This window comes from Reyranella sp., from assembly GCF_965229815.1.
GTDB lineage: Bacteria > Pseudomonadota > Alphaproteobacteria > Reyranellales > Reyranellaceae > Reyranella.
On sequence record NZ_CBDDJN010000006.1, the window covers coordinates 3,030,801 to 3,087,517 of the forward strand.

General features: G+C 69.1%; 52 protein-coding genes (2 of these 52 cut by a window edge). 21 read left to right on the top strand and 31 right to left on the bottom strand.

The features are described 5' to 3' along the window. On the bottom strand, positions 1 to 1,862 hold the 5' portion of the coding sequence (gene scpA / locus ACO073_RS25890; RefSeq protein ID WP_422001579.1) for a methylmalonyl-CoA mutase. Its footprint begins 295 nt before the window's first position; 1,862 of the gene's 2,157 nt are visible here — the first part of the coding sequence; the start codon lies at positions 1,860 to 1,862; its stop codon lies beyond the left edge, outside the window. A gap of 97 nt (positions 1,863 to 1,959) precedes the next feature. Beyond that, the gene (locus ACO073_RS25895; protein ID WP_422001581.1) at positions 1,960 to 3,171 is read right to left on the bottom strand and encodes a polyhydroxyalkanoate depolymerase; all 1,212 of its coding nucleotides are present in this window, start codon (positions 3,169 to 3,171) and stop codon (positions 1,960 to 1,962) included. A gap of 36 nt (positions 3,172 to 3,207) precedes the next feature. Between ACO073_RS25895 and ACO073_RS25900 the strand changes: the two genes are divergently transcribed. From ACO073_RS25900 to ACO073_RS25915, 4 genes are all read left to right on the top strand, one after another. Beyond that, entirely contained in the window at positions 3,208 to 3,864 is a 657-nt protein-coding gene (locus tag ACO073_RS25900; RefSeq protein WP_422001583.1) for a glutathione S-transferase family protein, read from the top strand. A gap of 65 nt (positions 3,865 to 3,929) precedes the next feature. Next, positions 3,930 to 4,907, top strand: a complete 978-nt coding sequence (locus ACO073_RS25905; protein WP_422001584.1) for a Bug family tripartite tricarboxylate transporter substrate binding protein — start codon at positions 3,930 to 3,932, stop codon at positions 4,905 to 4,907. A 3-nt stretch (positions 4,908 to 4,910) separates the two neighbouring features. Further along, the gene (locus ACO073_RS25910; protein ID WP_422001586.1) at positions 4,911 to 5,720 is read left to right on the top strand and encodes an alpha/beta fold hydrolase; all 810 of its coding nucleotides are present in this window, start codon (positions 4,911 to 4,913) and stop codon (positions 5,718 to 5,720) included. A gap of 80 nt (positions 5,721 to 5,800) precedes the next feature. Further along, positions 5,801 to 6,748, top strand: a complete 948-nt coding sequence (locus tag ACO073_RS25915) for an alpha/beta hydrolase (protein WP_422001588.1) — start codon at positions 5,801 to 5,803, stop codon at positions 6,746 to 6,748. Positions 6,749 to 6,802: 54 nt separating this feature from the next. Here the strand turns inward: ACO073_RS25915 and ACO073_RS25920 are convergent, their stop codons facing one another. Together ACO073_RS25920 and ACO073_RS25925 are read right to left on the bottom strand one after the other, a co-directional pair. Beyond that, positions 6,803 to 10,264, bottom strand: coding sequence for an autotransporter domain-containing protein (locus ACO073_RS25920; RefSeq protein ID WP_422001589.1), 3,462 nt, complete (start codon positions 10,262 to 10,264; stop codon positions 6,803 to 6,805). A gap of 165 nt (positions 10,265 to 10,429) precedes the next feature. Further along, a complete protein-coding gene (locus ACO073_RS25925; RefSeq protein WP_422001591.1) occupies positions 10,430 to 12,229 on the bottom strand; it encodes an adenylate/guanylate cyclase domain-containing protein in 1,800 nt (599 codons plus the stop codon). A 112-nt stretch (positions 12,230 to 12,341) separates the two neighbouring features. Between ACO073_RS25925 and ACO073_RS25930 the strand changes: the two genes are divergently transcribed. After that, entirely contained in the window at positions 12,342 to 12,761 is a 420-nt protein-coding gene (locus ACO073_RS25930) for a RidA family protein (RefSeq protein WP_422001593.1), read from the top strand. Positions 12,762 to 12,816: 55 nt separating this feature from the next. Here ACO073_RS25930 and ACO073_RS25935 read toward each other — a convergent pair whose 3' ends face one another. Together ACO073_RS25935 and ACO073_RS25940 are read right to left on the bottom strand one after the other, a co-directional pair. Continuing rightward, complete coding sequence (locus tag ACO073_RS25935) at positions 12,817 to 13,719, bottom strand: alpha/beta hydrolase (protein ID WP_422001594.1); 903 nt, start codon at positions 13,717 to 13,719, stop codon at positions 12,817 to 12,819. Positions 13,720 to 13,757: 38 nt separating this feature from the next. Beyond that, the gene (locus tag ACO073_RS25940; protein WP_422001596.1) at positions 13,758 to 14,216 is read right to left on the bottom strand and encodes a TIGR03668 family PPOX class F420-dependent oxidoreductase; all 459 of its coding nucleotides are present in this window, start codon (positions 14,214 to 14,216) and stop codon (positions 13,758 to 13,760) included. A 138-nt stretch (positions 14,217 to 14,354) separates the two neighbouring features. Between ACO073_RS25940 and ACO073_RS25945 the strand changes: the two genes are divergently transcribed. Together ACO073_RS25945 and ACO073_RS25950 are read left to right on the top strand one after the other, a co-directional pair. Then, positions 14,355 to 15,047, top strand: a complete 693-nt coding sequence (locus ACO073_RS25945) for a site-2 protease family protein (protein ID WP_422001598.1) — start codon at positions 14,355 to 14,357, stop codon at positions 15,045 to 15,047. Positions 15,048 to 15,198: 151 nt separating this feature from the next. Continuing rightward, positions 15,199 to 17,943, top strand: a complete 2,745-nt coding sequence (locus ACO073_RS25950; protein WP_422001599.1) for a UPF0182 family protein — start codon at positions 15,199 to 15,201, stop codon at positions 17,941 to 17,943. Between the two features lie 21 nt (positions 17,944 to 17,964). Here ACO073_RS25950 and ACO073_RS25955 read toward each other — a convergent pair whose 3' ends face one another. The 9 genes from ACO073_RS25955 to ACO073_RS25995 form a co-directional block, all read right to left on the bottom strand. Then, the gene (locus ACO073_RS25955) at positions 17,965 to 18,735 is read right to left on the bottom strand and encodes a glycoside hydrolase family 25 protein (protein WP_422001600.1); all 771 of its coding nucleotides are present in this window, start codon (positions 18,733 to 18,735) and stop codon (positions 17,965 to 17,967) included. Positions 18,736 to 18,888: 153 nt separating this feature from the next. Continuing rightward, on the bottom strand, positions 18,889 to 19,830 hold the full coding sequence (locus tag ACO073_RS25960) for an acetamidase/formamidase family protein (RefSeq protein WP_422001602.1): 942 nt from the start codon (positions 19,828 to 19,830) through the stop codon (positions 18,889 to 18,891). A gap of 11 nt (positions 19,831 to 19,841) precedes the next feature. After that, positions 19,842 to 20,597 (bottom strand): SDR family NAD(P)-dependent oxidoreductase, encoded by a 756-nt coding sequence (locus ACO073_RS25965; protein ID WP_422001603.1) that lies wholly within the window; start codon positions 20,595 to 20,597, stop codon positions 19,842 to 19,844. 2 nt (positions 20,598 to 20,599) lie between these two features. Beyond that, on the bottom strand, positions 20,600 to 21,604 hold the full coding sequence (locus tag ACO073_RS25970) for an oligopeptide/dipeptide ABC transporter ATP-binding protein (protein ID WP_422001605.1): 1,005 nt from the start codon (positions 21,602 to 21,604) through the stop codon (positions 20,600 to 20,602). Further along, positions 21,601 to 22,659, bottom strand: coding sequence for an ABC transporter ATP-binding protein (locus ACO073_RS25975; RefSeq protein ID WP_422001607.1), 1,059 nt, complete (start codon positions 22,657 to 22,659; stop codon positions 21,601 to 21,603). The genes ACO073_RS25970 and ACO073_RS25975 overlap by 4 nt, the downstream gene beginning before the upstream one ends. Continuing rightward, positions 22,659 to 23,546, bottom strand: coding sequence for an ABC transporter permease (locus ACO073_RS25980; protein WP_422001609.1), 888 nt, complete (start codon positions 23,544 to 23,546; stop codon positions 22,659 to 22,661). Before ACO073_RS25980 ends, ACO073_RS25975 begins: the two co-directional genes overlap by 1 nt. 4 nt (positions 23,547 to 23,550) lie before the next feature. Further along, positions 23,551 to 24,549 (bottom strand): ABC transporter permease, encoded by a 999-nt coding sequence (locus tag ACO073_RS25985; RefSeq protein ID WP_422001610.1) that lies wholly within the window; start codon positions 24,547 to 24,549, stop codon positions 23,551 to 23,553. A 99-nt stretch (positions 24,550 to 24,648) separates the two neighbouring features. After that, positions 24,649 to 26,277: an ABC transporter substrate-binding protein gene (locus tag ACO073_RS25990; protein WP_422001612.1), complete on the bottom strand. Its 1,629-nt coding sequence runs from the start codon at positions 26,275 to 26,277 to the stop codon at positions 24,649 to 24,651. 23 nt (positions 26,278 to 26,300) lie between these two features. Then, positions 26,301 to 27,335, bottom strand: a complete 1,035-nt coding sequence (locus ACO073_RS25995) for an isopenicillin N synthase family dioxygenase (RefSeq protein WP_422001614.1) — start codon at positions 27,333 to 27,335, stop codon at positions 26,301 to 26,303. Between the two features lie 194 nt (positions 27,336 to 27,529). Here ACO073_RS25995 and ACO073_RS26000 point away from each other — a divergent pair, with 194 nt between their 5' ends. From ACO073_RS26000 to ACO073_RS26050, 11 genes are all read left to right on the top strand, one after another. After that, a complete protein-coding gene (locus ACO073_RS26000; protein ID WP_422001616.1) occupies positions 27,530 to 27,937 on the top strand; it encodes a GFA family protein in 408 nt (135 codons plus the stop codon). Between the two features lie 93 nt (positions 27,938 to 28,030). Then, positions 28,031 to 28,204: a DUF1328 domain-containing protein gene (locus tag ACO073_RS26005; protein WP_422001618.1), complete on the top strand. Its 174-nt coding sequence runs from the start codon at positions 28,031 to 28,033 to the stop codon at positions 28,202 to 28,204. Between the two features lie 101 nt (positions 28,205 to 28,305). After that, complete coding sequence (locus tag ACO073_RS26010; RefSeq protein WP_422001619.1) at positions 28,306 to 28,776, top strand: thermonuclease family protein; 471 nt, start codon at positions 28,306 to 28,308, stop codon at positions 28,774 to 28,776. 137 nt (positions 28,777 to 28,913) lie between these two features. Continuing rightward, on the top strand, positions 28,914 to 30,545 hold the full coding sequence (locus ACO073_RS26015; protein ID WP_422001621.1) for a M23 family metallopeptidase: 1,632 nt from the start codon (positions 28,914 to 28,916) through the stop codon (positions 30,543 to 30,545). Between the two features lie 137 nt (positions 30,546 to 30,682). Beyond that, a complete protein-coding gene (locus ACO073_RS26020) occupies positions 30,683 to 32,086 on the top strand; it encodes a tetratricopeptide repeat protein (RefSeq protein ID WP_422001623.1) in 1,404 nt (467 codons plus the stop codon). A gap of 96 nt (positions 32,087 to 32,182) precedes the next feature. After that, positions 32,183 to 33,031 (top strand): TauD/TfdA dioxygenase family protein, encoded by an 849-nt coding sequence (locus ACO073_RS26025; protein ID WP_422001625.1) that lies wholly within the window; start codon positions 32,183 to 32,185, stop codon positions 33,029 to 33,031. Between the two features lie 2 nt (positions 33,032 to 33,033). Beyond that, positions 33,034 to 33,696, top strand: coding sequence for an SRPBCC family protein (locus tag ACO073_RS26030; protein ID WP_422001627.1), 663 nt, complete (start codon positions 33,034 to 33,036; stop codon positions 33,694 to 33,696). After that, positions 33,693 to 35,357, top strand: coding sequence for a thiamine pyrophosphate-binding protein (locus ACO073_RS26035; RefSeq protein WP_422001629.1), 1,665 nt, complete (start codon positions 33,693 to 33,695; stop codon positions 35,355 to 35,357). Before ACO073_RS26030 ends, ACO073_RS26035 begins: the two co-directional genes overlap by 4 nt. A gap of 227 nt (positions 35,358 to 35,584) precedes the next feature. Continuing rightward, positions 35,585 to 36,382, top strand: coding sequence for a polyphosphate kinase 2 (gene ppk2, locus ACO073_RS26040; RefSeq protein ID WP_422001631.1), 798 nt, complete (start codon positions 35,585 to 35,587; stop codon positions 36,380 to 36,382). Between the two features lie 24 nt (positions 36,383 to 36,406). Then, positions 36,407 to 36,844 (top strand): hypothetical protein, encoded by a 438-nt coding sequence (locus ACO073_RS26045; RefSeq protein ID WP_422001632.1) that lies wholly within the window; start codon positions 36,407 to 36,409, stop codon positions 36,842 to 36,844. 92 nt (positions 36,845 to 36,936) lie between these two features. After that, a complete protein-coding gene (locus ACO073_RS26050; protein ID WP_422001634.1) occupies positions 36,937 to 38,154 on the top strand; it encodes an MFS transporter in 1,218 nt (405 codons plus the stop codon). A 27-nt stretch (positions 38,155 to 38,181) separates the two neighbouring features. On the opposite strand, the gene ACO073_RS26055 is transcribed toward ACO073_RS26050, so the two are convergent. Next, positions 38,182 to 40,131, bottom strand: a complete 1,950-nt coding sequence (locus ACO073_RS26055; protein ID WP_422001636.1) for an AsmA family protein — start codon at positions 40,129 to 40,131, stop codon at positions 38,182 to 38,184. A gap of 69 nt (positions 40,132 to 40,200) precedes the next feature. Beyond that, positions 40,201 to 40,662, bottom strand: a complete 462-nt coding sequence (locus ACO073_RS26060) for a hypothetical protein (RefSeq protein ID WP_422001637.1) — start codon at positions 40,660 to 40,662, stop codon at positions 40,201 to 40,203. A gap of 173 nt (positions 40,663 to 40,835) precedes the next feature. Here ACO073_RS26060 and ACO073_RS26065 point away from each other — a divergent pair, with 173 nt between their 5' ends. Continuing rightward, entirely contained in the window at positions 40,836 to 41,162 is a 327-nt protein-coding gene (locus ACO073_RS26065; RefSeq protein ID WP_422001639.1) for an NIPSNAP family protein, read from the top strand. A gap of 4 nt (positions 41,163 to 41,166) precedes the next feature. Here ACO073_RS26065 and ACO073_RS26070 read toward each other — a convergent pair whose 3' ends face one another. Further along, a complete protein-coding gene (locus ACO073_RS26070) occupies positions 41,167 to 42,168 on the bottom strand; it encodes an LLM class flavin-dependent oxidoreductase (protein WP_422001641.1) in 1,002 nt (333 codons plus the stop codon). Positions 42,169 to 42,402: 234 nt separating this feature from the next. Between ACO073_RS26070 and ACO073_RS26075 the strand changes: the two genes are divergently transcribed. Further along, the gene (locus ACO073_RS26075) at positions 42,403 to 42,540 is read left to right on the top strand and encodes a hypothetical protein (RefSeq protein WP_422001643.1); all 138 of its coding nucleotides are present in this window, start codon (positions 42,403 to 42,405) and stop codon (positions 42,538 to 42,540) included. A gap of 6 nt (positions 42,541 to 42,546) precedes the next feature. Here the strand turns inward: ACO073_RS26075 and ACO073_RS26080 are convergent, their stop codons facing one another. Beyond that, positions 42,547 to 43,296, bottom strand: a complete 750-nt coding sequence (locus ACO073_RS26080; protein ID WP_422001645.1) for a hypothetical protein — start codon at positions 43,294 to 43,296, stop codon at positions 42,547 to 42,549. Between the two features lie 226 nt (positions 43,297 to 43,522). On the opposite strand from ACO073_RS26080, the gene ACO073_RS26085 reads away from it, so the two are divergent. After that, the gene (locus ACO073_RS26085; RefSeq protein WP_422001647.1) at positions 43,523 to 45,028 is read left to right on the top strand and encodes a tripartite tricarboxylate transporter permease; all 1,506 of its coding nucleotides are present in this window, start codon (positions 43,523 to 43,525) and stop codon (positions 45,026 to 45,028) included. 24 nt (positions 45,029 to 45,052) lie between these two features. On the opposite strand, the gene ACO073_RS26090 is transcribed toward ACO073_RS26085, so the two are convergent. From ACO073_RS26090 to ACO073_RS26145, 12 genes are all read right to left on the bottom strand, one after another. After that, positions 45,053 to 45,619, bottom strand: a complete 567-nt coding sequence (locus tag ACO073_RS26090; RefSeq protein WP_422001649.1) for a Spy/CpxP family protein refolding chaperone — start codon at positions 45,617 to 45,619, stop codon at positions 45,053 to 45,055. After that, the gene (locus ACO073_RS26095) at positions 45,616 to 46,140 is read right to left on the bottom strand and encodes a superoxide dismutase family protein (protein WP_422001651.1); all 525 of its coding nucleotides are present in this window, start codon (positions 46,138 to 46,140) and stop codon (positions 45,616 to 45,618) included. The genes ACO073_RS26090 and ACO073_RS26095 overlap by 4 nt, the downstream gene beginning before the upstream one ends. A gap of 79 nt (positions 46,141 to 46,219) precedes the next feature. Next, positions 46,220 to 46,867, bottom strand: coding sequence for a hypothetical protein (locus ACO073_RS26100; protein WP_422001653.1), 648 nt, complete (start codon positions 46,865 to 46,867; stop codon positions 46,220 to 46,222). Next, a complete protein-coding gene (locus ACO073_RS26105) occupies positions 46,864 to 48,573 on the bottom strand; it encodes a transporter substrate-binding domain-containing protein (RefSeq protein ID WP_422001655.1) in 1,710 nt (569 codons plus the stop codon). The genes ACO073_RS26100 and ACO073_RS26105 overlap by 4 nt, the downstream gene beginning before the upstream one ends. After that, positions 48,570 to 49,295, bottom strand: coding sequence for a methyltransferase domain-containing protein (locus tag ACO073_RS26110; protein WP_422001657.1), 726 nt, complete (start codon positions 49,293 to 49,295; stop codon positions 48,570 to 48,572). Before ACO073_RS26110 ends, ACO073_RS26105 begins: the two co-directional genes overlap by 4 nt. Before the next feature lie 54 nt (positions 49,296 to 49,349). Beyond that, positions 49,350 to 51,428 carry an adenylate/guanylate cyclase domain-containing protein gene (locus tag ACO073_RS26115; RefSeq protein ID WP_422001659.1) on the bottom strand — a complete coding sequence of 693 codons (2,079 nt, stop codon included), beginning with the start codon at positions 51,426 to 51,428 and terminating at the stop codon, positions 49,350 to 49,352. Between the two features lie 80 nt (positions 51,429 to 51,508). Further along, the gene (locus ACO073_RS26120; protein ID WP_422001660.1) at positions 51,509 to 52,912 is read right to left on the bottom strand and encodes an amidase; all 1,404 of its coding nucleotides are present in this window, start codon (positions 52,910 to 52,912) and stop codon (positions 51,509 to 51,511) included. 33 nt (positions 52,913 to 52,945) lie between these two features. Next, positions 52,946 to 53,413 (bottom strand): GNAT family N-acetyltransferase, encoded by a 468-nt coding sequence (locus ACO073_RS26125; RefSeq protein ID WP_422002220.1) that lies wholly within the window; start codon positions 53,411 to 53,413, stop codon positions 52,946 to 52,948. Continuing rightward, positions 53,406 to 53,612: a cold-shock protein gene (locus tag ACO073_RS26130; protein WP_422001662.1), complete on the bottom strand. Its 207-nt coding sequence runs from the start codon at positions 53,610 to 53,612 to the stop codon at positions 53,406 to 53,408. Before ACO073_RS26130 ends, ACO073_RS26125 begins: the two co-directional genes overlap by 8 nt. A gap of 238 nt (positions 53,613 to 53,850) precedes the next feature. Next, positions 53,851 to 55,362: a UxaA family hydrolase gene (locus tag ACO073_RS26135; protein ID WP_422001664.1), complete on the bottom strand. Its 1,512-nt coding sequence runs from the start codon at positions 55,360 to 55,362 to the stop codon at positions 53,851 to 53,853. A gap of 120 nt (positions 55,363 to 55,482) precedes the next feature. Continuing rightward, positions 55,483 to 56,028 carry a YXWGXW repeat-containing protein gene (locus ACO073_RS26140; RefSeq protein WP_422001666.1) on the bottom strand — a complete coding sequence of 182 codons (546 nt, stop codon included), beginning with the start codon at positions 56,026 to 56,028 and terminating at the stop codon, positions 55,483 to 55,485. Positions 56,029 to 56,159: 131 nt separating this feature from the next. Then, positions 56,160 to 56,717, bottom strand: the 3' portion of a protein-coding gene (locus ACO073_RS26145; protein ID WP_422001668.1) for an EamA family transporter. The gene runs 321 nt beyond the window's last position; only the last 558 of its 879 coding nucleotides appear in the window; its start codon lies off the right edge, out of view; the stop codon is at positions 56,160 to 56,162.

Consider the following 56,717-nt stretch of genomic DNA (forward strand, 5'->3'; position numbering starts at 1 on the left):
AACAGCGGGCCGATATCGACGTCGAACCCTAGGTCGGCGAAGGCCGTGGCGATCACCTTGGCGCCGCGGTCGTGGCCGTCCTGGCCCATCTTCACGACCATGAGGCGCGGCCGGCGGCCTTCCTCCTCGGCGAAGGCGCCGATGTCGGTGCGGATGCGCTCGAGGCCCTCGTCGCCCTCCCACTCGCCGGCATAGACGCCGGAGATCGAGCGGATGGTCGCCTGGTAGCGGCCGTAGACGCCTTCCAGCGCCGACGAGATCTCGCCCACCGTGGCGCGCGCGCGGGTCGCGTCGATCGACAGCGCCAGCAGGTTGCCGGTGCCGTTGCGCGCCGCTTCCCCCAGCGCCTTGAGCGCGGCCGTGCACCGGGCCTCGTCGCGGGCGGCGCGGATCTTCTGCAGGCGCGCCACCTGCCCTTCACGCACGACGTCGTTGTCGACCTCGAGGATCTCGATGGCGGGCTCGTCCTTGAGCTGGAACCGGTTGACGCCGACCACCACCTCCTCGCCGCGGTCGATGCGCGCCTGCTTGCGGGCGGCCGCCTCCTCGATGCGCAGCTTGGGCATGCCGGCCTCGACCGCCTTGGTCATGCCGCCCAGCGCCTCGACCTCGGCGATCAGCTTGCGCGCCTCGGCGATCAGGCTCGAGGTCAGCGCCTCGACGTAGTAGCTGCCGGCCAGGGGATCGACGACCTTGGTGACGCCGGTCTCGTGCTGCAGGATGAGCTGCGTGTTGCGCGCGATGCGGGCCGAGGTGACGGTCGGCAGCGCGATCGCCTCGTCGAACGAGTTGGTGTGCAGCGACTGCGTGCCGCCCAATACCGCCGCCATCGCCTCGTAGGCGGTGCGGATGATGTTGTTGTAGGGGTCCTTCTCGGTCAGCGACACGCCCGAGGTCTGGCAGTGCGTGCGCAGCGACAGCGAATCGGCCTTCTTGGGCTCGAACGGCTGGACCAGCTCGGCCCACAGGAAGCGCGCGGCGCGCAGCTTCGCCGCCTCCATGAAGAAGTTCATGCCGATGCAGAAGAAGAAGGACAGGCGCGGCGCGAAGGCGTCGATGTCGAGCCCCTTGGCCCGGGCGGCGCGCACATATTCGAGGCCGTCGGCCAGCGTGAAGGCCAGCTCCTGGACCAGCGTCGCCCCCGCCTCCTGCATGTGATAGCCGGAGATCGAGATCGAGTTGAACTTGGGCATGTGCTGCGCGGTGTGCTCGATGATGTCGGCCACGATGCGCATCGAGGGTCCGGGCGGGTAGATGTAGGTGTTCCGGACCATGAACTCCTTGAGGATGTCGTTCTGGATCGTGCCCGCCAGCTTGTCCTGCGGGACGCCCTGCTCCTCGGCCGCCACGATGTAGCCCGCCAGCACCGGCAGCACCGCGCCGTTCATGGTCATGCTGACGCTCATCTTGTCGAGCGGGATGCCGTCGAACAGGACCTTCATGTCCTCGACGGAATCGATCGCCACGCCGGCCTTGCCGACGTCGCCGACGACGCGCGGATGGTCCGAGTCGTAGCCGCGATGGGTCGCGAGATCGAACGCCACCGACAGGCCCATCTGGCCGGCCGCGAGGTTGGCGCGATAGAACTTGTTGCTCTCCTCCGCGGTCGAGAAGCCGGCGTACTGGCGCACCGTCCACGGCCGGCCGGTGTACATCGTGGCCTTGGGCCCGCGGGTGAACGGCGGGAAGCCGGGCAGCGAGCCGACCGATTCGAGGTTCTCGAGGTCGGCCGCGGTGTAGACCGGCTTCACCGCGATGCCTTCCGGCGTCATCCAGTCGAGGGACGACAGGGGCCGGTCGCGCAGCTCCTTGGCGGCGGCCTTTTCCCAGTCGGCGAGGGTCTTCTTCGGAAAGTCAGCCATGATGCGAAGTATGTATCGCAATCAGGCGGTTTTGCCATCCCTCCCCAGGCTCCTCTCCCCCGCTCGGGGGAGAGGAATATGAGAAGAGCAACAGGCCCTACTCGTTGGCCAGGATCGTGTTGCGCACCAGGGGGTAGATCTGGCCGGCCCAGCGGCGCCCGCTGAACACGCCGTAGTGGCCGACGCCGGCCTGCATGTAGTGCTTCTTGCGATAGGGCCGCAGGCCGGTGCAGAGGTCGTGCGCCGCCACCGTCTGGCCGATGGCGCAGATGTCGTCGCGCTCGCCCTCGACGGTGAACAGGGCGGTGCGGCGGAGCGCCCGGGGATTGACCTTGCGGTCCCGCCAGACCAGCTCGCCCTTGGCCAGGAGATGGTCCTGGAACACGCGCTGCACGGTTTCCAGGTAGAATTCCGCCGTCATGTCCAGCACGGCGAAGTATTCGTCGTAGAAGGCCTTGATGGTGCTGGCCTCGGCGTGCTCGCCCTTGGCCATCGCCTTGTAGAGGTCGACCTGCGCCTTGATGTGCCGCTCGGCGTTCATGCTCATGAAGGCGGTAAGCTGCAGGAAGCCGGGATAGACGCGGCGGGTCGCGCCCGGATAGCGCAGCGGCACGCGCGCGATCAGGTTGTTCTCGAACCACGAGATCGGCCGTCCGGTGGCGAGCTCATTGACCTTGGTCGGGTTGATGCGCGTGTCGATCGGTCCGGCCATCAGCGTGATCGACCGCGGCTGGCAGGGATGGTCGTCCTCGGCCATCAGGGCGGCCGCGGCCAGCGCCTGGACGCAGGGCTGGCAGACGGCGATCACGTGCGCCCCCGGCCCCATGGCCTCGAGGAACTGAACGAGGTGCTCGATATACTCGTCGAAGCCGAACTTGCCGTGCCACACCCCGACATCGCGGGCGTTGGCCCAGTCGGTGATGTGAACGTCGTGCTCGGGTAGAAGGACCCGGACAGTCTCGCGCAGCAGGGTCGCGAAATGGCCGGACAGCGGCGCCACCAGCAGGACCCGCGGCTGGGGCGGAGCGCCTTCCTTCGCGAAGCGCAGCAGGGTGCCGAAGGGGGTCGAGAAGACCTCCTCCTCGCGCACCGGCACGCGCTGGTTGCCGACCTCGACTTCCGAGATGCCGAAGGACGGACGGCGATGGCTCAGCGTCGCCCGGCTCACCATTTCGCAGAGCGCGCTGGCCGCCTGCCACGTCTCCAGCCTGTCCGCTCCGCCGCCGTTGAAGACCTGCCCGGCAGCCGTCGCCCAGACCCGGAATGGCAGCATCAGGTCGGCGGACGTCTGGTAAAGCGCATAGAGCATGGGCAAAACGGCTCGGAACTTGCTTGCTTCGACGGCATGGCCGAGGCTTCTCTCACCGTCAGTAGCAAGAACTATTCCTCCTGGTCGCTGCGCGGCTTTCTATTGTGCCGCATGGCGGGACTTCCCTTCGAGGAGAAGATGGCTCCCCTGGACGATCCGGCGACGCGGGCCGAGCTCCTGCTGCTGTCGCCGTCCTTCCTGGTGCCGTGCCTCGAGCATGGGCCGGTGAAGGTCTGGGATACGCTGGCGATCGCCGAGTATCTCCACGAAACCCGCCCCGAGGCTGGCCTGCTGCCCCAGGATCCGGCGGCGCGCGCCCACTGCCGGGCAATCTGCGGCGAGATGCATTCGGGCTTCGCCAACCTGCGCTCGGCCCTGCCGATGAACCTCAAGGTCCATCATCCCGGCTTCAAGGTATGGGCCGGCGCCCAGGCCGACATCGACCGGGTGACCGCGATCTGGCGCGAGTGCCTGCAGCGCTATGGCGGCCCCTACCTGTTCGGCAAGACGCCGACCATGGCCGACGCCATGTACGCGCCGGTCTGCTCGCGCTTCGCCACATACGATGTGAAACTCGATCCTGCCTGCGCCGCCTATCGCGACCTCATGATGTCCTTCCCGGCGATGGCGGAATGGACGGCGGCGGCCAAGGCCGAGCCGGAAGAGGTCGAGGAGCTCGACGTCGAGTTCTAGACCGCGGCGCTTGTAAACCTCCCGTCGCCCGCGCAGACTTCGCGCAAGCAATGGGAGGAAAAATCTTGAGTATCACACGTCGCGCGGCCGCCGCCGGGTTGGCCGCGCTGCCTTTTGTCGGAACCCGCGCCGGCGCCCAGGTCGGCTTCCCCAGCAAACCCTGCACCCTCATCGTGCCATTCCCGGCCGGCGGACCGGCCGACATCTTCGGCCGCAACCTCGCCGAGCGCATGTCGCCGCTGCTGGGGCAGCCCGTGCTGGTCGAGAACAAGAGCGGCGCGGCCGGCGTCACCGGCGTCGACTTCGTCGCCAAGGCCGGCAGCGATGGCCACGTCATGGGCCTGATGAGCGCCTCGGCCGGCGCCATCATGCAGAGCCTCATGCCGAAGATGCCGTACGACCCGGCCAAGGACCTCGCGCCGCAGATCCTGGTCGTGCGCGTCCAGGAAGTGCTCGCCATCAACGCCAAGCTCGGCATTAGCGACCTCAAGAGCTTCATCGCCCACGCCAAGGCCAACCCGGGCAAGGTCACCTGCGGCTCGGCGGGCACCGGCGGCATCACCCACCTCGCCATCGAGCTGTTCAAGCGCGAGACCGGGACCGACCTGCTGCACGTGCCCTATCGCGGCGCCGCGCCCGCGACCAACGACCTGCTGGCCGGCACCGTCGACACGGTGCTGCTCGACATCTCGGTGCTGCTGCCGCACGTGCGGGCGGGCACGGTGAAGGTGCTGGGCGTCACCTCCGACACCCGCGCGCCGCTGCTGCCCGACGTGCCGACGATGCGCGAGATGGGCTTTCCCAAGGTCAACTCCGACAACTGGTACGCGCTCATCTCGCCGGCCGGTGCCAGCGCCGAGGCGCGCGCCAAGGTCTTCGAGGCCGCCAGCAAGGCGCTGAAGACCAAGGAGCTCGCCGACGCCTATCTCAAGGTGGGCGGCGTCGTGGCCGGCGGCACCTCGGCCGAGCTGCAGGCCTTCCTCAAGGAGGAAGTCGCCAAGTGGGCCGCCGTCATCAAGTCCGCCAACGTCAAGCTCGAGTAACGCGTGCCCCTGTCGATCGACCGAGGCCTGGCGAAGACCTTCGCCGGGCACATCCACTGGCGTGCCGCGGGACAGGGTCCCACGGTCATGGTGACCCACATCAACCAGCAGAGCTCGGCCGTGATGGTCGAGCTCCTGGAGGCGCTGGCGCCGCACTTCCGCGCCGTCGCCATCGACTATCCCAGCCACGGCCATTCCGACCATATCGACTGGCAGCCTTCCATCGAGGACTACGCGCGCTGCGTCGTCGAGGTGATGGACGCGCTCGGCATCGAACGCGCCTTCGCACTCGGCGAGGCGGTGGGCGCGGCGACCTCGATCGCGCTGGGCTCGCGCTGGCCGCAGCGCGTCGACAAGGTCGTGCTGGTCAACACGCCCTTCTTCACCGACGCCGACACGGCGAGGAACGATATCGCCGACATCGCCAGGGTGCGGCCGAGCGACGAAAGCGGCTTCCCGGCGCCACGCTCGATCCGGTTCCTGCTCGAGAACGACCCCGAGCACGCGCCGATGCAGCCCACCCAGTCGTGGATGGACCGCATCAACACCGCGCAGCTCGAGATCGGCCGCGACCGCTGGCAGGCGATGGGCGCGCTGTCGAAGTTCGACACGCTGGCCGGGATGGCCGCACTGCGCTGCCCCGTGCTGATGCTCTACGGCGAGAACTTCATCTACGGAAAGCACCGCCCCCTGCTGCAGGCGAAGTGCCCCCAGGCCCGGGTCGAGATCGTGCCCGGCGGCCGCTTCTGCATGAGCTGGGAACGCGCGGCCGAGGTGGCGGACCACGCACGCGGCTTCCTCCTCGCGACGTGACGGCGGCCGGCCGCTGCCCGCACGGCGGTGGCGCGCAAGCGCCGTTCGCCTACCATCATCTTTTCGATCCGGAGTGACCGATGCTCGACGCCGAAGCCCGCATGCTGCTCGACCTGATGGAGAAGGCCGTCCAGGACGGCCGGCCGAAGCTGCACACGCTGCCCCATGCCGTGGGCCGCCAGGCCGTCGACCGGATGTCGGAGGACAGCGAAGCCGACCCGATGCCGGTCGGCGAGGTCGCCGACGGCACCTTCGCCGGCCCGGGCGGCGCGATCCGGTTCCGCCGCTACCGGCCGGTGGGCGCGGCCGTCGGCGCCGCGCCGACGCTGATCTACTATCACGGCGGCGGCTTCGTGATCGGCACCATCGAGACGCATGATTCGACCTGCCGGCGGCTCGCCAACAAGAGCCGCTGCCAGGTGATCTCGATCGACTACCGCCTGTCGCCCGAGCATCCGTTCCCGGCCCCGATCGACGACGGCGTCGCCGCCTTCCGTCACATCCGCGACCACGCCGCCGCGTTCGGCGTCGATCCGGCGCGGCTTGCCGTCGGCGGCGACTCGGCGGGCGGCGCCATCGCCGCCGTCGTCTGCCAGGCCCTGCGCGACGCCGGCGAGGCCGGCCCCGCCTTCCAGATGCTGATCTATCCGGCGACCGATTCGAGCCGGCAGAGCCGCTCGCGCATCGACTTCGCCGAGGGCTATTTCCTGACCAGGGAGCTGATGGACTGGTTCTGGAAGGCCTATGTTCCGGCCGGCACCGATCTCGCCGACCTGCGCCTGTCGCCGTTGCTCGCCAGGGACTTCAAGGGCCTGCCCCCGGCCTTCGTCCTGACCGCCGGCTACGATCCGCTGCGCGACGAGGGCCGCGCTTATGCCGACCGGCTGATCGAGGCCGGCATCAAGACGACCTACGTCAACTATCCCGGCACGATCCACGGCTTCTTCTCGCTGACGCGCTTCCTCCAGCAGGGTCTCAAGGCCAACGACGAGGCCGCCGCCGTGCTGGGGGCGCACTTCGGCACCTAGAGCCTCCTCGGTCCGGCGTTCCCCTGATCGAGAACACGCTACCCACCGCCGACGTCACCAGGAGAGTCGCAGGCCGAGGTTGATCGCGTGGTTGTCGGCGCCCGAACCGATCTCGCCGTCGTAGCGCAGGTAGAGCCGGGTGGCCGCGGCAACGGCCGCACCGGCCCGGAAACCGATCACCGCGAAATCACGCTGTGGCGTCGCGCCGTAGACGGTGAACGCCGCCGACGGTGCGCCGGCGAAGGCCGCCGCGACGGGCCGCGCCGTGTTGGCATACTCGTGCAGCCAGCCCAAGCGCAATCCCAGCTCGAGCGTGCGCGTGTCGCCGATCCCGATCGCGCCGGCAAGGTCGGCGCCGAGAGTCGAGCGCAGTGAGGTCGTCGTCTGCTGCGCGACGGCGAGGCTGAGGGAATTGGCGCCCCACTCGTTGAAGGCAGCCTGGTTGACACTCGAGGCCTGGAAGCGCGCGAACGGCGTCACCGACGCCTGCGCCGGTGCGTAGGCGTCGAGCCGATAGCCCGCCTCGGCCTGGCCGAGGAACTGGTTGGCCCCGGTACTGCCGCTCGCGGTGCGTGGCTGCAGACCGGGAATCGCGATCTGCCGCTGCAGCTGATTGTTGGCGTAGGCGTAGCCCGCCAATGCATCGACGTAAAACGGCCCCAACGCGAACGACCCGTACCCCGCAACGCTGACCCCGTTCGACCAGCCCTTGCCGCTGAAGCCGTCGACCCATTGCGTGCCGCTGATGAATCCGGTGGCGAGACCGACCAGGACGTTCGGCGCGACGCGATAGTCGACGCCGGCGGCCGCGCCGGCGGCCGTGTAGGTGAAGGTGCTGGCGTTGCCGTCGCCCTGCACCGAGCCGACGCCGCCGAGGGCGCTGGCCCAAGCCCCAAACGGGCTGACGCCATCGCAGGCGGCGGCAAGGTCGCACGCCTCGGCCAGCGCCTGTCGCTGCCCACCGGATACCGCACCGCCGCGGGTCACCGCCATCTGCTGGCCTACCGCATTCATGAACAGGGCATTGCTCGCCACGTTGAACGTGCCGAAATCGGCATAGGGCTGGCCGCTGATCTGGTTCAACGCCCCTGGGCCCTGCTGCGTGCTCAACACCGACAGTGCGCTCGTCACGGTGGCGAAGTCGCCCGTGGCGCCGGCATAGCTCTGGTCGAGCGCCGCACCCACGGCGCGCTGGTTGGGGGTCAGCGCCGCCACCGAGAAGGCGTTGCCCTGCAGCGCCAGGGTCAGGAACACGTTGTTGGGATCGTACGCCAGCGACGGCGTCAGGAAGGCGAAGTTGCTGCTGACGCCGGTGTAGCGTCCGTTGACGCCGCCGGCGGCATTGAGGATGGTGTAGGTGGTGTTGGCGGCGTAGCTGCCGCTCGCGGCCACGACCTGCACCGCGGTACCGCCGATGGTGGCCGAGCCGCCCACGTTCACGCGGTCGCTCTGGCCCTGCGCGTTGGCCTCCACGACGTAGGTGCCACCCGTCTGGCTGAAGTTGCCGGTCACCGTCAGCGTGCCGATCGAGTTGCCCGGCGCGATCGCTCCGGTCGAGGCGACGTTGCCGCCGATCGTGCCGGTGCCGCCCAGCGTGCCGCCGGCCCCCACCGTCACGCTGCTGGCGATGCTGCCGTTCACGGCCAGGGTGCCCGCGCTCACCGTCGTCGCGCCGCTGTAGGTGCTTGCGCCGGTGAGCGACAGCGTCCCCGTGCCCAGCTTGGTCAGTCCGCCCGTGCCGGTGATCGACCCGCCGAAGGTCGTGCTGGTGGCGCTGTCGGTCGTGAGCGAGGCAGCACCCAGGCTGATCGTGCCACCGCTGCCCGACAGCGCGCCGACCGAGACGTTGCTGCCGCCCAGCGCCAGCGTGCCGCCCGACATCGAGAGCGCGCCGCCCGTCGGCAGGGCATTGGCGTTGGCGAGCTGCAGGGTGCCGCCGCTCACGGTCGTGCCACCGCTGTAGCTGTTGGCGGCTGTCAGGGTAAGCGTGCCGGCCCCGGCCTTGGTCAGCCCGCCGCCGCCGCCGAGCCCGGTGGCGAAGCTCACGTTGTTGCCGTTGGTATCGAAGGTCGCACCGCCCGAGCCCAGCGCCGCCAGGCGCGAGGAGATGTCGGTCGTGTTGCCGGTCGCCCATTGGAGGCCGCCGCCGTTCAGCGTGATCGTGCCGCTGCCGAAATTGCCGGCCGCCGCGAAGTTGACCAGCCCGCCGGTGACGGCCGTGCCGCCCGAATAGGTGTTGGCCGCCGACAGCGCCAGCGTGCCCGCACCGTTCTTGACGAGGGCCCAGCTGCCGGCGTTGACGCCGGTGCCGCCCGAGCCGGTCTGGTCGGCGATGACGTCGGCGACCGTCTGGCTCTGCCCCGCGGCTGGCGCGAAGGTGAGCGTGCCGTCGCCTTGCAGGAAGATTCCCGAACCCAGGGCCGAGCCCGACCCGGCCGCGCCCGCGCCAGTGCCGCCCGTGACGGTCCCGCCGCTGACATTGAGTGGACCGGCGAGCGTCAGCGTGCCGCCCTGCTGCACGAAGATCGCGCCCCCTGCGCCGAGGCCGCCGCCACTGCCGACAAACGGATTGGCCGAGCCGTTGCCGCCGCCGAAGCCACCGGCACCGGCCGCGGCATTCGAAGCGCCGCCGCCGCCGCCGAAGCCACCCGCGCCACCAACGACGCCACCGCCGCCACCACCGCCGAAGCCGCCGACACCGCCGGCGCCGCTGATGCCACCCCCGCCGCCGCCGCCGAAGCCACCGGTACCGCCGGTCCCCGCGCCGGCGACACCGTTGCCGCCGCCGACGCCGCCGCCCGCCCCGGAACCCTGGCCCGGCGGACCGGGACTGCCGCCGCCGCCGCCGCCACCGGTCGCGCCGCCGCTGGTCGACGGACCGTTACCCGCCGCGCTGCCGCCCGTGGCGATCCCGGGCTGCCCGACCGGCACGATGCCGCCGCCGTTGGCGCCGGAGCCCAGGCCGCCGCCGCCACCTCCGCCACCGGTGCCGTTGCCGCCCATGCCGCCACCGCCGCCGGACGCACCGCCGGCGTTGCCATTGCCGCCGACGGCTGCGTTCCCGCTCAGGGTGACATTGCTCACTGTGACGTTGGCCTGCGCGGCCACGAAAAGCGCGCCGCCCAGGCCGGCGCCGCCACCGCCGCCGGTCGCGCCGTTGCCGCCCCTCGCCTGTGTGTTGGAGATGGCCAGGTCCGAGATCGACACCGTCACGGCCGTCTGGGTCGTGCCGGAGAACGCGCCCACAAACAGCCCGCGGAAGGCGCCGCCACCGGAGAGCGTGTTGTTGTTGCCGACGATGGTGGCGTTGTTGGCGATGCTCGGCAGGTCGCCGCTGGTCAGCGTGATGGTGCCGACGCCGCTGTTGATGACGATGGTATTGGCACCGCCGGCGGCATTGGAATTGATGATGGCCTGGCGCAGCGAACCGGCGCCGCTGTCGCCGTTGTTGCTGACGATGAAGTCCGCAGCCTCCGCCGATCGCCAGACGCCAGAAAGCGACGTTGTCGCAAGCACGATAGCGGCCAGCCGACGAAGCTCGGACCTGGAGACTGAAGTACGCCCCAACAAGGAAACTCCCCCGCAGGTCATCCTGCCGAGAGGTCAGGGGACGTTCAACGAAGATCGTTTGCAGCGTTGATGCGGATGATTGAGAGATGGCCCCGTCGATCGGGGGCTTCGCTAAACGGCCGCGGCGGGCAACAGGCGCACGAAGCCGATCGGATCGGTGAAGCCCTTCAGAAGCACGCTCTCCTTGCGCGACGAAAGTCCTGCCAGCAGGGGCTGCACCGCGGGATCTTCGGCGACGGCGCGGCTCAGCACGATGTCGCCGCCCTCCGCCTGGCCCTGGAGGCGGGCCGCCATGTTCACGGTCGAGCCGAAATAGTCGAGCCGGTCGTTCAGCGTGACCATGACGCTGGGGCCGGCATGGACGCCGAGCTTCAGCACCAGCTCGTGGTCGGCGATGCGCCGCTGCATCTCGAACGCCGCCCGGACGGCGTCGGCCGGATCGCCGAATGCCGCCATGACGGCATCGCCGATCGTCTTGACCACGGCGCCGTCATGGTCGCGCACGATCGCGGCCAGCAGCGCGAAATGCTCACGCACCATGTTGAAGGCGGCGGCGTCGCCAATGCGCTCGTAGAGCGCGGTCGAGCCGCGCAGGTCGGAGAAGAGCAGCGCCACGTGGCTGACGCCCGCCTCGTCGCCCGGCCGCAGGGTCGCTTCGGCGAAGAGGTCGCGAAAGGCCTGCAGCGACACCGCCTCCGGCGCCGTCAGCGCGTCGCGCGTCCACGTCCTGTCCTCGATCAGCGCCGCCACCTCGAAGCCTGCCTCGTTGGCGAACGCGACCGTGCCCGGCGGCCCGGCGGGCATCGCCTCGACGCCTGTCGCCGAGACGCGTAGCCCAGGAAAGCCACCGCCGGCTTGCTGCGGATCGTGGTCGATGTCGACGAAGCCGCCCGGATGCAGAGTCCTCAGCCGATAGGCACCGGCCGGCAGCGTCACGCTCGCCGACTTCGTCTCGCCGGGCTGCAGCAGGACCTGGACGCGGACGTGCGGCGTCGCCATTGGGCCGGACAGGCAGAAGCCGCCGACCGCCAGCGGCCTCACCGCCGGCGCGGGCGCGAAGCTCAGCTCGACGTTCTTCTCGAAGTCGCGATCGTAGTCGATGTTGCACGAGGGGCAGTGCGCGCCGCGCGGCAGTTCCGACAGCGCCGAGACCGTGAGCTTGGCGCCGCGGCAGTTGGTGCACAGCAGGTCCCACTTCATGGCCAGCAGGCCCGCGCGCGTGGCCGCCAGGCAGGCCTCGATCGCGGCGCGCGGCGCCACGCCGAGCTCGCGCGCCAGCTTCCGGGGCTTGATGTGCCCGAGGTCGGTGGCCATGCCGGTCAGGACGAGGTCGGCCAGCCGCTGCCCCAGCCCGTTGCCGTAGGGACTGCGGTCGACCTCGGCCGCCAGCGCCGCGGCCCGTTCGCGCGCACCGGCGGGAAGCTCGGGAGGCTTGAGGTCGAACCAGGTGGGGCGATCGCCCTTGGCGAAGGCCACGGCCTCGAGGATGCGCTTCTCGACGATGCCGCCCGCCTGCTTCGCCAGCCGCGCGCCGAACAGGCGGCCGGTCAGGGTCAGCGGCTCGTATTCCAGAGCGTAGCTCACCCGGCTGCCGACCTTGCCTCTGCCGAGATCGATGGGTTCGAGGTCGAACACCGGCCCGAATCGCCGGAACGGCCCCCGTGTGAATTCCCGCGATTGCGCGAAATGGCGGCCTTCGGTCCATTCGTAGGGCTTCTCCTCCCATTCGAGGGCGAACCCCGCGGCCTTCCCCCGGCCTCGGCGCAGCACGGTGCCGTTGGCCTGCGGTGTCTCCTCCAGCACGTAAGGCGGCAGGCCCATCGCCTCGTTGAAACGGTTGGTGTCGGCCAGCACCGGCCACAACTCGCCGGGCGGCAGATCGAAGGTCCAGGTCCAGGTGGCGCGCGGCATGGCCTTGGTACTCTAACACCGCCGGGACGGATGCCCGGCCGGTATCACAGGGTGGTGAGCGGCAGCGCACCGGCTAGACTGGACTCGACGCATCGCAGAGGAGACGCACGGAATGAGCTCGTCCGACATCGCCTACACGCCGATCCTGCCCGAAGGCTGGCCGCGCCCGCGCGGCTTCTCCCATGCCGTGGTTGCGACAGGCACCAAGAGCGTGCGAATCGCCGGGCAGATCGGCCGCGAGCCGCAGCAGTCCCACATCCCGCCGGGCACCGACGCCGGCACGCAGTGGCGCGTGGCGCTCGGCAACCTCGTCGCGGTGCTGAAGGCGGCCGGCGGCGAGCCGGGACACCTCGTCGCCCTGCGCGCCTACGTGACCGACATCGCGGAATTCAATGCCGCCGGCCCCGCGATCGGGGCAGCCTGGGGCGCGACCCTGGGCAAGCATTTCCCGGCGATGACGCTGGTGCAGGTCTCGGCGCTGATCGACCCGAACGCCAAGGTCGAGATCGAGGGCGACGCGATCCTGCCGTGAGCCGCCGGCCGCGGCGCGCCGGCACGACCGGTTTCGCCGCGGCTCCGCGACCGTCTCAGGCGGTCACGTGCCGTCCGATGAACGCGACCATGCGCTCGAACATCGGCCCGCATTGCGACAGGTCGGGCGACGCGCCGGCCTTGCGTTCCATGTCGATATACTCCAGCGCGATCGAGCCGCCGGCCCGGGCATAGGCGGCGCAGAAGCGCTGCGGCTCGTTGCCGTCGAACGTCGACTCCGTGTCCCGGTAGTCGTGCATGATGTCGCCCTGCGCCTGAAACCAGATGGCGGGCGGCGTCACGACCTTCTCGCCGCGTTCCAGCGCGAGCGTCGGGCTGCCCTCCGACATGTTGTCCTCCGACCGCCAGTAGGCATCGTGGCGCGCGATGATGGACTTGGGCCAGGCCGGCGGCGGCGACTGCTGCGCCGCGCGCTTGGCATGTCGGTAGCGGCTGAGCGGATTGATCACGGGCCAGGACATGACCACGCAGCGCACGCCGGCGTCCTGTGGCGCCGTGCCGGCCGGCAGGGGGATCGCGGCGTAGCGCGGATCGTGCGGGCGCATGGCGGCCAGCATGGCGAGGTGCCCGCCGCTCGATTGGCCCGACAGGCCGACCAGGTCGGGCCGGGTCTTGAGTTCGGCGGCATGCGCCTTGGTCCAGCGCACCGCATAATTGATGTCCTGGACCGAGGCCGGATAGGGCGCCTCGTCGCCGGAGCGGAAATCGAGCGCGACCGACACGACGCCGTGAGAGGCCATGTACTCGTGGCGCGGCCGCTCGGTGGTGCGGTCGCTCATGCACCAGGCGCCGCCATGGCATTCGACCATGGCCGGGAACGGGCCCGCGCCGCGCGGCCGGAACAGGCGGGCCAGCAACGGCTTGTCGCCGTGCCGCAGATACTCGACGTCCTCGACGTCGAACGACGTAGTGCGGGGCTCGAGGACTGCAGTCGCCATGGCGCCTTCCTCCGTTTGCTGTCGAGTGGTCCCGAATCCTAGCCGAGTTGGCCGGCAGGTGCACCGTCCGGCCCGGCGTCGAGGTCGCCCCAGCTCGTGGTGCGCTCGATGCGGATGGCGATGACGGGAAGATCCTCGAGACGCATGGCAGCGAGCTGCGGATAGCGGGCCTGCACCAGCGCCTGGGCGCGGCCGTGCTCGGGGCCGCCCGACAGGATCTCGGCCCGCCCGTGCAGCATGACCCAGGCGAGGCGCCGCCAGTCCTCGTCGTAGTGGTCGAAGACGATTGCCACCCGGGGATTGGCGGCGATGTTGCGAAGCCGCTTCAGCGACCGGCCGTCGCCGCGCTTGGGCTTGCGATCGATGGCGATGAAGACCGTGTCGCCGGCCAGGCCGAAGCAGACCGGCACGACCTGCGGCGTCCCGCCGGCATCGGCGGTCGCGAGATGGCCGACCCGCCGCCGCTCGACGAAGGCGCGCTCGTGCGTCGACAGCATGACACTCTCCGCAGGGTCCGCGCGGCAGCATGGCACCGGATTGCGACCGACGGAACGCCGGATGTGCTAGAGACTCCTGCCGTGCCGCACCGCGTCGCGAAGCGGCGAAGCCGACAACAGGACAGGAAGACCGCGCGCATGAGCCCCGAGCTGGCCGCCACCCTCTACACCGCCTCGACCTGGGTGCTGCCCGTGCTGCTGGCGATCACCCTGCACGAGGCGATCCATGGCTACGTGGCGCACCGCTGCGGCGACGACACGGCCTATCGGCTGGGGCGCGTCAGCTTCAACCCGCTGCGCCATGTCGATCCGGTCGGCACCGTGTTGCTGCCGGGGCTGCTGCTCTTCCTGCATGCGCCCTTCCTGTTCGGCTACGCCAAGCCGGTACCGGTGCGGTTCGACGCGCTGCGCCATCCCCGGCGCGACATGGTGCTGGTCGCCGGCGCGGGTCCCGGCATGAACATCGCGCTGGCCGTCGCGGCGGCGTTGATGGCGCACGGCGTCGGGCTGCTGCCGCCCGCCGCGCAGGGATGGGTCCTGCAGAATCTCAAGAACGCCATCGTGATCAACGTCATCCTCGCGGTGTTCAACATGATCCCCCTGCCGCCGCTCGACGGCGGCCGCGTCGCCGTCGGCATCCTGCCGGATTTTCTGGCCCGCCCACTGGCTCGGCTGGAGCCCTTCGGCATGCTGCTCATCATCGGCCTGCTGTTCCTCGTGCCGACGATCGGCGTGCAGCTCGGCTGGTCCGTCAATCCGGTGGCATGGCTGCTCGGTGGCCCGGTCGATGCCGTCATCGAGGCGATCCTCCGGCTGACCGGAAACGGTTGACCGCAAACCACGCAGGGTAACGCGCGACGGGCCGCGCGCGAAGGCCGGTGGCAGCAAGGCGCCCCAAGATGCGCTATGCTCGGCCCGAAGCGAACATCGCACTGCCGGGCGGGCCACGCTGTGCCGCCCTCCGGCGAAGGGAGGCGCTGCCATGCCGACCAAGCGTGTTGCGTTCCTTGCCGCGATCGTCGTGGCCTGCGCCATCGGCCTGATGCGCGCCGGCGACCTCCTGGTCGGCTGGCTCTGGTTTTCGTCGGTGGGCTATGCCGACGTCTTCCGCACCTCCTTCGCCGCGCGCGCGGGCCTCTTCGTCATCGCTTTCGTTCTCTCGACGGCGGCCATCTGGCTTTCCGGCGCGCTGGCGCTGCGCGTAGCGGGCAGAGCCACGGTCCCGCCGGCCGCGCCGGTGCAGCGGCTCACCCGCGCCGCCGCTCCGTCGTCGCGGCAGTGGCTGGTCGGCGTCGCCGCCGGTCTGGCGGGCCTGCTCGCGGCCGCCGTCCAGCTCGGGCAGTGGGAGGTACTGCTGCGCTTCCTCTACCAGGTCCCCTTCGGCGAACCGGACCCGGTCTTCGGCCACGACATCGGCTTCTACCTCTTCTCGCTCCCCTTCTGGCTGGCGGTCCGGAACTGGCTCTTGCTGGTGCTATTCCTGGCCGCGGTGCTCGCTGCCGCGGTCTACTGGCTGCACGGCGACATCGACTTCGACGGGCGTCCGCCGCGCGTCACGCCGGCCGCCATCGCCCATGCCTCGGCCCTGCTCGGCCTGTTTCTCGTGCTCAAGACCGGCTCCTACTTCCTGGACCGCTACCTGCTCCTCTACAGCGACAACGGCGTGGTCGTCGGCGCAGGCTACACCGACCTCGCGGTCCGGCTTCCGGTGCTGTGGCTGCTGGCCGGCCTCGCCGCCGCCGGCGCGATCCTGTGCGGCCTCAACCTGCGGCAGCGCCGCTGGCGGCTGCCGCTCGGCGCCGTCGCGCTGCTGGCGGGCGGATGGTTCGTCTTCGCCGCGCTGGCGCCGTCGATCTTCCAGCGGCTCCATGTGAAGCCGAGCGAGCTCGCGCTCGAGGCGCCCTACATCGCGCGCAACCTCGCCCTGACGCGCCAGGCCTACGGGCTGCAGCAGGTCGCCGTGACGGCATTCCCCGTGAAGGACGAGCTCGATCTCGCCGCCCTCGAGGCCAACCGCGAGACGATCGACAATATCCGGCTGTGGGACTGGCAACCCCTGGCCGCCACCTACGCCCAGCTCCAGGAGATCCGCACCTACTACAAGTTCCTCGACATCGACATCGACCGCTATCATCTGCAGGGGACCTACCAGCAGGTGACGCTGTCGGCGCGTGAGCTCGAGCCGGAGCTCCTGCCGGCCAACGCCCAGACCTGGGTCAACCTCCATCTGCTGTTCACCCACGGCAACGGCGTCGTGATGTCGCCGGTGACCCGCAAGACCAGCGAAGGCCTCCCCGTCTTCTACCTGCAGGACATTCCGCCCGTCGCCACCGGTGGCCCGCCGGTCCGCGAGCCGCGGCTCTACTTCGGCCAGGGCCGCGAGCGCTACGCGATCGTGAAGGGCAGCACGCCCGAGTTCGACTATCCACGCGGCAAGGACAACGTCTACGCGTCCTATGACGGTGCCGACGGCGTGGCGGTCGGCAGCATGGCTCGCCGCAGCCTGTTCTCCTGGTACTACGGCGATCCCAACATCCTGCTGTCGGACTACGTCACCGCCGAGAGCCGCATCCTGCTTCACCGCAACATCCGGGACCGCGCGCGTACGCTGGCGCCGTTCCTGCAGCTCGATCACGATCCCTACATCGTCGTGAACGAGGGCCGGCTGTTCTGGATTCAGGACGCCTATACGACCAGCACCTGGTTCCCCTATGCCCAGCCGCAGTCCAGCGGCGGACTCAACTACATCCGCAACTCGGTCAAGATCGTGGTCGACGCCTACAACGGCACGATCGACTTCCATGTCAGCGACACGGAGGATCCGATCCTGCGCACCTGGAGGCGCGTCTTTCCCGAGCTGTTCAAGCCGATGGCCGCGATGCCGGCCGATCTGCGCCAGCACATCCGCTATCCGGAGGACCTGTTCCTGGTGCAGGCCCAGCTCTATCGCGCCTATCACATGGACTCGCCGGAAGTGTTCTACAACCGCGAGGACCTGTGGCAGTTCCCGCGCCAACACGGCGCCCTGGACGAAGCCGACGCCCGGCCCCGACTCGTCGGCACCCGCGACGTTCCGCGCATGGCCCCGTACTACATGATCATGAAACTGCCCGGTGAATCCCATGCCGAGCTGGTGCTCATGCTGCCGATGGTGCCCAACCAGCGCGACAACATGATCGCCTGGCTGGCGGCCCGCTGCGACGGGGCCGACTACGGCAAGCTGGTGGTCTTCGAGTTCCCAAAGGACAAGCTGGTGTACGGGCCGTTCCAGATCGAGGCGCGGATCCAGCAGAACACCGAGATCTCGCAGCAGATCTCGCTGTGGAACCAGATGGGCTCGCGCGTCATCCGCGGCCATCTGCTGGTCGTGCCGGTCGACAACTCGATCCTCTATGTCTCGCCCCTCTACCTGCGCGCCGCCACCGGCCAGCTGCCGGAGCTGAAGCGCGTGATCGCCGCCTACGGCGACCGCGTGGTGATGGAAGAGACGCTCGGTGCCGCCCTGGCCGCGCTGTTCCGCGATCACGAGCCCGCCGTGCCGCGACGGCCCGTCGGTGTGGCGCCGCGCGAGCAGGCGCCACCCGATACGCCTGCCCGCCAGGCGCTCGCCCACTACGACCGCGCCCTGGAGCGGCTGAAAGCCGGCGACTGGGCGGGCTTCGGTGCCGAGTTCGACGCGCTGGGGCCCTTGCTCGAAGCGCTCAGCCGGGCCGAGGACGGACGGTAGGATCCGCCGGCCGCGCGGGCGTCAGGCGCGGCCGCCGCGGGCCCAGTAGCGCTTCAGGCTCGACACGTCGCCGGCGTAGAGATTGCGATCGCAGTGCGTGACGCCGGACACCGCCTTGCGGTCCGACCCGTAAGCGACGTCGGCCTCCGTATGGTTTCCGGCATACTGCCACAGCGTCCAGCCGCGCCCGGCCCAGGCCGAGGGAATCTGAGGCGATTCGCGATAGTCGGCCAGCCAGAGGTCGCACCGCGCCAGCAGCGAGCCGGACTGAATGGGCTGCCCCAACGACACGCCGCGGCGGCCGAGCTTGCGCCCGTCGGCCCATTCCGGATGGGTATAGAGAACCGGCAGCCGGCCGGTCTTCTCCTGGATGGTCGCCACGAACGCTTCCGCCTGGGCCAGCGTCATGGTGTTGCGCGGATTGCCGTCGTTCAGCTCGAGGTCGAGCGCGATCAGGGTAGTGATGGTCGGGCGTACGGTGGCCAGGAAAGCCAAGGCTTGATCGGATCCCGAATACTGCCGCGTGCCGAAGTGGTAGGCGCCCCACAGCAGGCCCGCCTGCTGGGCCTGCTTCTGACGCACGCCGTACGACGGGTCGACCCAGTCGCCGCCCTCGGTGGCCTTGTGGATCACCGCAAGCTGGCCGCTGCGGCGCACGGCGTCGAAATCGGTGACGGTGACGTTGTGGCTGATGTCGATGACGGCATCGAGGCCGGACGGCCCGCTCGCCGACTGATAGGCCGTCGCCGTCGCCGCTTGCTGGCTGCCGCATCCGGCCAAGGGTGGCGCCATGAGGCTCGCCAGCCCCCCCAAAGCTGTCCTGCGGGAGATCAATCCTGCACCTTTCATTAAGAAATTGGCAGGGTGACCTTAACACATCTTGGCCACAGCCGCTTGGGTCGTCCGTCGGCCGGGCGATCACATCCGCGTAGGAGCGGGTGAGTCCTATTCGAGAACGATCCTCGGGAAATAGAACGACACGACCCAGTTGGGCACGTCGACGATCGAGCTGATTCGCAGGTCGGCACAGACGCTGCACAGCATGTAGGCATCGATCGCCGAATAGCCGTAGCGACGGGACAGCAGCTCCACCATCTCGGACACCGCCATGCGGGCGCCGGCCATCAGGTCGGGGCCGATGCCGGTCGTGACCTCGTAGCCCTTCTTGTCGAAATGGTCGGAGACCGGCCCCGGCGTGACGTAGCGCGGCATGCGGAGGTTGGCGCCTTTCACGAGGTCGAACTTCAGCGCCACGTCGATCGGGCTCTCGATGGCCGTGCCGCAGACCTCGCCGTCGCCCTGCGCGGCGTGGGTGTCGCCGACCGAGAACAGCGCGCCCGGGACCTCGACCGGCAGCCAGAGCTCCGTGCCCTCGGCGATGTCGCGGACGTCCATGTTTCCGCCCACGTTGCGCGGCGGGATGATGCTGTGAAGGCCCGGCGCCGCCGGCGCCACGCCGATCGTGCCGGTGAACGGCCGCAGCGGCACGCGGCCGCCGGGACCGTAGAGGGCCGGCTTGAGGCTGGCGTCGTAGTGCCAGTGATGCAGCCGCGCGTCGGGGAACTGGTCGGCCAGCAGGCCGAAGCCGGGGATGTTGCCGGTCCACCCCCAGCCCGAGGGCCGGAACGACAAGAGCGTCACTTTCAGCGCATCGCCCGGCTCGGCGCCGTCGATGTACACCGGGCCGGTCACCGGGTTGACGCGCCCGAGATCGAGTTTGGCGAGATCGGCCTCCGTCGACTCCCGCGAGAGCTGGCCCGACGAGGCGTCGAGCGTCTCGAACTCGACGGTCTCGCCGGGCTTGATGGTGATGCGCGGCGCGAAGCTGTTGTCCCAGCCGTGATGGATGCAGTCGCGATGGATCGTGTGTCTGCCGTGTCCGTTCATGGTCCGCTCCATCAGACCGCGACCGTGAGCGCGCCGTCGATCACCAGGTTGGTGCCCGAGATGCGGCTCGCCATCGGGCTCGAGATGAAGACGACGCCGTTCGCCACCTCCTCGGCCGTGCCGAACTTTCCTGTCGGATTGACCTTGAGGGTCGAGGCGAAGAGGTCCGGCATGTTCTTCTCGATGTTCTGCCAGATGCCGCCGTCGAAATAGGTGTTGCCCGGCGACACGCAGTTGACCCGGATGCCCTTGCCGACGAGCTGGCGGCTCAGCCCCTTGGCATAGTGGATCAGCGCCGCCTTGATGGCGCCGTAGGAACCGGCGGCGAAATCGACCTCGAAGCCCGAGACGCTGGAGATCAGCACGATCGAGCCCGAGCTGGATTTCTCGAGGAAGGGCACGGCCGCCTGCACGGCGTTCACCGTGTGCATCATGTCGACCGAGAACGACTTCTGCCAGCTCTCGGCCGTGTCACCGACCGCGAGCGCGCTCACGTTGCAGACCAGGGCGTCGAGGCCGCCCAGCGCGGCGGCGGAAGCGGCGACCCAGGCCGCGAGCGCCGGCGCATCGGCGACGTCGAGCGCCTGGCCGAAGCCCTTCACGCCCTTGGCCTTCAGGGCCGCGACCGTCGCATCGACCTCGCCCGCGTTGCGGGCGCAGACCGCGACGTCGGCGCCCTCCGCGGCGAAGCCCTCGGCAATGGCGCGCCCGATGCCCTTGCTGCCGCCGGTGACGGCGACCTTCTTGCCCTTCAGACCGAGATCCATGGTCAGTCTCCCTCGACCGGCGCTGCCAGATGACAGCTCACCTTGCGCCCGCCCGGCAGCTCGGCGAGCGCCGGATGGGTGCGCTCCAGGCATTGTGGCTGGCGCGAGGGGCAACGGGAATAGAAAGAGCAATGGCGCGGCGGGTCGACGAACGAGGGCAGCTCGCCGTCCCGCACCTCGATCTCCGGGATGAGGGCACGGTCGGATTCACGCACCGCCGGGATCGCCGACAGCAGCGTGCGCGTGTACGGATGCTGCGGATCGGTCATGAGCTGGTCGATCGTCCCGACCTCGACGATCTTGCCGAAGTACATCACCGCCACCCGGTCGGCGATCGCCCGCACCACGCCGAAATTGTGCGTGACGAGGACGTATGTGAGCCCGCGCTCGCGCTTCAGGCTCATCAGCAGCGCGAGGATGCGCGCCTGCACCGAGACGTCGAGGGCGGAAGTCGGCTCGTCGAGCACGAGGACCTGCGGCTCCAGCGCCAGCGCGCGGGCGATGTTGACGCGCTGCTTCTGGCCCCCGCTCAGCGACACCGGATAGCGCTGGGCGAAGTCGGGCGGCAGGTGAACCGCCTCGAGGAGCTCGGCGATGCGGCGGGCACGGTCGCCGCGGCCGCGCATGCCGGCGAGCTTGAGCGGCAGGGCCACGATCTCGCCCACCGTCTGGCGCGGGTTGAGCGACGAGCCGGGATCCTGGAACACGATCTGGATCTGCCGCCGCAGGCTGCGCAGGTCGAGACCGCGCTCGCGCGAGATCTCCTCGCCGCCGAGCAGGATGCGGCCCTGGCTCGGCACGGTGACGCGCGCCAGCAGGTTGGCGAGCGTGGTCTTGCCCGACCCCGATTCGCCCACGATGGCGAAGACCTCGCCGCGGGCGATGTCGAGCGACACGTCGTCGACGGCGCGCAGCGAGGCCGACTGAAGGCCGAGCCCATCGCCCTTGCGGCGGACCTTGAAGGCCTTGGTGACGGTATCGGCACGCAGGTAGCCGGGGACGCTCACGCCGCTTCCTCCTCTTCGAACAGCCAGCAGGCGACCCGCCGCCCGGGTTCGGGCTCGACGCGCGACGGCGTGCGCCGGCAGCGCTCGAAGGCGTCGGGGCAGCGCGGCGCGAAGCGGCAGCCCGGCGGCGGCGCGAGATAGTCGGGCACCTGGCCGGCGATGGCCTTGGGCAGGCCCCCGGCCAGGGACGGGATCGCATCCACGAGGCCGCGCGTGTAGGGATGCAGCGGCCGGTCGAGCAGCGGGCCGGTCGGGCCGTCCTCGACCGTCGAGCCGGCATACATGACGTAGGTGCGGGCGCAGATCTCGCGGGCGACGCCGAGATCGTGGGTGATGTAGAGCCCGGCCAGGCCCTCGCGCTGCACGAGGTCGCGCAACAGCTCGACGGTGCGCTTCTGGACCGTCACGTCGAGGGCGGTCGTCGGCTCGTCGGCGATCATGAGCTGCGGCGTGCCGCTCAGCGCCATCGCCAGCAGCACGCGCTGCCGCATGCCGCCCGAAAGCTGCACGGGGTATCGGCGCAGCACATAGGACGGGTCGGCGATATAGACCTTCTCCAGAAGACTGGCGGCGAAGTCCCGGGCCCGCGCGACCACGGCGCGGGTGTGGCGCTTGCGGAAATAGGTCGAGAGACGCCGGTCGCTCTCGTACCAGACGATCATGTCGATCATCTGCGAGGCCACCGTGAAGGACGGGTTGAGGACGGCCGACGGGTCCTGCGGCACGTAGGCCACGAACTTCTTCAGCGCCTCGCGCTCGGCCGGCGCGATGGTGGCGAGGTCGCGGCCGAACATCTCGACGCGGCCGCCCGAGACCACGGCCGGCGGCATGGGCAGGATGCCGAGCAGCATCTTGGCCGTGACGCTCTTGCCGCAGCCCGATTCGCCCACCAGGCCGACGATCTCGCCGGGGTCGATGCGCAGGGTGACGTCCTTGATGACCCGCTCGACCCCGTCGCCGGTGTGGAAGTCGATGGCGAGCCCTTCGAGGCCGACCACCGGCGCCGCCGTGGCGAGCCCGCCCGGGGCCGCCGGGCGCGAAAGCGAATCGGGCATCACTCCTCGGAGAAGTAGTCGCGCAGCCCGTCGCCCAGCAGGTTGAAGCTGACGACGGTCGCGAAGATGGCGAGGCCGGGGAACAGCGACGCCCACCAGGCGTCCGGCAGGTAGTTGCGGCTGGCCGCCACCATCTGCCCCCATTCGGGGGTCGGTGGCCGGGCGCCGGCGCCCAGGAACGACAGCGCCGTGCCGGTCAGGACGGCGTAGCCGGCATTGAGCGAGATCGCGACCAGCAGCGGCGAGGAGATGTTGGGCAGGATCTCGCGGGCCATGATGTGGAGGTCGGAGGCGCCCAGCGACTTCGCCACCGTGACGTAGGTCTCCTGCTTGCGCGAAAGGGTCTGGCCGTGCGCAATGCGCGCGAAGGACCGCCACCAGACGAAGCCGATGGCGATCATGGCGTTCACCAGGCTCGGACCCAGCAGCACGGTGATGGCGAGCGCCAGCACCAGCGCGGGCACGGCGGAGAAGCCGTCGGTGATGCGCATCAGCACCTGCTCCAGCGCGCCGCCGTAATAGCCGGCGCACATGCCCAGCGGCACGCCGATCGTTACCGCGATCGCCAGCACGATGGCCGCCATCGACAGCGAGAGCTGCGCGCCCGCCATCACGCGGGTGAGCACGTCGCGCCCCACCTCGTCCGTACCCATCGGATGGGCGAGCGAGGGCGGCTGAAGGACGGCGTCGAAGTTGAGCGACTCCGCGACGTCGTCGGGATAGGGCACGATCCATGGCGCCAGCACGGCCACCGCCAGCAGGAAGAGCAGGCAGAGCGCGCCGGCCAGCGCCAGCCGGTTGCGGGCGAAGCGGGCAAAGCGGCGGCGGAAACCGGTCTTGCGGACCGGCGCCGGCTCGGCGGCGACATCGAGTGCGGTCACGGCCATGGTCTCACCGCTCCAGCCGGATGCGTGGGTCGAGGGCGACGTAGAGTTCCTCGGTCACGAAGTTGACGATCACGACGAACAGGCAGATCACCAGCGTGACGCCAACGATCGCGTTGTAGTCGTTGGCCAGGATGGCGTCGGCGCCGAAGCGGGCGATACCCGGCCAGGCGAAGACCTTCTCCACAACGAAGGCGCCGCCGATCATCAGCGGGAACAGGAAGCCGATCAGGGTCAGGGTCGAGGAGAAGGCGTTGCGCAGCGCATATTTATAGTCGATCAGGAAGCGCGGCATGCCGACGGCACTGCTGTAGCCGACATAGGGCTTGCCGAGCTCGTCCAGCATCGAGCTGCGGATCATGGAGGTGATCTGGGCGAGCGGCCCGACCGCCAGCACGATCGTCGGGGCGACGAGGTGCACGAAGGCGTCCCAGAAGGCCTGGCCGTTCCCCGTCAGCAGCGAATCGACGAGGTAGAGGCCGGTGATGTGGGTCGGCGGCGGCCCGGTCAATCGGCCGGTGATGGGCAGCAGGGCGAGCGATGCGCCGAGCAGGAGCTGCAGCATCAGGGCCGCCCAGAAGTTGGGGAAAGAGACACCGGTCAACGACCACAGGCGGCTCGCCTGGTCGACCGGCCCGTTGCGATGCGTGGCGGCGAGGATGCCGAGCGGCACGCCGATCAGGATCGCCAGCGCCAGCGAGCAGATCACCAGCTCCAGCGTGGCCGGCAGGCGCTCCCAGACGATCGTGCCGACGTCGCGCGGCTCCATCAGCGACACGCCGAAATGGCCGTCGAGCAGGCCGCGCAGATAGGCGACGTACTGGACGTGGATCGGCCGGTCCATGCCCATCTGGACCCGGAACTTCTCGATCTGCTCGGCGGTCGCGCCGTCGCCCAGTGCCGCGCCGACGGGATCGCCCGGCAGCACGCGCACCAGCACGAACATCATCAGCGAGACGAACAGCAGCACCACGAGCATGTTGAGGACGCGGCGGAGGAACCTCATGCCGCGTCCCCTTCGGCCCGCCCCGCCCCGGGATGCGCCGTGCGGGCGCCCCTCGGGACGGGAATGCGGTCGTGTCGGCCGGTCATCGAACGACCGTGCCTACTTCGCCTGGTTGGCGACGAAGTCGGCATCCTTGGTGTCGAAGCGGAACGTCTCGAAGCGGTACTCGTACTGCGAGGAGCCGCCGTCCCGGGTCGCCGCCTTGAGGTACTTCCAGCGCGGCTGCACGCGGATGTCGTTGTGCGAGAAGATGGCGGGCGATTCCGCCGCGATCTTCTTCTGCACGTCGCAGTACAGGGCATACTGCTCGGGCGAGCCGTCGGGCAGGAGCGCCGCCTTGTCCATCGTCGCGTTGACGTCGGCGTTCTCCCAGTAGATGCCGCCGCTGGGATAGGGCGAGCCCCAGCCCTTCTTGGTGTAGAACTTGAGCAGCGGCGCGGGATGGCGGACGCGCGCCGAGTCGTAGAAGAACACGAACGGATAGGCCGATTCGGGCTTGGTCTGGGCCGCCACGATGTCGGTCCAGCGCACCGTCTTGACCTCGGCGTTGAGGCCGAGCTTCTTCAGGTTGAGCGTCAGCAGCAGGCCGACCTTCTCGAAGGCCTCGGAGCCGGCCGTCGAGGCGTATTCGAGCTTCAGCTTCTTGAGCTGGTCGGCCGAGTACTTCGACTTCTTGAGATAGTCGGCCGCCTTCTTCATGTCGTACTCGTAGGTCGGGATGCCCTCGCACTTGCCGAGCAGCGTTTCCGGGACCGGACCCTTGAGGCGGACGCCGCCCGAATAGATCTTGTTCATCACCGTGCTGGCATCGAAGGCGTGCGCGATCGCCTTGCGCACGTTGACGTCGTCGAGCGGCGGCTTGGTGTTGTTCATCACCACGTAGTAGTTGTTCAGCGTCGGCCAGGTATCGACGGCGAACTTCGGGTTGTCGGCGAAGATCTTCACGCGCGGCGGCGAGGGGCTGACGAGGCTGACGTCGAACTCGCCGGCCAGCATCTTGTTCTCGAGCGTCACGATCTCCGGAATGATGCGCAGCTTGACCTCGAGCGGCGCGCCAGGCTCGAACGGCCGCAGCTTGTAGCCCTCGAAGGCCTTGAGCGTGAGGCCTTCGCCCGCCTTGAAGTCGGCGATGTAGTACGGGCCGGAACCGGCATCCTTGTTCTGCAGGTACTTGACGCCGTAGTCGCCGAACTCGCCGTACTGGCCCTCGGCCTTGTTCTCCATCAGCAGCTTGCTGTTGAGCACCTTGAGGTTCACCAGGGCACGGACGAAGGTCGGATCGACCTCCTTCAGATGGAAGCGCACGGTGTGCGGGTCGACGATTTCGATCTTGTCCTTGTCGACGTTGCGCAGATAACCGCCTACCAGGCCCGGCAGGGTCAGCACGCGACGCATCGAGAAGGCGATGTCAGCCGCCTCGACGGGCTTGCCGTCGTGGAACTTGAGGTCGTCGCGCAGATGGAAGGTGTAGGTCTTGCGGTCGTCCGAGGTGTCCCACGACTTGGCGATCCAGGGGACGACGCCCTTTTCGGGATCGGGGAAGACCAGCATGTCGTAGACGTTGAGGACGATGATGTTCTCGCCGTAGTTGGTCGCCCGCACCGGATCGAGCGTCGAGACCTCGAGCGTGAGGCCGGCCCGCAGCACGGGCTTGTCGGCGTCGGCCCGGGCGGCGGAGCATCCCAGGGCCAGGGCGGCGATCGCCGCGGTGATCGAAAGCGCTTTCAAGACTCTATCCTTCATCGCCAGGGTTACGACTTCTTCGACGCACCGACATAGTCGGTCGTGTACCAGGACATGTAGTCGCCGTAGGTGATCGGCTCGTACTCGAAGGGCTTGTCCGCCGACATGCAGGTCGGGATGCAATCCATGAGCCAGTCGCGGTTGACGTCGAGGAAGAACGGCATGGCGTAGCGCTCCTCCGGCGACAGGTTCACCACCTGGTGAGGCGTCGACATGCAGCGGTTGTTGCTCCACCGGCGCAGCATGTTGCCGCTGTTGACGACGAAGCTGCCGGGCACCGACGGGGCGTCGACCCATCGTCCGTCGCTGAGCCGCACCTGCAGGCCCTGCACGCGATTGTGGGGCAGCAGGGTCATGAACGAGGTATCGGTGTGCGGCGGCAGGCCCTGCTCGCTCTCGCCGAGCGTGGCCTGTCGCGGGTAGCGCGAGATGCGCAGCGTGTACATGGGATCGACGAAGGCGCGATCGAACCAGTCGACGGGCAGCTCGAGGGCCGTCGCGTAGAGCGGCAGCAGCGACTTGCCGAGCGCCTCGAGAGCACGGGCATAGGTGACCATGGCGTCACGGAAGCCCGGCGCGACGGCCTCGGGCGGCCACTGGTTCGGCGCGCGGAAGCGCTTGCCGGCCAGCACGTCGGGATGATCCGGCGCGAGATCGGCCTTCATGAAAAGCGACTCGGCGGCCGACCGCACCTGCCGTTCGTTGTTGAGCGTCGAGGTCGGGCGATTGTAGAGCGAGCGGATCGGCGCGTAGCCGATATTGTGCTCGTTCTTGAGCAGCGCCATCTTGACCTCGTCGGGCAGCGCAAAGAACTGCCGCACCGCACGGTATGCGCGATCGATCGTGTCCTGCGGCACGCCGTGATTGACGATGAGGTAGAAGCCGACATTCTCCAGCGCATGGCGCAGCTCGGCCGCGCAGTCCTCGAGGCCGCGGGCCTCGCCGTTCCGGAACGGCGCCAGGTCGATCACCGGGATCTCGTGCACGGGCCCCATCCGGACGGCCTGCACCGGTGTCATGTAATCCTTCATGTTCACGCTCATCACACCCTCGCCACGCTGCGCACCGTGTGAAGATCGGAGCAATAAGCATTCCAACGCGGCCGCCGGTCGCCACCGAAGCGCGGAAGCGGACATGCTAGGAACGAATATGTCCGCCCCGTGCCGAGACCGTTGGCAGATGCGCCCGCGCCGACGCCGACGCCCGGCAGCGAACAAAGGGAAGAAGGAGAGCGGTCATGCAGCGAGCACTCGACGGGGGCTGCCTGTGCGGCGCGGTGCGCTATCGCGTGACGGGCCCCGCGCTTTCGAGCGGCATCTGCCATTGCCGGACCTGCCGCCGGATCTCATCGGCGCCGGCTCTGCCCTTCGCAGGCTTTCCCCTCGCCGCCTTCTCCATCGCGAAGGGCGCGCCCGCCTCCGTCCGCTCGTCGGCCTCGGTGACGCGCCGCTTCTGCGACCGCTGCGGCTCGCCGCTCACCTACCAGCGCGACGACCAACCGGATGCGCTCGACATCATGACCTGCAGCCTCGACGACCCCGATGCGCTCCCTCCGACATTTCATGTCTGGACCAGCCAGAGACCGCCCTGGTCGGCGTGTGCGGACGGCCTTCCCGCATTCGAGACGACGCGGACGACGTCCTAGGCGCTTCCCTGCACGCGGCGGGAACGATCCGCACGCTGCGGCGTTGGTGCCCGACAGCGGAAGCGTGGCCGGGCTGCGCCAGGAGGACGCATCATGCTGAAGTGGGCTCTCATATTCTTCCTGATCTCGGTGGTGGCCGGCATCCTCGGCTTCACCGACATTGCCGCCGGCACGCGCACGATCGCCAAGTGGCTGTTCTTCCTCGCCATCGCGATCTTCGTTCTCTTCCTGATCCTGGGCCTGGTGGCCGGCGAAGCCCTGCTCTGATCCTCCGACCGGTGCGCAACAGGATCCGGGGCGGCGAGATGCGGCGTTGAAACCCGGCGCGACTCGCGCAAAATAGGCCTGCGCCACGAAAGGAGGAACCGATGGCCGCAGGAACGACAGGCCGAGCCATCGGTCTCGCACTGGTGTTCGGTGTCGCGACCGCCGGATCTGCGTGGGCACAGAAGGTGATCGACGGCGATTCGATCGAGCTCAAGGGCAAGGCCTATCGGCTGTACGGCATCGATGCCGCCGAGGAAGCCCAGTCGTGCGCCGACGGCTGGCCCGCGGGCGTTGCGGCCCGCAACTACCTCACCGAGCTGATCGGGGACCGCGAAGTCACCTGCATGGCCATGCCGGCCGATGGCGGCGACGAGACGATGGCGCTCTGCCGCGCCGAAGGCGTCGATCTCGGGGGCGCGATGGTGACGGGCGGGCACGCGCTCGCCTACGTGCCCTATTCGGCGCGCTACATCACGCAGGAGGATGCGGCGACGGCTGCGCGTCGCGGCCTGCATGGTCATCGCTGCCTGCCACCGTGGAAGTGGCGCCACCGCACGGGGGCTGACGGCTAGATTCCCATAAATCACAGGCGGCGGAGCCGGCGACCACATTGTCGCCAAACTCCCGCCTGAATCTCCTCGCCCTCGACGGCGTCCGATCACAAGAAGACGCCCGACACCCTGCGACCTGCCCCTCAAGGACTGCCGGGATGCCCCTCGACAAGACTGCCGGTCCACCGGTAGCCCTCACACGACGCCCGGGCCTCGCGCTGGGCGCCATCGCCCTGATCGCCGCCCTTGCCCTGGCGATCCTGCAACCGGACGCCCTCGCTCCGTCACGCGAGGCGGTCCTGCCCAATGCCTCGGCGCCGCGCCAGGCCGAGGCCGTCGTCGAGCAGACGGCGGCCTCGGACCTCGCGGGGGAGCCAACCGGGGAGAACCCGTCTGTCGAAGGGCCGGCCACCGACGCAGTCGTCGCGCCGCCGCCCTTCGCCGAGGCCCCCTCCGCAGCGGCCCCCGTCGCGGAAGCGCCGGCCGTCACTCTCGACAGGACCGCGCTGGCGTTCGGCCTCCGGCCGGATTCCGGCACGACCTCGCCGATCGAGCTGGCGGCGGTCTTCACCTTTCGCGAGCTGCCGCCTTTCGAGGGGCCGCCATCCATCGTTCTGCCCGATCTCGATGCGCCGACACCGGCGCCCTGGCAGGAGAAGGAAGTGGCCCTGGCCAAGGGCGACACCTTCGCCGGAGTTCTGACCGGGTTCGGGTTCGCGCCGCAGGACGTCGCGGCCGTCGTCGCGGCTCTCGGCAAGCATGTGCGCCTCGACCGCCTTGCGATCGGGCAGCGGCTGACCGTGCGCCGCGCCGTTTCCGACGATATCGGCGAAGGCGACGGTGACCGGCCGGTCCTCCTCGCGTTGTCGATCCGGCCGGAGGCGCACCGCGAATTCACGCTCGAGCGCGACGACAAGGGCGGTTACGCCGTCGACGAGAAGGAGTTCGAGGTCGAGAAGCGACGGATGCGGGTCGCCGGCCAGGTGGACGGGTCGCTGATCGGAAGTGCCGAGGCCGCCGGCGTGCCGCGACGCGCGCTCGCCGAAATGCTGCGGGCGTTCTCCTGGGACGTGAACTTCCAGCACGACATCAAGGAAGGCGATCGCTTCGACGTGCTGCTCGAGCAGGGCTGGACGAGCGACGGGCTGCCGGTCGACAGCGGCAGGGTGCTGTGGGCCGAGATCACCACCGGCGCCGGCCGCCAGACCTACGCCGTCTACCGCTTCAAGCCGCGGCAGGGCGACGAGTTCTTCTTCGACGAGGAGGGCCGCAGCGTCGTCAAGGCCCTGTTGCGCACGCCCCTCAACATGAGCCGCATCTCCTCGCGCTTCGGCCAGAGGCGACATCCGATCCTGGGCTTCACCCGGATGCACACGGGGATCGACTTCGCCGCGCCGCCGGGTACGCCTGTCCTGGCCGCCGGCGCCGGCCGGGTCGCCGAGGCCGGACTCAATGGCGGCTACGGACGATGGGTGAGGATCGACCATGGCGGCGGCCTCGCGACGGGCTACGCCCACCTGTCGCGCATCGCCTCCGGTGTGCGGCGCAGCGCGCGCGTCCGCCAGGGCCAGGTGATCGGCTATGTCGGCAGCACCGGCCTGTCGACCGGGCCGCACCTCCATTTCGAGCTGCATCGCAACGGACGGCCGGTCAATCCGCTGAACGTCGCCCAGACCGCGCAGCGCACCCGTCTCGCCGGCGCCGACCTCAAGCAGTTCCGGCTGCGCATGGCCGAGATCGACCGCTTGCGCACCGCCATGCCCGCCGAAACCGCCGCCGACCATCCGTAGCGAACCCGCCCGCTCCGCGAGCGGGTCGCCGGGCCGGCCGGGGCTGCGAATTCCCCGACGCCGACCAGCTGCACCCTTCCCTCGCTCCGCCCGACCGTCTAGCTAGATGGCCGGAGGAGTTCAGGGGGGAAAGGCCGATGTCGGGAAGCGCCAAGTTCCTGATGTTCGCCGTCGCGCTGGTCATCGGCGTCGGCGTCTATTTCGTCGTCCAGCGGGACGAGGAGCTGCGGTCGGCCGTCCCAGCGGCCACGCAACCGCCCGCGGCGGCCACGCCACCGCCGGCGACCACGGCCCCGGCACCGTCGACCCCGCCGGCGCCTGCCGCGGCCAGCGAGACGTCCGTCAGCGAGCTCTATCAATCCTGCGTCGGCCGGGCTTTTCCCACTCGCGCCGAAGCGGGCGACCGCGCGGCTGCCTGCTCCAAGGCCCTGCAGACCCGGCAGCTCGCGCCCAACCAGATCGCCCAGGCGCGACTGACGCGCGGCGTCGCCCGCACGCTGCTCGGCGACGGCGCCCTCGCGAGCGAGGACTATATCGACGCCGTCCAGCGCTATGACCAGCTGATCGATCCCCGCAATCCGAGCGCGCTCAACCTCTACCGCCGCGCCGCCGCGCTCGACGGGCTTGGCGAGACCGACAAGGCGCTCGAAGGCTACACCGCGGCGATCAATGCCGATCCCAAGGCCTCCCTTGCCTTCCTCGGCCGGGGCGTGCTGCTGGCCGTGCGCAAGCGCGCCTACAATCGGGCCGTCGAGGATTTCGACAAGGTGCTGGTCATCGACCCCGACAATGTCGAGGCGCTGATCGCCCGCGGCGAGGCCTTCAGCAACCTGGGTGACATTGCGCGCGCCATGAACGACCTCAACCGCGCCGTGACGCTGGCGCCCGGCCGGGCGGACGCGCGCCTGGCGCGCGGCCTGCTCGAGAGCAGGCGCGGTGACCGCGTGGCCGCCCGCAAGGACTACGAGGCCGTGCTGAGCGCCGACCCGCGCAACGTCGACGCGCTGGTCAACCTCGCCGCTCTCGACCTCGCGGTCGGCAAGGCGGACGCCGCGATCAAGCTCCTCGACCGGGCGCTCGCCATCGACGACAAGAATGCGCTCGCCTTCTACAACCGCGGCTACGCGCACTTTGCGCTCAGGCAGTACGAGCCGGCGATCGCCGACTACAGCTCGGCGATCCAGTTCGATCCGCGGATGGGCGTGGCCTACAACAACCGCGCCCTGGTCCGGGCCATCGTCGGCACCGATCTCGTGCAGGCGCTGGCCGACAGCGACGAGGCGCTGAAGCTGCAGCCGGCCAATCTCGACGTCCGCGACACGCGCGGCTTCATCTTCTTGAAGCTCGGCGATCCGTCGCTGGCGCTGAACGAGTACAATGCCGCCCTGACCTTCGATCCCAACCGCGCGATCTCGCTGTGGGGCCGCGGGCTGGCCGAGATCCGGCTGGGCAACACGATCGCGGGCAAGAACGACCAGGCGGCGGCGACCACGATCAACCCCGAGGTCGCCCAGGACTTTGCGATCTACGGCCTGCACTAGCCTCGAGCCTCCTCTGCGGCGCGCGAAAGACAGGTCCGCAGAGCGACGTTCCGACGAACGCTTTACGGACGGCATGACGGGCGTAGACTTCGCGGCATGCGGATCGAACGGCCTCATCCCGAGATCGGCGCCTTGGCCACCGGCGTCGACGTGCGTGCGCTGGACGACGGCGACTGGCAGACGCTCTATCGTGCCTGGCTCGACGGCATCGTGCTGGTGGTGCGGGACCAGACCCTCACCAAGGCGGAGTTCCTCGCCTATTCGCGGCGCTTCGGCCGCCTGAAGCCTCACCGGGTGCGCCGGACGCGCGACCCGGAACATGCGGAGCTCACCGTGATGGGCATCGGCACGCGCAAGGCGGATGGGCGGGTCGACGCGTCGATCTACAACCGCGGCGGCCACTGGCACACCGATTCGCCGTGGGACGACGAGATCTGCAAGGGCACGCAACTCTACGGCGTCGCCATCCCCTCGAGTGGCGGCGACACGGCCTTCGCCAGCATGTACGCGGCCTACGATGCCCTGCCCGACGATCTCCGACAGCGCATCGCCGGCCTCGAGGCCGAGTACATCTATGGCGGCCGCAAGCGCGAGGGCCACGACCTGCTGGAACCCGAGGATCGCGAGCGGCCGCCCGCGGTCCATCCGCTGGTCCGGCGGCACGAGGAGACCGGCCGCCTGTCGCTCTATGCCAATCCGCACCATATCGTACGCATCCGGGGGCTGAGCGAAGCCGAAAGCGACGCGCTGGTGCGGACACTCACGCCCTACATGGTCGAGACACCGGTGCAGTACCGGCACGCCTGGCGCAAGGGCGACATCGTGATCTGGGACAATCGCTGCGGCCTCCACAGGGCATGCGGCGGCTATCCGATCGACGAGGCGCGCATCCACTGGCGCACGACCATCATGCAGGACGGCGTTCCGCAGCGGCTCGCTGCATAGCCATGGTGGCCCTCAGCGAACGAACGACGATCGCCGTGCCGGCCGCCGATGTCTGGCCGTTGCTGCGCGATCCTGCGCTGGTCGCCTCGTGCATTCCCGGCGCGTCGCTCGCACCGGACCTGGGCGACGGCCTGTGGCGCGGCTCGATCCGGGTGAAGTTCGGTCCCACCGTCGCGCAGTTCCGCGGCGAGGCCAGCCTCGCCTTCGACGACGCCGCACGCACCTGCACGATCGAGGGCCGCGGCATCGACGGCCGCGGCGCCTCGCGGGCGCTGGCCAACGGGATCGTGCGCGTCTCCGGCGACGCCGAGACCGAGCTCACGATCGACGGCACCTTCACGGTGAGTGGACCGCTCGAGACCTTCGCCAATGCCGGCGGCGTCCACGTCGCGCGGGCCCTGCTGGGCGAGTTCTCCGCCAATCTCTCCCGGCTGGTGGCCGAGCGCGCACCGGCGACCGCGGAGCCGATTCCATCCGGTGACGCGCCCGCCGACGCCGTGCCGACGCCCGCGGCAACGATGCCAGACGCGGCCGCGCCGTCGCCTGCCGCTGCGCCGCCGCCCTCGCCGGCGCCGGCCGCCGAACTGAACGCCGGCCGCCTCCTGTGGCAGGCCTTCCTGTCATGGCTGCGGGGACTGACCGGCAAGGGGGAGAAACGAAGATGAGCAAGCTGCAAGTGTCGGACATGCTGGCCCGGGCGTTCGCCGCCGAAGGGGTCGAGGTGCTGTTCACCCTGATGGGCGATGCCAACATGTACTGGTCGGTGGCCATGTCGCAGTTGCCCGGCATGCAGGTGATCCACGCCCGCCACGAGCATTGCGCGGTGGCGATGGCCGACGGCTACGCCCGCGCCACCGGCAAGGTCGGCGTCGCCTCGACGACCTGCGGCCCGGGCTTCACGCAGATCATGACGGCGCTCACCATCGCCGCGCGCGGGAACGTGCCGCTGGTCGTGTTCGCCGGCGATTCGCCGATCGCGGCCTCGTGGTACCTGCAGCAGATCGACATGGCGCCGCTGACGCTCGCCTGCGGGGCCCACTATGTCGGCGTGAAGCATGTCGACCGCCTGCTCGACAATGTGCGCGAGGCCTTCCAGGTGGCGCAGGCCGAGCAGCGGCCGGTCGTGTTGTCGGTGCCGATGGACCTGCAGAAACAGGCCTGGCCGCATCTCACCGACTACACACCCTCGACCGACCTGGTCCCGGCGCTGCAGCGACCGGTCCCCGATCCGCTGATCGTCGACCGCGTCGTCGACATGATCGCCGAGGCCGAGAAGCCGATCGTGCTGGCCGGCCGCGGCGCCATCCGCTCGGGCGCAGCGCCCGCGCTTGCGGCGCTGGCCGAGCAGTCGGGCGCGCTGCTCGCGACCTCGCTGCTGGGCAAAGGCCTGTTCGACGGCAATCCCTACGCGCTCGACATCGCGGGCGCCTTCGCCAGCGACTTCGCGCGCGAGCGCTTCGCGGAGTCGGACCTGGTGATCGGCGTCGGCGCCGCCCTCGGCCACTACACGACCGAGGGCGGCTATCTCTATCCCGCGGCGCGCACCGTGCAGATCGACACCAATCCCCGCGGCCTCTGGCAGGGGCTGCGCACCGCCGACCTGCACGTCCGGGCCGACGCCCGGGCCGCGGCCGAGGCGATCGTCGAGCGGATGAAGGCGCGCGGCGTGTCGCGCACAGGCTTTCGCACGCCCGAGATGGCGCGCGACATCGCCGGCGATTCGCCGGACTCCAAGGCTTTCCCCGTCCAGCCCAATACGGTCGATCCGCGCAAGGCGGTGATCGAGCTCGACCAGGTCGTGCCCAAGGACTGGGACATCGTGGTCGGCGCCGGTCACTATTTCAGCATGGTGATGACCCACATGAAAGGCCGCCCGGCCGAGCGCTACCATGTCGTCAACGACTTCGGCGCCATCGGCTCGGGCCTGCCGGCGGCGATCGGCGTCGCCACGGCGCGCGGCGACGGCAAGGTCATGCTGGTCGAGGGCGACGGCAGCCTGATGATGCACATCCAGGAGCTCGAGACGATCCGGCGCCAGGGCGTGCGGCTGCTGATCTCGATCATCAACGACGGCGGCTACGGCGCGGAGTTCCACAAGTTCCGCGCCAACGGCGTCGACCCGACGGCGGCCATTCACGGCCGCGGCGACATTGCCGGCATGGCCACGGGCTTCGGGCTGCGCAGCGCGGCGGTCACCGAGATGGGCCGCTTCGCGCCCCTGTTCCGCGAGCACCAGGCGGCCAACATCGGCACGCTATGGGACATCCACACCGACGACCTGATCCCGTCGCGGGCCTACCGCCGCATCCACTACGGCGAGGCTTAGTCCAAGGCCCCGTCCGGCCGGTCGCTCCGGGCGGAAGACCCGCCGGCGAGCCGGCGTCGGCGACGGCTGAGATGCCATGGTCTTTCCCCCCGGCATCGACGACAATGACGCGGGGCACCGACCAACGACAAGAACAGCAACGCCCGTCTGGCCTCCGGCGATTGACCAAGGTCAAAGCCGGGCCGGCGCGGCCTTCCTATGGTGCCTCGAACGGAGGGGGCACCGAGATGGCGAAGCCGGACAGGGAAAGGCTGAAGCGCAAGGCCTATGAACGGGCATTGGACGACCTGCAGGTCGAGCTCTGCCACCTGCAGGACTGGGTCAAGGCCAGCGGCGAACGCATCGTGATCGTGCTGGAAGGGCGCGATGCCGCCGGCAAGGGAGGCCTGATCAAGGCCATCACCGAACGGGTAAGCCCTCGCGTATTCCGCGTCGTCGCCCTGCCGGCGCCGTCGGACCGGGACAGGACCCAGATGTACATGCAGCGCTACATCGAGCGCTTTCCCGCCGGCGGCGAGATCGTGATCTTCGACCGGAGCTGGTACAACCGCGCCGGCGTCGAGCCGGTCATGGGCTTCTGCACCAAGGAGCAGCACCGACGGTTCCTCGAGCTCTGCCCGGTCGTCGAGAGGTTCATCATCGACGGCGGCATCCGTCTCATCAAGCTGTGGCTCGAGGTCGGCCAGGACGAGCAGGAGCGGCGCTTCATGGCGCGGATCGACGATCCGATCCGCCAGTGGAAGCTGAGCCCGATGGATCTCGAATCCTACCGTCGCTGGTACGAATACTCGCGGGCGCGCGACCTCATGCTGGAGCACACCGACACCGAGGAGTCGCCCTGGCACGTCGTCCGCACCGACGACAAGCGGCGGGGACGGCTGAACGCCATCTCGCACATCCTGTCGCGCATTCCCTACAAGCCGGTCGAGAAGTCGAAAGTGACGTTGCCGGACCGCTCGGAGAAGCGGCGCTACGACGACGCTGCGCCCCTCGAAGGGCGGCGCTTCGTGGAAAGCCGGTACTGAGCGCATCGAGACGAGGAGAGAACGATGACCAACATTCTCACGGCGAAGGAACTGCAGCAGAAGATCGCCCTGGCCGAGGCCGCCAAGGCGAGCGCGGCGCTGAAGGCGCACGAGGCCGCGGAGCGCGAGAAGCACGAGATGATGGAGCGGCTCACGCGCCCGTCCGGGTTGAGCGACGACGAGATCGTCGAGAAGGCGGCCGCGATCGTCAATCGCGCCGTCGAGAACGGCCAGACCTCGGTCCAGGTCTTCCGCTTTCCCCATTCGATCTGCACCGACAACGGCCGCGCGATCAACCAGGCCGAGGCCGGCTGGGAGAAGACGCTGACGGGCGTGCCGAAGGAGATCTACGAGTTCTGGAAGCGCCAGCTCCAGCCACGCGGCTACCACATCCGCTTCGAGACCCTCAACTATCCCGGCGGCATGCCGGGCGACATCGGCATCTTCCTGAGCTGGGTCTGACGAACGGGCCGGCGCGAAACGCGGGCGTCACGCGGCCTTGATGTGACTAAACCAATCGGTTAAGTATTCGCCCCTGAACCGAGAGGCAGGGGATGAAGGTCTATTACGGTTGGGTCGTGGTGGCCGCGGGCGGGCTGATGGGCTGCGTCGCCATCGGCGCGGTATTCTCCCTGGCGGTGTTCCTTCAGCCGATGGCGGAGGCGAGCGGCTGGTCGCGCACCGGCATCTCCACCGCCATGACCATCGTCTTCATCACCATGGGCTTCGCGTCGTTCGCATGGGGCGCCCTCAGCGACCGCTTTGGGCCGCGCCCGGTCCTGCTGGCCGGCGGGCTGCTGCTGGGCCTCGGCCTCGCCCTCGCCAGCCGCGCGGCCTCCCTGCTGGAGTTCCAGCTGATCTACGGCATCATGGTGGGAGGCGCCGCCGGCGCGGTCTTCGCGCCGACGATGGCGAACGTCACCGGCTGGTTCGACCGTCACCGCAGCCTCGCCGTCTCCCTGGTCTCGGCCGGCATGGGCATGGCTCCCATGACCGTCTCGCCCTTCGCGAGCTGGCTGATCACGACCTACGACTGGCGCACCGCCCAGCTCGCCATCGCCGTGCTGGCCTGGACGTTGCTCGTTCCGACGGCCCTGCTGGTGCGCCGGCCGCCGGCTGCGTCCGCCGCGGCAGTGCCCGCGATGCCGCTGCCCGGCGCCGCGGATCCCGCGATGACGGCCGGCCAGGCCCTGCGCTCGCCGCAGTTCATCGTGCTCTCCCTCACCTATTTCTGCTGCTGCGCCACCCATTCCGGGCCGATCTTCCACACGGTGAGCTACGCCATCGCCTGCGGCCTGCCGATGATGGCGGCGGTCACGATCTACAGCGTCGAGGGGCTGGCGGGCCTGGGCGGCCGCATCCTTTTCGGCCTTGCCGGCGACCGCTTCGGCGCCAAGCGCGTACTGGTGATTGGCCTGTTCGCCCAGGCGCTGGGCGCCGGCGCCTATTTCTTCGTGCGGCAGCTCGGCGAGTTCTATGCCGTGGCCGCGATATTCGGCCTGATCTATGGCGGCGTGATGCCGCTCTACGCCGTCATCGCCCGCGAGTATTTTCCGATGCGCATCATGGGCACAGTGTTCGGCGCCTCGACCGTGTTCTCCAGTCTCGGCATGGCGCTCGGCCCGGCCGTCGGCGGCTGGATTTTCGATGCGACCGGCAGCTACGGATGGCTGTACATCGCCTCTTTCGGCATCGGCCTCGGGGCCGCGGCGATCGCGCTGGCCTTCCCGCCCCTGCCCTCGTCGCGACGCGCGGTGGCGCAGCCTGCCTGAGCCGGCACCGCCCGGCGAGACGCCGTGCTACTGGGCCGACAGGAGCTGCTGCGTGACCTGCCCGCACGCCACGTCCTTGGCCGTGCCGATCACCGGCGTCGGGATCGGGAAGACGCGGCCCAGCGCAAACTGCGGCTGTCGCAGCTTGCCCTGCACGATGACCGCGCCGTGCAGGTCGAGCAGGTCGAACTGCTTGGCCTCGGCGTCGACCTCGGCCTTGATCGCCTGGGAGATCAGCGAGGCCGATCCCTGGACATGCAGCACCGACTTTTCCGTATCGAGCAGCGTGCGGTCGAAAGTGACCGTGCCGCGATGGAAGTTCAGCCGTCCGACCGCGCACTTGATCGGAATGCGATGGTCGCCCGTGACGTAGAGGATCAGCGCGTCGAAGATCTGCAGGCCGGCCAGGCTCACCATCAGGCTCGACACCGAGCCGCCACCGAGCGCCACCGAGAAGTGGCCGTCGGCCGTGCCCATGACCTGTGCCAGCGAGCGGCCGACGCCCGCCAGGGCGAGCCGCCCCTGAACCTTGCCGTAGGTCGTGTCGAAATACCGCGAGTTGCGGAAGAAGTTGCGCAGCTCGATGTCCTTCAGCGCGAGATTGGTGCGGACCTTCGGCGTATCGGTGCGGGCATCGATCACCAGCTCGCCCGCGATCGTACCGGCGCCGCCCTGGCCGTCCCCCAGCAGCACCATCGTCAGGGGCTTGGCCGTCAGCACGCCATTCTGCACCAGGACCCGGAAGGACAGGGCCTGGACCGGCAGCCAGGGCGGCGCGATCACCCGCTTGGCGTCGAGCGTCACGTCCATGTTCATGGCCCTGAGGCGCTCCACCTTGAGCGGGACGTTGGGAAAGAGATCGCCCGAGGCCTCCAGCTGCTGCTGCGTCCGGCGCTGCTGCGGCGAGACCGTGCCGCCGGGCTTGTCCGGCGGCGCGCCGATCAGCGGCGCAAGGTCGGCAAAGACCAGCTTCTGGGACACGAGCTTCGCGGTCAGCAGCGCCGGCTTGCGGCGCTCGTCGACCAGGACCTCGCCGGTGAGATCGCTGTCCCCGACGTGCCAGCGGCTCTGCGCGAACTTCCAGACCCCCGATTCGCGCAGCAACTTGCCGGCGATGCGATAGGGCGGCGTCGGTGGGCCCGGGATGCCGAGGAGCGGGTAGATGTCGGCGAGATTGTTGCCCGACATCTGGAGCTCGACATCGGCGCCGGTCCACTGGAAGGGATCCTGGACCGTGCCTTTCGCCTTGAGCTTGGTGGCGCCGAAGGTCACGTCAAGATCGAGCGGATAGGGCTGGTCGGTGTCGCGCAGCATCAGGATCGAGCCGCCGACGAAGTTCACCGCCAGAGGCTGCCCTTCGAGCTTGCCCTTGAGCTTCAGTTCCGCCTTCGGCTGGTCTCCGGCCTCGCCCGTCGCGGTCGAGACCGTGCCGTCGAGGTCGAGCTTGCGGTGCGGGTCTCGGTAGCTGAGCTTGCCATCGGTGATCCGAAGATGGCCGACCAGCGGCGTCTCGAAGCGGTTGTCGGGTGCGACGATCTCCTTGGTCGCGGCCGCTGCAGGAGGAGCTTCGCCCAGCGCCCAGTTGATCTGGTCGTTCTCGCCCACCTCGACGACGATCTCCGGCTTTCGCAGCACCAGTCGCGGCAGCACGATGTCGCCGGCCAGGAGCGGCCAGAGCCGGATGGCGAAGTCGAGCTGCTCAACCTTGAGCATGTGCGGCTCTTTTGCCCATTTCGCATTGGCCAACTCAACACCGGACAGTCGAACATCGGTGGTCCAGCCCCAGTCGATGTCGATATGCGCAATGGTCGTCTTGCGGCCGAGCACGCCGCTCGCCCGTGCCGCGGCCTCGTCGCGGAAAGTGTCGGACGTGAGATAGAGGTAGAGTCCGCCCACCGCGAGCACGAACAGGGCGACCAGAACGCCGGCCGTCCAGCCAACGATCTTGCCGATGCGGCGCCACGGGAACGGTGTCATCGCGGCTAAACGTTCACGCCGCCTGCCGGTTCCCCCGTCCGAGCGGTCGGCTGCTGATCCCGGGACCGGTCAGCCCGGTCGCCCCCGCCGCAGGGCCCGCAGCCCCGGCCGCGCCGGAGCGACGACGATGCGTTGCGCGCCGCCGGGCTGGAGGATCCGCCAGGCCAGGCGCCGGCGGCGAAGCAGGGCTCGATCGACCGCCTCCGGCGGCAACTCGATGCGCTGGCAGGCCTCGGCGTCAGGCCACAGGTTTCGCACGACCTCGTCGCAGGCCTGGCGCGGCGCGCCGCGCAGCGACGCCAGCGGATCGGCCCAGTCCTCGAGCGGGTCGCGACCGGCCCGCCGCAGGTCCCATGCGAGCCGCAACAGGGCAAGAGCCAGCCACGCCGTCAGGGCCGGCAGGACATAGCGGAACGCGGGATGGGCGTCGTCGGTCATCCACGTCCAGGCGCTCGCGCAGCCGCCGGCGACCGTGAGGACGATCCCCCCGACAAAAACGGCAGCGGCGGCGAGACGGAAACGACGGGACATTGGCGCGGGCTCCTGGCAACGCTCGCACGTGATCCCCCACACCCATCCTAGCGATGTCATGCGAAACGCAAATCTGGATAACTCGGCCGTCGGGCGCGTCCGCCTGGCCGATTCAATGGAAGACGGAGGCAAACACCTCTAGCCTCGCCGGCAACAGCAAGGAGGAAGCAGCCATGGCTCTCTACGAGCTCAGGACCTACACGCTCTACGTCGGCAAGATGGCCGAGGCCGTCAAGCTCTACCAGGAACTCGGCTTTCCCGCGCTCAGGAAGGGCGGCCACGACAAGCATCTCGTGGGCTACTTCCAGGGCGACACCGGCACCATCAACCAGATCGTGCACATGTGGAAGTTCGACGACGATGCCGGACGGCGCGCGCACTGGGCCGCGGTGTTCGCCAACAAGGACTTCACCGAAGGCTTCGCCTCGAAGTTCAGGCCTCTCGTCATGACGCAGGAAGTCAAGCTCCTGCACGCCGCCCCGTGGGGACCTCACCCGTAGACCATTACGCCAGCTGCTCGACGACCCTGCCGAGCCGCTCGAGGGTCTGCAGCACCGTCTTCTGCCCGAGCCCCGGCCATTGCACGCGTAGCAGCATGTGGTCCGTGCCCGTGCGCTCGCCGTAGCGCCCGATCTGGTCGACCACCTCCGCCGGCGAGCCGATGACGAAGCGACCGGCGGCGAAGCGGTCGAAGTCGCCGCGGATCCTGTCGGCCGGCACGAACCCCGTCGCCTCGCCCCAGCTCGCATAGGCCTCGTACTTGAACGACAGCGGCTCGCGCACCTCGTCGAGCGCATTGCCGACGCCGCTGCCCACATGGCATTCGCGGATGATCGGGAACTCGCGGGCGGCCGGCAGGCCGGCCGCCGCCCGCTCTTCGCGGAACTGCTCACCGAGCCGCCGCACGCCCTCCTCGCTCACCATCGGCGAGGGCATCCAGGCATCGGCCAGGCGCGCGGCGCGCCGGACCGGGATTTCTGAATCGCCGGCCATCCAGATCGGCGGCCCACCGGCCTGCTTCGGCCGGACGCTCGCCTGCACCTTGTCGAGCGTGTGGAACCGGCCGCGGTGCTCGACCACATCGTCGCGCCACAGCTTGCGGATCACCTCGACGCCTTCGACGAAGCGCGCGACCCGTTCCTTGATCGGCACGCCGATCGAGGCGAACTCCTCCGGGCGGTAGCCCAGGCCCAGCCCGATGATGGCATTGCCGTCGGTCAGCCAGTCGAGCGTCGCCGTTTCCTCGGCCACGATCACCGGGTTGAGCAGCGGCAGCAGCAGCAGGCCCGGCCCCAGTCGCATGCCCTCCGCCTCGGCGGCGAGCCGGGCCAGCAGCGGCATGGCCTGGAACATCTGCAGCGGGCTCGACACGAAATGCTGGCCGACCATCAGCGAGACCAGCCCGCTCGCACGCGCCGTCCTCACCTGCTCGGCGAGGTTGGCGAACTCGGGCCCGAGATCCGCGCCCTGTCGCCACTGCGTCGCCATGTAGAGCCCGAGCTTCATTTGCGCCTCCCTCTGCCGGCCGGCAGCGAGTGTGGCGCGTTGAGCCGTCCGATCAAGGGACTCGCGGGCCCGAGGTTGCCGATAAAATTGGCGGGCGCCGGCGTGATCCTCTCGCTGCGGCCGGCGTTGCCCTTCACATCCTGACGTTGAAGGACACCGGCGATCGCCATGGTCGAGACATCGCAAGATACGACCCGACAGGACACGAGGCGGCAGACGGCAGAGGAGTATCGGGTGGAGGCCGCCCGCGCCCGCCGGCTGGCGACGGGACTCGCGGCCGCGGACGCACAGCGCCTGCTCGACTATGCCCAGGATCTCGAGGCGCGCGCCCGGGTCGCCGATTCGGACGCGACTCCCCGCACGGAGCGGTGAGGCACGTCAGAGCGGCGGCAGGGCGGCGCGCAGGCTCGCGTCCGAGACCTGCATCAGGCCGTTGAACGGGAGGCCGAGCTCGAGAATGAGATAGAGCGCCGCCGATGCCGACAAAATGGAGATGCCGAGCACGACGGCCAGCGTCGGATTGGGCGGGGTGATCATCGAGAAGGTCGAGAACAGGAACACCAGCCAGATCACCAGCACGACCATGAAGGGGCCCGATACCGAATCGGGCGGTCGCGCAAACAGCGACAGGCGGGCCTGGGAGATGTCGTTGACGAGCTGCAGGGCCCGCGCATGCACGGAGGACTGGGTCGCGTCGGACGGCTGCAGGTGGCGGATCATCGTGAGCGCCCGGGCGCCGACGCGGCCGCTTCCCGCAGCCCGCCGCTCGCCGCCGCCCTCCGGATACCAGATGGATCGAATCAGCGGATCGATGTCGGCTCGCAACTGCTGGCGGATCGGGCGCGCCTGCGGTCCATAGTCCTCCAGCACCTCGTCGAGCTCGGTGAGGTCCGCGGCCAGGCGGCTGACCGCAGCGCTGGTGGTCTCGAAGGACGACCGGGTCGCCGCGAACATCAGCGCCAGCACCAGCGCCGAAAGGGTCCCGACCAGGGCCGTTGCGAGCTTGATCGTATCCTTCGAATCTCCCGTCACGTGGTGCTCCGGCAGCCTCGACCGGATGAGGGAGCCGATGAGGATGCCGGTCGAGATCAGGAGAAAGGCCGACGCGGCCACGACGATGGGAGTCACGGGAACCTTTCGGTGGAGGCCGCCTCTTCTGTACCCGGCCCTCCGGCGACCCTCAATGTGCCGATCGCAATGGGCGGACAGAGGCCCGCACCGTTCGCTCCGCGGGCAAGGCGGTTCACGCGCCTCGCCCCCGTAAGCCCGACGTAAGCCCCGCCCATTAGGGTCCGACGATCCGGCCGGCCTTCGGGCTTCGGTCGCAATGCGATCGGTCTGGGGGAGGGTTTGGATGGACCTGCTGCACAATCTGGTCCTGGGGCTGGAGGTGGCGTTCACCTTCCAGAACCTGCTCTACGCCCTCGTCGGCTGCATGGTCGGAACGCTGATCGGCGTCCTGCCCGGCATCGGGCCGGTGGCGACCATCGCCATGCTGCTGCCGATCACCTTCCATCTGCCGCCGACCGCCTCGCTGATCATGCTGGCCGGCATCTACTACGGCGCCCAGTATGGCGGCTCGACGACCTCGATCCTGGTCAACCTGCCGGGTGAGGCCTCGTCGGTGGTGACCTGCCTCGACGGCTACCAGATGGCGCGGCGGGGACGCGCCGGCGCCGCCCTGTCGATCTCGGCCCTGGGCTCGTTCTTCGCCGGCACGATCGGCACGATCATCATCGTCATCTTCGCCGAACCCCTCACCCGCATGGCGCAGAAGTTCGGCCCGGCCGACTACTGCTCGCTGATGGCGCTGGGCCTGGTCGCCGCCGTCGTGCTGGCCAGCGGCTCGGTGATCAAGGCGATCGCGATGGTGTTCCTCGGCCTGCTGTTCGGCCTGGTCGGCACCGACGTCAACACCGGCGCGCAGCGCTTCACCTTCGACATCGCCGAGCTCAGCGACGGCATCGACTTCGCGCCGATCGCCATGGGCCTGTTCGGCATCGCCGAGATCGTGGTCAACCTCGAGAAGCATCTCGAAAGACGCGGCGGCGCGATCAGCGTCGGATCCCTGTGGCCGACCCGCGAGGAAATCCGCCGCGCGATACCGGCGGTCATCCGCGGCACCACGCTGGGCTCGCTGCTCGGCGTGCTGCCGGGTGGCGGCCCCACGCTCGGCGCCTTCTCGTCCTACACGCTCGAGAAGCGGATCTCCAAGAACCCCGGCGAATTCGGCAAGGGCGCGGTGGAAGGCGTGGCAGCTCCCGAGGCGGCCAACAATGCCGCCGCCCAGACTTCCTTCATCCCGATGCTCACCCTCGGCATCCCGTCGAACGCCGTGATGGCGCTGATGGTCGGCGCCATGATCATCCAGGGCATCCAGCCCGGCCCCGAGGTCATGACCAAGAAGCCGGACCTGTTCTGGGGAATGATCGTGTCGATGTGGATCGGCAACCTCATGCTGGTCGTCATCAACCTGCCGATGATCGGCATGTGGGTGAAGCTGCTGACGGTGCCCTACCGCTTCCTGGCCCCGGCCATCCTGCTGTTCTGCTGCATCGGCGCCTACAGCCTGCAGAACAGCACCTTCCACGTCATGCAGGTCGCCGCCTTCGGCGTGCTGGGCTACGTCTTCGTGCGCCTGGGCTGCGAGGGCGCGCCGTTCCTGCTGGGGCTGGTGCTCGGTCCGCAGATGGAAGAGTACTTCCGGCGCGCCATGCTGCTGTCGCGCGGTGACCCGTCGGTGTTCATCGAGCGGCCGATCAGCCTGGGGCTGCTGATCACCACCGCGCTGCTGCTGATCCTGATGGGCCTTCCCAGCATCAAGAAGGCTCGCGAGGAGGCCTTCCAGGAAGAAGGCTGACGGCGGCGACTGCCCCTGCCATCCTCAGGGATGGCGGTGAGGCGCCGGCGTGGCGGTGCCGTAGCCGCGCAGCGCGGCATACCGGGCGACCTGCTCCGGCGTCAGCACCTCGACGGTGACCAGATGGTAGCGCAGGTGTGCCGCCCGCAGTTCCCCCTGGAGCACAGCCGCCGACCGGACCGCTTCGTCGAGAGTGGCCTTGGTGACCGCGTGGCCGGCAAATTGCCGGTCGAGCGCGGCTTCCGCGGCGATCAGCCGGTCGCCGAGCGCCATGGTCTCGTGCTTCATCGCCTCGAAGAGCTCGGCCATGCGCTGCCGTTGACCGCTGCTCAGGGCCAGCGGCTCGGCAAGCTCGAGGACGTGAGCCGGTCCCGGATAGCCGTTGAGCTCCGCCGCCAGCGCGAGGCCCATGCCGCTCCCAGCCTTTAGATCGTCGATCTCCTTTTCGGACAGCGCCTTGATCTCGCGACCCTGGAAGCCACCGTAAGGCTGCGACGGTGCGCCATGGTGCTGGGCGCCGGCAGGAAGCGGCAGCGTGAGGACGCCCACCAAGGCCAGGCTCGCGGCGCGCGCCGTCGTGCGCCGCGTCATGGGACGACGACGCCGCAGATGATGCGGTCGCCGGCATTGCCCGCGGGATCTGACTTGTAGTCGTCGGCACCGGCATGGATCACCAGCGCCGAGCCGTCGCCGTCCAGGACCGAGTTGGCCTGGCCCTTGACCAGCGAGATCATGGGATTGGCGACCTCGATCGTGAGCTCGCCGCTGGCCGGGATGTGGAGATTCGGCATGTCGCCGGCGTGCGCCCCTTCCTTCGCTTCCATGCCGTGCTTGTGCCCGGCCGGATTGAAATGCGGGCCGGCGCTGGTGAAGGGCGGCTCGCACTTGCCGACGGCGTGCACGTGAAAGGCATGCTCGCCGGGCGGGGCGCCCTTGAGCGACAGCCGGATGAGCACCCCGTGCGGCGTCTGGAGGAACTGCGCCTGTCCCACATCCTTGCCGCTCGCGTCCTTGAGGACCGCCTTGGCGGTCTGCTGCGCCCCGACGCCGAGGGGCGTCAGGCAAACTGCTACCGCCGCCAGACCCAGACCAATAGACCGACCGATACGCATGACTGCCTCCGATCCTCCGCTACAGGGAGCGGCATGGTGTCAGGACGCGGGACGAACGCCAAGGTTCCCGCCGCACCGATCACGCGCTTGCCTCGTCGGTGACCTCGGCGGCGCGGCCGAGACGGCGCTGGACCAGCCCGATCAGCATGAAGGCGACCTGCAGCGGGATGCCGAACAGCACGATGCCGATTGCGAACAGGACCAGCCGGTCGCCGAGCGTCGGCAGCTGCTCGGCGTGGCGCAGGATCACCGTGATCCCCTCGGTCACGCCGATCGCCGCCGCAGCGCTCGACGACATCACGAGCACGAAGAAGGCCCGGGTGACGTTGGGCAGGAACAGGAGGGCACCCTGGGTCGACCCCCCGCGCAGATGGCGCAGCGCATCGACGCCCGCGTCTGACACGTAGGCCGCCGAATAGGGAAGCAGCGACAGCGCCACCGTCATGATCCCGGAGAGCGCGATCGGCACCCCGAACAGGCTGGCGTCGCGCGGCACGGCGTTCAGCAGGAAGAACATGACCACGAATGTCGGCGCCGCGCGCATCAGCGCCACCGCCGCGTCGGCGATCCCGCCCGCCACGCCGCCGGCGAGCCGGCCGAGGGCAAGCACGAGGCCGAGCGCCAGGCCGAGCGCAATCGCGATCGAGGCGATCTCGAAGTTGACCGCCATGCCGGCCAGGAAGGTCGGCAGGAAGTCGCCGGACAGGCGTTCCAGGAGCGACGTCATGCCGGCACCGTCCCGGCGAGCGACCGTCGTTCGAGATAGCGCTGGATGCGGCCGCAGATGAGCACGACCACCATGACCACCAGCGTGTAGAACACCAGCAGCAGCGTGTAGGTGGTGGCCCGGCCGCTCGAGAAGGACGTGATGTCCGTAAGCGCGCTCAGAAGCTCCGGCGCCCCGATGAAGCTCGCGATCGGCGTGCCCTTCGCCGCGTTGATCAGGAAGGCGACGATCTGCGTCGCGGAGCGTCCGAGCGCGCGGCCGAAGAGGGCGGGGCCACCGGCATTCTCGCGCCTCAGGCTCCACATCGCTTCGGAGATCGCCTGGCCGGCATTGGCGCCGTTGGCCAGGCCGAGCGCCACGATCGCCGCACCGAGCGCCACCGCCGCCGAATAGGCGAACAGGCCGTGCGCCACGGCGGCGGCGATCACGAGGGTGAGCACGATCGGCGAGGATTGCAGCGTCACCGTGAGCAGGCGGGCCGACCACCGCAGCGGTGCGAATCGCGAGCCCATCGCCGCGCCCATGGCCAGCGCCACGAGCACGGTGGCAGCCAGCGCGCCACCGATCAGGATCAGCGAATAGGCGACGCCGTCCTTGAACACCGACCAGGCAGGGGCGAGCTTGAACATCGGCAGCGTCAGGTCGACCCCCGTGGTCCGGCTCACCCAGGCCTGGAAGGCCGAGACCTGGGGCGCGAAGCTGGTCGCCTTCAGGGCCGCATCGAGCGGCGGCAGGATGCAGGCCGGGTTGCGGCTGCCGTCCGCGGTGTCGCACTTCGCCTGGCGCCAGACCTGCCGCTGCTCCTCGAGAAAGCCCAGGCCGATGCTGTGCAGCCGGCCGATGTCGATGAACAGCCCGTCGCGATGGAAGACCTGGCTGATCAGCTCCAGCGCCCGCGCCAGCTCGTCGCTCCCCTGGCGCGCCACCGCCATGCCCCACGGAACCTGCGCGAAGCCGAATTTCTGCACGAAGCGCTTCGCGAAATCCGTCTCGGTGAAATACTTGGCGAAGAAGCTGTCGTCCTGTGCCGCCAGCCGGCAGGTCTGGTCGCGCAACCGGTCGGGCAGGACGCCCGCCTCGTCGAACAGCATCAGGCGCGCGCCCTGGGCGACGAGCTGGGCGTTCGAGCCGTTGCCGATCGTGACGCAGACCGTGCGTCCGGCCAGGTCGTTCATGCCGGCGACCTTGAGGTCGCGCGGCCCCACCATCGCCGTCTCCGACCGGTAGTAGTGCGGCCGGATGAACTTCACCTGCGTGTCGCGCTGGGTGTTGTGGCCCATGGTCGCGATGATGAGGTCGATCCGGTCCTCGGCGAGCAGCGGGATGCGGGAAGCCGCGTTCACGCGGATGAAATCGACGTCGACGCCGAGCATCCGGGCGATGGCCAGCGCCACGTCCACCTCGTAGCCCTCGCGCCGGTCGCCGTGACGCATGGCGAACAGCGGATAGTAATCGCGGATGCCGACACGGATCTTCTTGGCGCACAGGATCTTGACCAGGCGGTCGACGTCCGGCTTGGCGCAGTCGTCGGGTATCTCGGCCCGCGCCTGCCGCAGCAGGGCGGCCAGCGCTGCATCGGGACTTTCGGCCCGGCCCGGCGCGGCTCCGAGAAGGATGGCGAGCAGCACCCATGTTGCGGCGAGGATGGGCACGAAGCGCCCGAGGCCGGCGCCCGGCGCGCCGGTTCCGCGAACCCGCGCGATCATCGTAGCGACTGCCCTGCCCGCGCGATCTCGACGACGTGCATCTCGCCGAACGCGTACGGTCCGTAGCAGTGGATCGTGCACCCGTCCTCGATGCGCATCACGGCATTGGTCATCCGTTCGCGCTTCTCCGGCGAGATGTAGACGAGGGTCTTGAGGACGCTGCGCATCTCGAGGCCGCTGCGCGCCAGCACGACGCGCGAGCGCTCCAGCCCGACGAACGCGTTGTGGGTGATGAAGGCCCGGCCGTCCTCGCCGAGATGACCGTCGAGGCCTTCGAGGAAGGGATCGAGCAGCGCGCGACCGCTGGCGCCGCCGGCGCTCCAGGTCGGCAGGCGGCCGGGAACGTCGGCCCGCTCCATGGGAAAATGCGGCAGGTTGGCGACCACCATGTCGAAGCGCCGGCCCGCCACCGGCAGCCACATGTCGCCGAGATAGAACTCGGCCGCCTCGCTATGGCCGAGCTCGGCGAGCAGCAGCATGCCGGAGGAGACGGCGTCTTCCTCGATGTCGATGCCGCAGAGCTGGGCGGCACCCAGCGCGCCGAGCGCGGCCAGCACGACGCCGCTGCCGGACCCGACCTCGAGAACGCTGGCGCCGCGCACGCAGTCGCGCCGCGCCTGCAGGACCTGGATCAGCGCCGCCGTGTACTCGCTGGGCTGCAGCGCCGCCGGCGTCTCGGCGACGGCCTCCGGAAGCGGCTCGCGAACCAGTCTGGGCTTCACGACGAATTACTCATGGCACACCCCCAAAGCTCATGCCGTGCACACTCCCAAAGCTCATACCGTAACGAGCCGCTTCGCCAACGCCGAAGCCACCGGATCGTGCGGAAACTCGGTCAAAATCTCGCGGTAGCGGCGCGCCGCCAGCGCGTGGTCTTCGCGGACCAGCGCCTCGTACGCGAGCCGCGTCAACTTGCAAAGGCGGAGCGTCGCGGCGTCGGGCTCCAGACCCGGATCGTCGGCGCCGTAGACGCCCATCAGCTCGTAGATCGGCACCTTGGCGCGGCGGCCCTTGACCGCGACGTCGTCGATCGGCCGCACGCAGAGCCGCTCCCCCGCCTCCTTGAAGACGGAGTGGCTGATGCACACGCGGATGCCGAACTCCTTGTTGATGCCCTCGAGGCGCGAGGCGATGTTCACGCCGTCCCCCATCACCGTGTAGCTCATGCGCTCGCGCGAGCCGATGTTGCCGACCAGCACGGCATCGCTGTGAATGCCGATGCGGACATTGAGCGGCTTGAGGTCGTCGGCTTCCCAGCGTCCGTTCAGCGCGTCCATGCCGCGCTGGATGCGCATGGCCGCGACGCAGGCGCGCCAGGCGTGATCGTCGAGCAGCGCCGGCGCGCCCCAGAACGCCATCACGCCGTCGCCGATGAACTTGTCGATCGTGCCGTGCTCCTGGTTCACGGTCTTGGTCACCAGTTCCAGATAGGCCGAGACCCTGAGCAGCAGCTCCTGCGACGGCACCTCTTCCGAGAGCGACGAGAAGGCTTCGAGGTCGGAGAAGAAGATCGTGAGGAAACGGCTGTGGCCGCCCAGCTCCAGCTTCTGCTCGGACTGCAGGAGCTGGCTGACCAGGCCGATCGGAACGAAGGCGGAGAAGGACTTGACCGCGGCATCGAGCGTGTCGATCGCCCGCGACAGGACCGCGATCTCGCGAATCGAGGAGGTGACGGCCGGCAGCTGCTCGCCGCCCAGCTCCTGGATCCTGCCGACCTTGAAGGCGAGCTTCTCCAGCGGCGCGGAGATCACGCTCGTCAGAAGGTAGATGACGATGATCTGGACCACGACGGCCAGCAGGCCGAACGCCGCCAGGCGCAGGTTGTTGCGCTGGAAGGTGCCCGTGAAATCCAGCATCGGCGTCACGATGAAGAGCTGCCAGCGCTTGCCGAACTCGGGCGAGAGCGTCGACAGGCTGCCGACATACTCCTTGTCCTGGTAGGTGAACGTGTAGAGGCCGTCGCTGCCGCGCGGCCGGGCGCTGAAGGCGATGGCCGGCAGCTCGCTGGGCAGTGACGTGACGTGCAGCAGTTCGAGCTTGCCGTCGACGTTGGCATAGGTCTTGGACAGGTCGGATGCGGCGATGACCCTTCCCTGGTGATCGAGGATGTAGCTCAGCGTTCCCGGGCTGACCTTGCGCTCCGCGAGATACTGGCCGAGCCCCGTCAGCGTGATGTCGATGGCGGCGACCCCGCGCAGCTTGCCGTTGCTGTAGAACGGCGCCGCCACCGTGAAGCCGATCAGGCCGAGGGTCGCGAAGATGTCGGGATCGGAGATCATCTCGGTCCCGGCGTCGGCCGCGCTGCGATACCAAAGTCGGGTGCGCGGATCGTAGGTCGTCGGATGCTCGCTCTCGCCCAGCCGCTTGAGGTCGGCGTCGAGGAAGAGATAGTGGTCGAGCACGGGTTCGCCCGGCTTGCGCACGATCCAGCGATAGGCGAAGCGCGATCCCTCGGGCGGCAGCTCGTCCTGGATCTTGACCGCCGCGTCGATGCGGCGGGTCTGGCGGAAGGTCCCGTCGCTCAGCCCGACATAGGCGCTGACGATCTTGGGACTGTGCATCAGAATCGAGTGGAAGTACCGGAAGCAGCGGCCGTCCTCGTAGAAGGCCGGATTCTGGCTGCCCAGCGCCGCCGCGGAACGCACCAGCGACTTGATGGGCGTGAAATCGTGCTCGATGTTGTCGATGGCGTCGGCGCGAAAGCGCTCGACCAGCTCCTGGGCATTGGCGCGCGCGAGCCGGTCATTGGAGAAATAGGTGACGCCGATGATGGCGCAGAATACCGGCAGCGTGAGCAGCACGAACGACGTCAGGATGCTCGGCTTCAGACGCAGATTGCTCCGAGGAAAAATCATGGAGAATCCGTCGTTTGCGGCGACTTCCTGCGCCACACGTAAAAGGGGAATCGCATGGTAACGGATCGCGATTCCATCGTCTATGCGACGCCCGGCGGCATATCGGGCGGCCGTCTCAGATGCCAGTCGGTCGCCTGCTGAAAGGCGTGACCTGCCGCCAGCAGGCGGCTTTCGTCGAAGCCGCGCCCGACGATCTGGAACCCCACCGGCACGCCGTCGGCCGTGAAGCCACCCGGCAGCGTCAGGCTCGGGTGACCGCTCATGTCGAGCGGCGCCGTATAGCGGAGCCGCGACGCGACGCTTTGCTGTGAACGGGTCCGCAACGCGGCCAGCGAAGGAGCGGCCACGCCCATGGTCGGCAGGATCAGGAAATCGATCGTCGACAGCAGCTGGTCGAGTTCGCCCTTGATGCATGCGCGCAACAGCAGCAGCCGGCCGTATTCGACCCCGGACAGGGCGCGGCCCCGGTCGAGAAGCGCCGCGAATTCCGCGCCGTACTCGCCGCGGCGTGAGGGGAATGTCGCTTCGTGGGCGAGCGCCGCCTCGACAGCGCACATATCGAGCCACCGCTCGGCCGCCTCGTCCAGCGATGGCAGGGTGACGTCGACGGCCACTGCGCCAGCCAGCCGGAGCGTGTCGACGGCACTGTCGACGGCGCGCGCGGCATCGTCATCCAGCCCGACCAGGTTGACCGGGACACCCATCCTGCATCCGTGCACCCCGGCCGCAATCGATGCCGCATAGTCCGGCACGGCATGCGGTGCGGCGGTGGGATCGGCGGCATCGGCGCCGGCGATGACGCCGAGCACGATCGCCGCGTCATGGGCGGTGCGGCACATCGGTCCGACATGGTCCAGCGACTCCGCCAGCGGAAACACACCGGCCCGGCTGACCCTCCCCCAGGTGGGCTTGAGGCCGGTCACGCCGTTCATGGTCGATGGAAATCGGATCGAGCCGCCGGTATCGGAGCCCAGCGACGCGAAGCACAGGCCCGCCGCGGTGGCCACGCCGGAGCCCGACGACGAGACGCCGGTCCAGTAGCCGGCATTCCACGGATTGACCGGCGGGTCGATGCTGGGATGGTGCAGGCCGTAGGCGCCCTCGGTCATCTGCAGCTTGCCCAGCAGGACCGCGCCGGCCTGCCGCAACCGGCTGACCACCGTGGAGTCGGTGCCGGGAATCCGCTCGCGATGGATGGACATGCCGGCCGCCGTCGCCACGCCTTCCGTGTCGCACAGGTCCTTGACCGCGACAGGCACGCCGTGCAGCGGCCCGCGGCTCCGGCCTGCCGCGCTTTCCGCATCGAGGCGCGCGGCCTCGTCGAGCGCACGCTCGGGCGTGACGGTCGCATAGCTCCGGAGACGGCCATCGAGCCGGTCGATGCGATCGAGCAGCGCCTCAGTCAGCTCGACGGACGAGAGCGCGCGCCGCGCGAGCCGCTCCGCCGTCTCGGCGAGCGACAGATAGTGCAGATCGGCCGTCATAGCAGCCACCCCTTCCCCCGGGGCAGCTTAGCGTCAAAGGGCCTTGTCCATCACCTGAATATGTTCGCCGCGATAGACAAGCCGCTCGAGCCGCCGCCAGCCCAGGCGCGCATAGAGTGCCGGTGCCGACGCCGTGAAGAGATAGAGACGGCGATGACCGAACTGCCGCGCCGCCGCTTCGCAGGCACGGACGAGCGCCGAGGCGACGCCGCGGCGACGGGCTTCGACCGGAACGAACACGCTGGCGAGCCACGGATTGCGCGGATCGCCCTCGAGATCGTCAAGGACGAGCGACGCCGTGCCGACCAGCGAATCGGCCGGATCGAGCGCGATGAATACGCAGGGGACGCAGTCGACGTGGAGGCTGGCCCGGACGCGGCGCTCCCGCTCGGGCAGCGTAGAGGTGGGATCGAGATGACCCCACTCGGCATAGCCCCAGGCGACGACCCGACCGACGAGGTCGGGTCGTTCGGCCAGGGGAATGATCTTCAGGCTACTCAGCGGCCTTGAGGTTGACGGCGGCGGACCGGCCCCGCTCGGTCGCGATCTCGTAGGAGATCTTCTGCCCTTCGCGCAGCCCGTCGAGGCCCGAGCGCTCGACCGCGCTGATGTGCACGAACACGTCCTTGCCGCCATCACCGGGCTGGATGAAGCCGAAACCCTTGGTGGCATTGAACCACTTCACCGTTCCTGTAGGCATTTCTCTCTCCTGGCAGTTGGTCGAGCCTTTGCACATACAAACGAGCAGCCCGCGCGCTCGCTGCAACGGTCCGCGACAACTCGAGGAATTTGGGGAAGCAGCGCGTGGATTAATCCGAAGCCGGTGTGGGTTCGGCCGCCAAGGCAAGGCCAAGTTCGTAAGTCGTAGGGCCGCATATGAAGCCGTAACGCGGTCAAGTCAAGATTGGTTGCCGGGCGGCCGCTCGAGCCCCGACCGGTCACATTGTAGCGCCGATTTTCCATGGCTCGAACTCGTCGTCACCGATGCCCAGGGCCTCGGATTTCGTCTTCTCGCCGGAGGCCGTGCGCAGGATCAGGTCGAAGATCCGCCGGCCGCTTTCCGGGATGGTTTCATCGCCGTCGACGATGGTGCCGCAGTTGATGTCCATGTCGTCGGTCATGCGCCGGTAGAGCGCGGTATTGGTCGCGAGCTTGAGGGACGGAGCCGGTTTGCAGCCGAACACGCTGCCGCGGCCGGTCGTGAAGCAGAGGATGTTGGCGCCGCCCGCCACCTGGCCGGTGGCCGAAACCGGATCGTAGCCCGGCGAATCCATGTAGACGAAGCCCTTGGCCGTGATCGGCTGGGCATACTCGTAGACGTCGACAAGGTTGGTGGTCCCCCCCTTCGCGACCGCCCCCAGCGACTTCTCCAGGATGGTGGTCAAGCCGCCGGCCTTGTTGCCCGGCGAGGGGTTGTTGTTCATCTCGCCACCGGTGCGGGCGCAGTGGTCCTCCCACCACTTGATGCGGCGGACGATCTTCTCGCCGACCTCGCGGCTCACCGCCCGACGGGTCAGAAGATGCTCCGCGCCGTAGATCTCGGGCGTCTCCGACAGCACGGCCGTGCCGCCGTTGCGCACCAGCAGGTCGACCGCCGCGCCCAGGGCGGGATTCGCCGAGATGCCGGAATAGCCGTCGGAGCCGCCGCACTGCAGCGCCAGGATGAGCTCGCTGGCCGGGATCGGCTCGCGAGCGACCGCGTTGGCCTGCGGCAGCAGTTCCTTCAGGAACGCGACCGCGCGCATGACGGTGCGCGAGACCCCGCCCTCGTCCTGGATCGCCATCGGAATCATCCTGGGACCTTCCTTCAGCCCTTCGGCGTTCATCAGGCCGGCGATCTGGTTGGTCTCGCAGCCCAGGCCGAGCACCACGACGGCCGCCATGTTGGGATGACGGGCATAGCCGGCCAGGGTGCGGCGCAGCACGTCCATCTCCAGCCCGCTCGCCGCCATGCCGCAACCTCCGCCATGGGTGAGCGGCACGACGCCGTCGATGTTGGGATAATCGGCGAGCAGCGGCTCGAGCCGGGACGCGATCATGCGGCTGGTCGCGGCGGAGCAGTTCACCGTCGTCACGATGCCGATGTAGTTGCGCGTCGCCGCCCGGCCGTCGGCCCGGCGATAGCCCATGAAGGTGGCTGGCGGCACGACGGGCTCGGTCGGCCGCGCATCGGCGCAGAAGGCGTAGTCGCGCTCGAAGTCCCCCATCACGCAGTTGTGCGTATGGATGTGCGTGCCGGGGGCGAGGTCCTCGGTCGCGAAGCCGATGATCTGGTTGTACTTGCGCAGGGGCTCGCCGCGCCGGACCGCCTGCGTGAGAATCTTGTGGCCGGGCGGCACGCGGCTCGCGGCAGCGACGGGGCCCTCGAAAGCAGTGCCCGGCAGGATGTCCATGCGCGCCACCACGACGTTGTCGGCCGGGTGCAGCCGGATGGTCAGGGGAGCGGCCATGGGAATCCTCCGAATCTTCTTCTGGCCGGCCAGGCCGGCGTCCCCATGATAGGCCCTGCCGGGCCAAAGAAAAACGGGCCCGCTCGCGCGGACCCGTCCTTCTGCGGAAGCCGGGATCGGCTAACGGCGGTTGTTCGACCAATCGAAGACGTTGGGGATGCCGTCACGGTCGCTGTCGCCCAGCATGCCCTGCTGGCGGTACTGGTTGTTGTAGCTCTGGCGGTTGTCGTACCGGTCGTACTTGTTCGGGACGCCGTCGCGGTCGCGGTCGCCGTTCGGACCGTTCCCGTGGCGGTTGTCCGTGCGATCGTAGCGGTTCGGCACGCCGTCTCCGTCACGGTCCCAGCGGCTCGGCACGTAACGCCACTGGTCACGGCCGTTGGCCGTATAACGCTCCCAGTTGTCCGGCACGTAGCGATAGCCGGGGCGGGCGGCGACCCAATGGCCGGGAGACCATTGGTAGCGATCGTTCACGAGGTTGTAGTGGCCCGGCGCCCAGACGTAGCCGGCGCGCGGGGCCGGCACGGCCTCGTAGGGGGCCGGCGGCGGCGCCTGGCCGAAAGTGATGGACACCTGCGCGTCCGCCGAATTGAAGGGCGCCGTCATGACCGTCGCCATCGACAAGGTGGCGGCGGCGAGCGACGTCATCACGATGTTCTTCAGCATGACACTTGCCTCCAGTCTGCGCGCCCCGTCCTGGCAGCGCGCTCATGGACGGTATTACGCAAGTCGCGGCGAGGGCGTTTCCGTCGGTATCGGGGAATTCGCGCGCCCATTTCGCCTTGTTTTGGACACGCTCAGGTTCCCACGAGAAGCAGAATCACACCGGCGACACTGACGACGATTCCCAGCAGCCCGATCAGGTGAAGGCGCTCGTCGCGCAGGAAGAGGAAGCTGAGCAGGACGGCGATCAGCGGAAAGATCGCGACCAGGGGCGCGACAAGCGTAATCGAGCCGAGGCCGAGCGCTGCATAGAGAAGAAGCGTGGCGAGCCCGTTGGAGAGACCGACACCGATGAACCATAGCCGCCCGATGGGATCGACGGGACCTGCGGCGAGCGCCCGCCGGCCGACGAGCGAAACGATCACTACGGTCGACAGGAGGTAGCCGATAGCGGCCGCCGCCAGCGGCTCGTGCCACAGGCCGAGGCCCGTCTTGATCGCCGGCTGGATGGCGCCGCGCACCAGCGCTGCCGCCAGCGGAAGGCCGAGCACCCAGACCGACCAGCGCCGGCCGCCGGCGCCGCCGCGCAATGCCATCAGGGCGACGCCGGCCACTACCAGGACAAGGCCCATGGCCTGGGAGACCTTGAGTGCCTCGTCGAGGAACAGCACAGCGCCCAGCACGGCGAAGAT

Excerpts from the sequence above, each read along its gene's own strand:
- ACO073_RS25915 (WP_422001588.1), top strand. The coding sequence starts at position 5,801 with ATGCTCGACGCCGAAGCCCGCATGCTGCTCGACCTGATGGAGAAGGCC.
- ACO073_RS25945 (WP_422001598.1), top strand. The coding sequence starts at position 14,355 with ATGAGCCCCGAGCTGGCCGCCACCCTCTACACCGCCTCGACCTGGGTG.
- ACO073_RS26140 (WP_422001666.1), bottom strand. The coding sequence starts at position 56,028 with ATGCTGAAGAACATCGTGATGACGTCGCTCGCCGCCGCCACCTTGTCG.
- ACO073_RS25935 (WP_422001594.1), bottom strand. The coding sequence starts at position 13,719 with ATGGCGACTGCAGTCCTCGAGCCCCGCACTACGTCGTTCGACGTCGAG.
- ACO073_RS25950 (WP_422001599.1), top strand. The coding sequence starts at position 15,199 with ATGCCGACCAAGCGTGTTGCGTTCCTTGCCGCGATCGTCGTGGCCTGC.
- ACO073_RS25980 (WP_422001609.1), bottom strand. The coding sequence starts at position 23,546 with ATGGCCGTGACCGCACTCGATGTCGCCGCCGAGCCGGCGCCGGTCCGC.
- ACO073_RS25965 (WP_422001603.1), bottom strand. The coding sequence starts at position 20,597 with ATGGATCTCGGTCTGAAGGGCAAGAAGGTCGCCGTCACCGGCGGCAGC.
- ACO073_RS26010 (WP_422001619.1), top strand. The coding sequence starts at position 28,306 with ATGGCCGCAGGAACGACAGGCCGAGCCATCGGTCTCGCACTGGTGTTC.
- ACO073_RS25985 (WP_422001610.1), bottom strand. The coding sequence starts at position 24,549 with ATGAGGTTCCTCCGCCGCGTCCTCAACATGCTCGTGGTGCTGCTGTTC.
- ACO073_RS25995 (WP_422001614.1), bottom strand. The coding sequence starts at position 27,335 with ATGAGCGTGAACATGAAGGATTACATGACACCGGTGCAGGCCGTCCGG.
- ACO073_RS25925 (WP_422001591.1), bottom strand. The coding sequence starts at position 12,229 with ATGCCGCGCGCCACCTGGACCTGGACCTTCGATCTGCCGCCCGGCGAG.
- ACO073_RS26130 (WP_422001662.1), bottom strand. The coding sequence starts at position 53,612 with ATGCCTACAGGAACGGTGAAGTGGTTCAATGCCACCAAGGGTTTCGGC.
- ACO073_RS25930 (WP_422001593.1), top strand. The coding sequence starts at position 12,342 with ATGAGCTCGTCCGACATCGCCTACACGCCGATCCTGCCCGAAGGCTGG.
- ACO073_RS26100 (WP_422001653.1), bottom strand. The coding sequence starts at position 46,867 with ATGACGTCGCTCCTGGAACGCCTGTCCGGCGACTTCCTGCCGACCTTC.
- ACO073_RS26085 (WP_422001647.1), top strand. The coding sequence starts at position 43,523 with ATGGACCTGCTGCACAATCTGGTCCTGGGGCTGGAGGTGGCGTTCACC.
- ACO073_RS26015 (WP_422001621.1), top strand. The coding sequence starts at position 28,914 with ATGCCCCTCGACAAGACTGCCGGTCCACCGGTAGCCCTCACACGACGC.
- ppk2 (WP_422001631.1), top strand. The coding sequence starts at position 35,585 with ATGGCGAAGCCGGACAGGGAAAGGCTGAAGCGCAAGGCCTATGAACGG.
- ACO073_RS26020 (WP_422001623.1), top strand. The coding sequence starts at position 30,683 with ATGTCGGGAAGCGCCAAGTTCCTGATGTTCGCCGTCGCGCTGGTCATC.
- ACO073_RS26025 (WP_422001625.1), top strand. The coding sequence starts at position 32,183 with ATGCGGATCGAACGGCCTCATCCCGAGATCGGCGCCTTGGCCACCGGC.
- ACO073_RS25975 (WP_422001607.1), bottom strand. The coding sequence starts at position 22,659 with ATGCCCGATTCGCTTTCGCGCCCGGCGGCCCCGGGCGGGCTCGCCACG.
- ACO073_RS26090 (WP_422001649.1), bottom strand. The coding sequence starts at position 45,619 with ATGACGCGGCGCACGACGGCGCGCGCCGCGAGCCTGGCCTTGGTGGGC.
- ACO073_RS26105 (WP_422001655.1), bottom strand. The coding sequence starts at position 48,573 with ATGATCGCGCGGGTTCGCGGAACCGGCGCGCCGGGCGCCGGCCTCGGG.
- ACO073_RS26070 (WP_422001641.1), bottom strand. The coding sequence starts at position 42,168 with ATGAAGCTCGGGCTCTACATGGCGACGCAGTGGCGACAGGGCGCGGAT.
- ACO073_RS26095 (WP_422001651.1), bottom strand. The coding sequence starts at position 46,140 with ATGCGTATCGGTCGGTCTATTGGTCTGGGTCTGGCGGCGGTAGCAGTT.
- ACO073_RS26065 (WP_422001639.1), top strand. The coding sequence starts at position 40,836 with ATGGCTCTCTACGAGCTCAGGACCTACACGCTCTACGTCGGCAAGATG.
- ACO073_RS26060 (WP_422001637.1), bottom strand. The coding sequence starts at position 40,662 with ATGTCCCGTCGTTTCCGTCTCGCCGCCGCTGCCGTTTTTGTCGGGGGG.
- ACO073_RS26035 (WP_422001629.1), top strand. The coding sequence starts at position 33,693 with ATGAGCAAGCTGCAAGTGTCGGACATGCTGGCCCGGGCGTTCGCCGCC.
- ACO073_RS25895 (WP_422001581.1), bottom strand. The coding sequence starts at position 3,171 with ATGCTCTATGCGCTTTACCAGACGTCCGCCGACCTGATGCTGCCATTC.
- ACO073_RS26120 (WP_422001660.1), bottom strand. The coding sequence starts at position 52,912 with ATGACGGCCGATCTGCACTATCTGTCGCTCGCCGAGACGGCGGAGCGG.
- ACO073_RS25955 (WP_422001600.1), bottom strand. The coding sequence starts at position 18,735 with ATGGCGCCACCCTTGGCCGGATGCGGCAGCCAGCAAGCGGCGACGGCG.
- ACO073_RS26045 (WP_422001632.1), top strand. The coding sequence starts at position 36,407 with ATGACCAACATTCTCACGGCGAAGGAACTGCAGCAGAAGATCGCCCTG.
- ACO073_RS26115 (WP_422001659.1), bottom strand. The coding sequence starts at position 51,428 with ATGATTTTTCCTCGGAGCAATCTGCGTCTGAAGCCGAGCATCCTGACG.
- ACO073_RS26030 (WP_422001627.1), top strand. The coding sequence starts at position 33,034 with ATGGTGGCCCTCAGCGAACGAACGACGATCGCCGTGCCGGCCGCCGAT.
- ACO073_RS25960 (WP_422001602.1), bottom strand. The coding sequence starts at position 19,830 with ATGAACGGACACGGCAGACACACGATCCATCGCGACTGCATCCATCAC.
- ACO073_RS25940 (WP_422001596.1), bottom strand. The coding sequence starts at position 14,216 with ATGCTGTCGACGCACGAGCGCGCCTTCGTCGAGCGGCGGCGGGTCGGC.
- ACO073_RS26005 (WP_422001618.1), top strand. The coding sequence starts at position 28,031 with ATGCTGAAGTGGGCTCTCATATTCTTCCTGATCTCGGTGGTGGCCGGC.
- ACO073_RS26055 (WP_422001636.1), bottom strand. The coding sequence starts at position 40,131 with ATGACACCGTTCCCGTGGCGCCGCATCGGCAAGATCGTTGGCTGGACG.
- ACO073_RS26135 (WP_422001664.1), bottom strand. The coding sequence starts at position 55,362 with ATGGCCGCTCCCCTGACCATCCGGCTGCACCCGGCCGACAACGTCGTG.
- ACO073_RS26000 (WP_422001616.1), top strand. The coding sequence starts at position 27,530 with ATGCAGCGAGCACTCGACGGGGGCTGCCTGTGCGGCGCGGTGCGCTAT.
- ACO073_RS26050 (WP_422001634.1), top strand. The coding sequence starts at position 36,937 with ATGAAGGTCTATTACGGTTGGGTCGTGGTGGCCGCGGGCGGGCTGATG.
- ACO073_RS25900 (WP_422001583.1), top strand. The coding sequence starts at position 3,208 with ATGGCCGAGGCTTCTCTCACCGTCAGTAGCAAGAACTATTCCTCCTGG.